We start from the raw sequence: 57,671 nt of genomic DNA, 5'->3' as shown, positions 1-57,671 counted from the left end.
ATACGACCTGTCGAAGCGCGTTCTTGCATCATCAGTGAAAACAGTTCGACGGCTTTAATGGTCTTCTTACGAATGCTGCTGTCTTGCTCATATTGCAGATATAAACGCTCAAATTCGGCTTGATCCTCAAAGAAGGCATCGTACAAACCGGGTACATCCGATGGGCTGAATAAACTAATATTCTCGCCTTTGATCAGACGTTGATACATGACTTTGTTCAGCTGCACACCGTAATCAAGATGACGGATACGGTTGTCTTCTACGCCACGGTTATTTTTCAATACCAGCAGAGATTCGACTTCTAAATGCCAAATAGGATAGAACAGGGTTGCAGCACCGCCACGTACACCGCCTTGAGAGCAAGACTTGACCGCCGTTTGGAAATACTTATAGAAAGGTAAACAACCTGTGTGGAAGGCTTCGCCGCCACGGATTGGGCTACCTAATGCACGAATACGACCGGCGTTAATGCCGATACCCGCACGTTGGCTAACGTACTTCACGATTGACGATGCGGTCGCGTTGATTGAGTCTAAGCTATCGCCACACTCAATTAATACGCATGAACTGAATTGACGCGTTGGCGTACGAACACCCGCCATGATAGGCGTGGGTAAGGATATCTTAAAGGTTGATACCGCATCATAGAAATCTTTCACGTATTTCAGACGTGTTTCTTTTGGATAACGGGCAAACAAACAGGCCGCCACCAGAATATAGAGGAACTGGGCGCTCTCATAAATCTCGTGGGTCACGCGGTTTTGAACTAAATACTTGCCTTCAAGCTGTTTAACCGCTGCGTAGGAGAAATTCATATCGCGCCAGTGGTCGATATAGGTATCCATAAGGTCAAGTTCTTCGCGGGTATAATCCTGCAGAATGTGCATATCATACTTGCCAAGTTCAACGAGTTTAGTCACATGATCGTACAAGGCTGGCGGTTCGAATTGACCAAAGGCTTTCTTACGCAAATGAAACACCGCTAAACGGGCAGCAAGGAACTGGTAGTCCGGTGATTCGGGTGAAATTAAATCCGCTGCCGCTTTGATAATGGTTTCGTGGATAGTTTCGGTGGGAATACCATCGTAAAACTGCAAATGCGAGCGAAGTTCAACTTCAGAAACAGAAACGTTTTTTAATCCCTTGGCTGCCCAAGTAATTACGCGGTGTATTTTTTCGAGATCGATATTCTCACGTTCACCACAGCGTTTTGTGACTGTTATAGTGCTATTCATTGAAGAGAGGCCTTGGTTCTGATATCTATTCAGGTGAGCTAAGTCACCGTACGTTTCCTTGTAAAACAATCAACAAACATCCCTTAAATACTGCTGACCTCCTAAAATGGCGTCAATTGAGTGGGGAGTTTTTAGTGTGTCTGATTGTTACCGATACACAAGATATGGTGTTTTAAATAATCTGAGATACAAGATAGTGAGGTTTGACGCTATTTGCAAGTTAGAATTTCGGGGGTATCTTGTGGATATCTTGAGGATAAGCAGTTGTGTTAGTAATGGCTAACCCTGAAGTGCTATTTCAGAGTAGTGTACATGATCCATGTCGACTTTTTGCGCGATCTCACTTGAGATCGCGATCGCTAAAATAAGCAGCAGTTCGATCAAACCACTCAACTAACGGGTTGCAACTAAAGCCTGATGGACAGCCAAAGGTGAACTAAATTGTGCCAATGCAGGCCAATTTTGTGGTTTATCTTCTTCCCCTAAATAACCCCATAATGCCACACCGCCGACCATACCTGCCGCTTTGGCGGCGAGTAAATCTCGTTCAGCATCTCCTAAGTACAGTATATGTTCAGGGGCGCAGTTAAGCTGCTGCGCACCCAGTAACATAGGCGCCGTATGGGGTTTAGCATAGCGGGTTGAATCGCCGCTGATAACAACTTGCATCCGCTGGTGCAAATTCAGTTTTCTAACCAGCGGACGAGTAAAGCGCGCTGGTTTATTGGTAATAACGCCAAATGGCAGTTGCTGTAGCTCAAGCCAGTCGAGCAATACATCCATACCGGTAAATAATCGACAATAGTCGCCATTAATACGTTGATAGTGGGCGAGTAGCCCTTGCTGGATCTGAATACGCAGGGACTCATCAGCATTGGGGAGCGCGGCATCAACTAAGGCAAAACTGCCGTGGGAAGCGGCGCTGCGTAGTAGCTCGAAGGGTTTTGCTTCAATCCCCGCGTCACAGAGACTTAAGTTCAGTGCCTGCACAAGATCTGGCGCGGTATCGGCAAGCGTACCATCAAGATCAAACAGTACCGCTTTAACCTGTGACAAACTCATGTTAATCAACCTTCTGGGTTGCAATCATATAATTGACATCAACCCTTGGGGTGTACTTAAAAATGCCTGTTAGTGGGTTATAGGTTATTCCAACAGCGTCTTTGCAGATAAGATCTGTATTATCTACCAGCTCGATCAGCTCTGAGGGTTTGATAAATTTATTATGATCATGGGTGCCAACTGGTAGCATTTTTAGCAGGTATTCGGCACCTAAAATCGTTTCAACATAAGATCTTAGATTGCGGTTAATGGTTGAGAAAAATACGAAGCCACCGGGTTTTACCATATCGCAGCAAGCCTTGATGACCGATTGCGGATTAGGCACATGCTCGAGCATTTCCATGCAAGTTACCACATCGTAATAGCCTTGATGATCTTGGCTATGGGCTTCGGCCGTATTTTTTACATAAGTGATGTTTACACCGGTTTCCAGCGCGTGAAGACGCGCGACTTCTAAGGGTTCTTCACCCATATCCAGACCATCAACCTCGGCACCGATACGCGCCATACTTTCAGATAAAATGCCTCCACCACAACCCACATCGAGCACTTTTTTACCGAAAATACCGCCAGCGGTTTGATCGATATAGTTTAAGCGCAGCGGGTTTAGTAGATGCAGCGGCTTAAATTCGCCGTTAAGATCCCACCAAGTCTCGGCCATACGTTCAAACTTTGCGATTTCCTGTGGGTCTACATTGGTATTATGTTGCATGGGATTACCTGAAGCGGCTGTATTGTGCGGCTATTATAACGACTATGATTGATAAACAAAGTGTTCGCTGGCTCTAAGTCCTTGTGGTTGAGTGAAATTTAGACAATTTTCATCTCTGTAGCAACTCACTGTGCCCTAAGTCGCCTTTTCTGTTTACAGATTAACCAAGGTTTGAGCTCAAATTGGCATAAAACCTTGTCTTTTTCCAAGTTCACAAGTCTAAATTGATAGTGTTTTCATCTATTAAGTTGCTTCCTTCTCAATTCGATAATGATAGGTCTGGCGACATTAAATAACTGTGTTAGAATGCCAAATCACGTTTTTGGGCTAGGCAATGATACGGATTATACGTTGTCGGCTATTTTTCAGGGGAACGAGCAGTTTATGACTGATCTGGCATCATCTATTTCGCCAATTAATATCGAAGACGAACTAAAGAATTCGTACCTTGATTACGCCATGAGCGTTATCGTGGGACGTGCATTACCAGACGTGCGCGACGGCTTAAAGCCGGTTCATCGCCGCGTTCTGTTTGCCATGAGTGAATTGAAGAACGATTGGAACAAGCCTTACAAAAAATCAGCCCGTGTGGTCGGTGACGTCATCGGTAAATATCACCCCCATGGTGATATTGCTGTTTATGACACTATCGTCCGTATGGCCCAGCCATTCTCACTGCGTTACACCTTAGTAGACGGCCAAGGTAACTTCGGTTCGGTCGACGGTGACTCAGCGGCGGCAATGCGTTATACCGAAATCCGTATGGATAAGTTAGCGCACCAATTACTGGCCGATCTTGAAAAAGAGACAGTGGATTTCGTCCCTAACTACGACGGCACCGAACAAATTCCAGCCGTATTACCTACACGCGTACCTAACCTGTTAATTAACGGTTCGTCAGGTATTGCGGTAGGTATGGCAACCAACATCCCACCCCACAACCTAACCGAAGTGGTCAAGGGCTGTTTGGCATTGATTGAAGAACCTTCACTGTCGATTGAACAGTTGATGGAATATATCCCAGGTCCAGATTTTCCCACTGCGGCGATTATCAATGGCCGTAAAGGCATTATTGATGCCTATAAAACGGGCCGTGGCCGCGCGATCATGCGTGCTCTGGCGGATATTGAAACAGAAGATAATGGCCGCGAGCGCATTATCGTCACTGAAATTCCTTATCAAGTGAACAAAGCCCGGTTAATCGAGAAGATTGCCGAGCTGGTTAAAGATAAAAAGCTTGAAGGGATCAGTGGTCTACGCGACGAGTCTGATAAAGACGGTATGCGTATCGTTATCGAAATTAAGCGCGGTGAAGTGGGCGAGGTTGTACTCAATAACCTTTATGCTCAAACGCAAATGCAGTGTTCTTTCGGGATTAACATGGTGGCCCTGACCAATGGTCAGCCTAAACTGTTTAATCTTAAAGAAATGCTCGAATGCTTTATTCTGCATCGCCGTGAAGTGGTGACGCGTCGTACCGTATTCGAACTGCGTAAAGCCCGTGAGCGTGCCCATATTTTGGAAGCGCTGGCGGTTGCACTGGCTAACATTGACCCGATTATTGCACTGATCAAAGCCTCACCAACGCCTGCGGATGCCAAAGTGAAATTGGTTGAGCAAGGTTGGGAATTAGGCCACGTTCAAGGCATGCTGGAAAAAGCGGGCGATGACGCCGCGCGTCCTGAGTGGTTAGAGCCACAATACGGTATTCGTGACGGTCAATACTTCCTGACTGAGCAACAAGCTCAGGCCATTCTGGAACTGCGTTTACACCGTTTGACCGGTCTTGAGCACGATAAGATCATCGCCGAATACGAAGAACTGCTCGAATTTATCGCGGGTCTGCTGTTTATTTTGCGCAGTCCTGAGCGTTTGATGGAAGTGATCAAGGAAGAATTAGTTCAAATCCTTGAAGAATATGGTGATGCGCGCCGTACAGTGATCAATGCCAACGAAGTCGATATGAGTCTTGAAGACTTGATCAACGAAGAAGACGTTGTGGTAACACTGTCGCACTTAGGTTATGCCAAGTATCAACCATTGACCGATTACCAAGCCCAGCGCCGTGGCGGTAAAGGTAAAGCCGCGACGAAAGTGAAAGACGAAGATTTCGTCGAGAAGCTGTTAGTTGCCAATACCCATGATACCATTTTGTGCTTCTCTGATTTTGGTAAGATGTACTGGCTCAAAGTGTATCAACTGCCATTAGCGAGCCGTACGGCCCGTGGTCGTCCAATTGTTAACTTGTTGCCGTTATCCGATGGCGAGCGCATTACTGCGATTCTGCCAGTACGTGAATACGCGGCTGACAAGTACATCATCATGGCGACCTCACACGGTACTGTGAAGAAAACCGCACTAACTGCTTATAGCAATCCACGTGCAAACGGCATTATCGCCGTTAACCTCAAAGACGGTGACCAACTGATCGGTGTCGATATCACTAACGGTGATGACGAAATCATGTTGTTCTCGAACGAAGGGAAAGTGGTTCGCTTTGGTGAAAAAGTTCGTGATTCTGAAACAGGCGAAGTGAAAACCGATCCTGAAACCGGTGAAGAAGTCTTGTCCTTACGTCCTATGGGCCGTACTGCAACAGGCGTTCGTGGTATCCGTTTAGAAGAAGGTCAAAAAGTCGTGTCGCTTATCGTACCGAAGGGCGATGGCGCGATTCTGACCGTGACTGAAAACGGTTACGGTAAACGGACGCAACTGTCTGAATATCCTGCGAAGAGCCGTGCGACTAAAGGTGTGGTTTCAATCAAGGTGAGTGAACGTAACGGCGCTGTTGTTGGGGCTGTTCAAGTCGGTCTTAACGACGAACTGATGCTCATCAGTGATAAAGGTACCTTAGTGCGTACACCTGCGAGCGGCGTGTCTATCATTGGCCGTAACACTCAAGGTGTAACGATTATCCGCACTGCGGGCGACGAGAAAGTGGTCGGCCTACAACGTATCGACGAAATCCAAACTGAAGAAGATGAAGTCGAGCTGGATGAAAACGGTTTACCGATTGTTCCTGTCATTGTCGAAGGCGAATTAGCTGACGAGGCGCTTGAAGAAGCGCTGGATGACGAAGAAGAGTTGGACGAAGATGAAGACGAACTTGCTGATGATGAGCAAGACGAAGAGTAATTAAGTGTCATATTAACGAGCGTCCAATTGGACGCTCGTTTTTTTAATGGCATTGATGTTGATAGCATTGTTCGTTTTAGAATGGTTTCGTATTTATCAATACCTACATCATGGTTGGGATTAAGGAGAGTGTCAGTGAGCGCGATTTATAATTTCTGTGCTGGACCTGCAATGTTACCCGCAGCGGTAATGAAAAAAGCACAACAGGAATTACTTGATTGGAATGGTCAAGGCGTTTCCGTGATGGAAATCAGCCACCGAAGTAAAGAGTTCATCGCGCTTACACAACAAGCCGAGTCCGATTTACGTGAACTGATGCAGATCCCCACAAATTACCATGTGCTATTTATGCACGGCGGTGGTCGTGGACAGTTCTCCGCTGTTGTGAATAATTTTTTAGGTAATCATGGCAGAGCCCTGTATTTAGTCAGTGGTCAATGGTCATCTGCCGCATTAGCCGAAGCACAAAAGCTCGTGGGTGAAGCGCAGATTGATAGCTTGAATATTGTTGAAAAACACAATGGACTCAATGCGGTTGTCTTACCTGATTTACATAAAATCGATGCCGATTATCACTATGTTCACTACTGCCCTAATGAGACAGTAGATGGTATCGAAATTTTTGATGAATTAGACTCACCTTGGCCAATTGTTGCCGATTTATCGTCAACCATTATGTCACGTGAAATCGACGTCAGCCGCTACGGTTTGATTTACGCTGGCGCACAAAAGAACATAGGTCCATCGGGTCTGTCGATAGTGATAGTGCGCGATGACATGTTAACACTGCCGAGTTTACCGCAGTCGTCCATCATGGACTATCGTTTAGCCGTTGAGCATGACTCTATGTTCAACACACCGCCAACCTTTGCTTGGTATCTCGCCGCTGAAGTCTTTGCTTGGCTTAAGTCCATTGGTGGCATTGCGAGTATTGCAAAAATTAATCAACAAAAAGCACAAATGCTGTACCAATGCATCGACAGTAATACCTTTTATCGTAATGGTGTTGTTGCTTCTAACCGTTCACAAATGAATGTGACCTTTCAGCTCGCTGATGAAACACTTGATGGTGAGTTCTTAAAGCAAGCACAAGTCGCAGGGCTCGTGGCCTTAAAAGGCCACCGAATTGTCGGCGGTATGCGCGCTAGCCTTTACAATGCGATGCCACTTGAGGGCGTTATCGCGTTAGTGAAGTTTATGAATGAGTTTGCCGCAAAGTACCGCTAACACAGGCTTATTTAAATATTAGCGATAAAGTCATATTGATTTGACCGCTAAATATCCCAAAATATTTATTCACTTTTTTGGGTTACCACCAAAAGATGTCAAGCAGTAAACAGCGAATGCCACAGTGCATTCGCTTTTTTTTATCCTCAAATCCTGAATAACTCCTCTTTTTCATCATCAAAAACCTCCCTTGCTGTTTGGTGATGTTAAAAAATTTATCATTCCCAATTAAAATAATATTGTAATACCATTAAGCTATAGTAGTATTGTAGTACTAAATGTTTTGATGTCATCTGCACTCACTTGGTTAGGGCAGAGTTCAATGTACGGGGATGCTAATGGCTAATGTTTTAGGGTCTTACGCGTTAGGGCTAGATTACGGTTCTGACTCAGTTCGCGCGTTATTGGTTGATACGCAGACAGGTGTTGAGGTTGCCACTAATGTGGTTTATTACCCACGTTGGAAAAAGGGGTTATTTTGCGATCCTGCTAAAAATCAATTTAGGCAGCATCCACTCGATTACATTGAAAGTTTAATTGAAGTTGTTCAGGGACTTTGGACTAAAGCGCCACCGGGAGCCGCTGAAAAAGTGTGTGGTTTGAGTGTCGATACCACAGGTTCTACTCCGATTGCTGTCGATGAGTCAGGTATGGCATTGGCACTTAAAGACGAATTTGCTAATAACCCTAATGCAATGTTTTTACTCTGGAAAGACCATAGCGCAATACTAGAGGCGCAGCAAATTACTGCTGCGGCAAAGGTGGCTAAAGAAAATTATCTTAAATATGAGGGGGGGATCTACTCATCTGAGTGGTTCTGGGCCAAGGCTTTATATGTTCTGCGCCATGATACCGAAGTAAGACAATCGGCATACAGTTGGGTTGAGCACTGTGATTGGATCACCGCGCTAATGACAGGCACAACTCACCCTAAGGTCTATAAGGCAGGGCGCTGTGCATCAGGGCATAAAGTCATGTGGCACGCGTCATGGAATGGGTATCCACCGAATGAATTTTTTGTTGGTATTGATCCATTGCTCGAAGGTTTGCGTGATCGCTTACCCGTGGAAACCTGCACTTCAGATAAAGTCTGCGGTACTTTAACCCCTGAGTGGGCAGCCAATCTAGGATTATCGACCGATGTTATCGTGTCGTTCGGTGCGTTTGACTGCCATGCCGGTGCGGTTGGTGCCAATGTTAAAGCGGGCGTACTGACTAAGGTGATGGGGACATCGACCTGCGATATTACCGTTGCCAGTTATGAAGACATTGGTGAGCGGTGTATTAAAGGCATTTGTGGCCAAGTTGATGGTTCAGTGTTACCGGGGATGATTGGTCTTGAAGCAGGGCAGTCGGCCTTTGGCGATTTGTATGCTTGGTTTAAGGATCTCACCCTTTGGCCCATTAAACAGATCAATACCTCTGCACTATTTGACGATGAGGTGAAAGCTAAACTTATTGCACAACTTGAAGATGAAACCTTAGCAAAACTCGGTGAGGCAGCGGCTAATCTTCCCGTCAGTGAAACAGGCATTGTCGCGCTAGATTGGATTAACGGACGCCGTACTCCCGATGCCGATCAATCCGTTTCTATGGCGATCAGCGGCTTAACCATGGGTAGCCATGCACCGCACGTCTTTAAAGCCTTAGTCGAGGCCAGTGCCTACGGAGCAAGGGCGATTATTGAACGCTTTAAGGAGGAAGGGGTGCGGATAGACCATGTCGTGACCATTGGCGGCATCTCTAAAAAGTCTGATTTTATTATGCAAACCTGCGCCGATGTGTGGAATTGTAATATTGACGTGCTGGAAAGTGAGCAAAGCTGTGCCTTAGGCGCCGCCATTTATGCCGCAACGGCGGCGGGTATTTATCCTGATGTATTAAGTGCTCAAGCTGTGATGGCTTCAAATGTAGCTAAAACCTATCAGCCTAATCCCATCAATGCAGAAAAATACCAAATGCTTTATCAAGCGTATCTAGCCCTAGGCCATTATGTTGATGGAGCGAAATAATATGTCATTTATAGAACTTAAACGCGAAGTTTATGAAGCCAATATGGAGCTCGAAAAGCGTCATTTAGTGACCTATACCTTTGGCAATGTGTCACAAATTGATCGCAAGCGTGGTGTCATCGGTATTAAGCCCAGCGGCGTACCCTACGAAGATCTTAAGGTTGAAGATATCGTTATCGTCGATCTTGAAAACCACATCGTCGAGGGACGTTTACGTCCATCATCTGACACTAAAACCCACACTTACTTGTATCGCCAGTGGGAAAGTATTGGGGGCATTACCCATACGCATTCCACCTATGCCACCGCATGGGCACAGGCGCAAATTGCAATCCCTTGTTTTGGTACCACTCAAGCCGATTATGTTTACGGCGAGATCCCCTGTACAGCCGTGATGCGTGATGACCAAATTAGTCGCGACTACGAAGAAGAAACCGGTGTACAGATTCTCGATTGTTTTGCTGATAGAAACCCGAGTGAGTCACCTATGGTCATTGTGGCAGGGCATGCACCATTTACGTGGGGAGACAGTGCCGCCAAATCCGTTTACCACGCCGTTCTGCTTGAAGAAATTGCCAGAATGGCATACCTCACTAAGACATTGTCACCGAATATAGCATCATTAAAACAAGAGCTTATAGATAAGCACTATCTGCGTAAGCACGGCAAAGATGCTTACTATGGTCAAGACAAATAAGTTTCCTGTTCTGAATAACTGAATTTAAAGATGAGAGAGAGCGATATGAAAGCATTCAAACAAAAACAAGTGTGGTTTGTCACGGGGTCGCAGGATTTGTACGGGCCCAAAGTGTTAGAGCAAGTAGCAAAAAACAGTGAACAAATTGTCAACGGATTTAATCAGTCTGATGCAATTTCAATGGAAGTTGTCTATAAACCCACGGTTAAATCTCCCCGCGAAATTTACGCGGTGTGCCAAGCTGCTAACAGCGACGAAAACTGTGTCGGGATTATCCTGTGGATGCACACTTTCTCGCCAGCCAAAATGTGGATTGCGGGACTGAATGAACTCAGCAAACCCTTTATGCATTTGCATACTCAATTTAATGCCGAACTGCCGTGGGCCGACATTAATATGAACTATATGAACACCCATCAAAGTGCCCACGGTTGCCGCGAGTTTGGTTATATCGGCACTCGGATGCGTAAAGAGCGCAAAGTGGTTGTAGGGCATTGGCAAACAAACGATGTACAAGCCCAAGTGGATGATTGGTGCCGCGCGGCAGCAGGCTGGAACGAAAGTCAAAATCTTCGTATTGCTCGCTTTGGTGACAATATGCGCCAAGTGGCTGTGACCGAAGGTGATAAAGTTGCGGCACAAATTCAATTCGGTTACGAAGTGCATGCCTACAGTTTAGGCGAACTCAATGATGCCATTAATGCCATTAGCGAAAATGATATCACGGCTCAAATCGACCGCTATGCGAGCGAATATATTATTAGCAACGAATTGTTTAATGATGAATACCAACTCGATCGTTTAAGAAAAGAAGCCAAAATCGAACTCGGGTTAGCGCAGTTCTTAAAGGATGGCGAGTTTGGTGCTTTTACGAACTGCTTTGAAAACTTAACGGGAATGACGGGATTACCAGGGTTAGCGACACAGCGTTTGATGGCCAATGGTATTGGCTATGGCGGCGAAGGTGATTGGAAAACTGCCGCGATGGTACGCATCATGAAAGTGATGGGACAAGGCCGTGTTGGAGGTACTTCCTTTATGGAGGATTACACCTATAACTTCGGTGCGACGGATCAAGTGCTCGGCGCACATATGCTCGAAGTGTGTCCATCTATTGCTGCTAACAAACCACGTTTAGAAGTGCATCGCCACACTATAGGTGTGCGCTGTGATGTGCCACGCTTACTGTTTACGGCGAAAGCGGGGCCTGCCATCAACGTATCGACAATCGATCTTGGTAATCGTTTCCGTATTATCCTCAACGAATTAGACACAGTGACACCGCCACAGGATTTACCAAACTTACCTGTTGCTTCTGCACTTTGGGAACCGCGTCCAAATTTGTCAATTGCAGCAACGGCGTGGATCCATGCGGGCGGCGCGCATCACTCGGCCTACAGCCAAGCGATATCGACTGAAAACATTGTCGATTTTGCTGAAATGGCGGGGGCTGAATTAGTGATTATTGATGCCGACACTCAAATTCGTCAGTTCAAAAATGAATTACGTCAAAATTCCGTTTATTACGGCCTAGCAAGAGGGCTATAATTTACCTTCTTAAGTTAAGAGCCGCCCTAGGGCGGCTTTGTATTTTATGTCCGAAGCTGAGTTCTTTATTTGCTAATGGTTCCCCGTCCAAGAGGTTGAAACACAACATGTATACAAATTTTGATGGCATTATTTTTGATATGGATGGCACTTTGGTGGACAGCGGTCAGCTACATGAACAGGCATGGCGACAAACACTAAGTCACTTTGGGATCCCGATTGATGCAGCGTTAATGCGCTCTCTTGCTGGCGTACCGACCATTGGAACACTTGAAATACTTATCGCCCATTTTGGCGTCACGCCAACCGCAAGCTATGAAGCGATGAATGAGTATAAAGAAGCCTTGGTACGAGAAACCATGCATTTATATGTTAAGCCGACTCGTTTAATCGAGTTTGCTAAGCAAAATAAGGGGAAGCGTCCTATGGCGGTGGGAACGGGGGCCTATACTGGCGAAGCGGTTGAGATATTAACCTTGTGTGGTTTGCTTGAACTGGTCGATCATGTGGTAGGCGCAGATCAGGTCAGTGAACCCAAACCTGCTCCAGATACCTTTTTACGCTGCGCCGAATTGATGGGGATCGCGCCAGCGCGCTGCATCGTATTTGAAGATGCAAAAGCAGGTATTCAAGCGGCTAAGTCAGCAGGAATGTTTGTCGTCGATGTCCTTGTCGATTTTGATATCCAAAATGATTACTTTCTGACGGCATAGGCTTGGTTCGATTATTGGCTTATCCCTAAAAACCTAAACCAATGTTTTTCTTTGGTTGAAATCCCCATAAATTCTTGGCTTTATGAAAATTACCTGTTACGTTTTTAGGGAAAGGTAGTATTATAACATTAGATAATTCTTAGGTTTATCACCTATTCATCTAGGTTGAGTTCGGCATATTTTCTAAGACAAAAGAGGGCGCAATGGCAAATCAGGCAAACAACCGACCGCAAAATATCCACAACTGGGTGGCTAGCGAACTGGGTTCTCGTATTGTTGGCGGTTTTTATGCACCAGGTGAATATATTCCTAATGAAAATACCATCTGTGAAGAACTTGAGGTCTCCCGTACATCGTTAAGGGAGGCATTTAAGGTGCTGACGGCTAAGGGGCTAATCGAATCTCGGCCGAAACTGGGTACCCGCATTCGTGAGCGTCGTCATTGGAACATGTTTGATCCTGTGATCTTAAACTGGTTTTCCCAATCTAAACCGTCGCCAGAGTTTTACACTTCGTTGTATGAAATTCGTGAGGTGTTTGAGCCAGCCGCCGCAGAATTGGCCGCTAAAAAACGTACGCCAGAGCAGCTTGAAATCATTGAAGCTGCCTATGCCAAAATGGAAGCCGCACAGCTGGGTACGGATGAGGTATATACCTCAGATATCGAGTTTCATATGGCGATTCTGGATGCCACTAATAACGAATTTATGGTGTCTTTGGGTGTCTCAATTCAATCGGCATTGCTGGAATTGTTTAGATTAAGCAGTACGATTCAAGATGATTTTCTACAATCACTTCCGGGTCATAAGGCCATTTATACCGCGATAGCGGCAGGAGACAGCGTGCGTGCCAAAGCCGAAATGAATAAGCTGCTGTCGACTTCCCAAGAAACATTAAAGAAAAATATTGAGCGAGACTAATCTGTTTGTTACATAAGGTGATCTTTGCCATTAGATCACCTTTTTGTTTTTCGCTGACATGAGGACTTAAACTGCTATTGTGCCGCTGAAATACCTTCTGTGGTCATATGAATACGTTTAATGGTGCCATCTTCATTGTAGTAGAGCGGGTCAATTGCCACAGAACGTCTAAACTCTCCACCATTATCCTGCGAAGCACCTGTGTGATAGATAAAGTAGGATTTGCCTTTAAATTCGATAATGGCTTGATGATTTGTCGGTGAATTACCGGCAACTTCATTAAGAATTCCTTGGTATTTCCAAGGGCCATTAATACTGTGACTGGTTGCATAGGCAATTTTTTCAGGAAAACCAGACGCATAGGAAAGATAATAAGTGTGATCTTTTTTATGGACCCAGAGTGCTTCAGTAAAGTTAGGCACATCAATAGAATGAATCGGCCCATCGAGTTCAATCATATTGGCTTTAAGTTTGGCATAACGAGGTTTAGTGTTCCCCCAAAATAGATAAGTTTGTTTGTCGTCATCGATAAACACGGCAGGGTCTATATCATCCCAATCGATATCAGTATCGGTTGTCATATCGTTAGTGATCAACGCAGTGCCTCTGGCGTCCTTGAAGGGGCCTAATGGACTATCTGCAACAGCTACACCAATGGCAAAACCATTAATTTTTGCGTGCCTTGCTGTGACAAACCAATAGAACTTACCTTCTTTTTCAATGACATGGCTAGCCCATGCATCACCTTTGGCCCAACTAAAATCTTTGACTGACAGTTTACTGCCATGCGCAGTCCAATTAACCATGTCCTTGGAGCTAAAGACTAACCAATCATGCATTTCAAAAAAGGTTTTGTTGTCTTTGGCCACATCATGTCCCGTATACAAGTACACAGTATCTTGATGAACGATTGCGGCGGGATCGGCAGTAAACACATCTGAAAACAACGGATTTGCCGCAAATGTCGCTGAGCTAAAGGCTAAGCAAATACTCAAAAGCGTTTTTTTCATAATTCCTCTATTGTTTTTTGACATTTTAGTATTATAGTAATACCAATACTTTTACTCGCTAGCAATCTTTAAAGTACGAATTGTTAACGACAGTCTTTTAATCGCCATTATTTGCCTTAGCTTCGCGGTAAATACCGCACGTACTGAGAATAGGTGTGAATAGGCGAGTCGGGCACTAAGCAGAGGTAAAACGAAGGTGTAACAATGCAGAATAAAAAAACAAAAGCACTTCGTTCCGCAAGCTGGTTTGGTAGCGATGATAAAAATGGTTTTATGTATCGTAGTTGGATGAAAAACCAAGGCATTCCAGAGCATCACTTTCACAACCGGCCTGTTATTGGTATTTGCAATACGTGGTCGGAGTTAACGCCCTGCAACGGTCATCTGCGGGAATTGGCTGAAAGAGTTAAAAATGGGATCCGTGAAGCAGGGGGGATCCCAGTGGAATTTCCAGTATTTTCCAATGGTGAATCTAATTTACGCCCCAGTGCCATGTTAACGCGTAATTTGGCCGCGATGGATACCGAAGAAGCGATTCGAGGCAATCCGATTGATGGTGTGGTGCTCTTAGTGGGTTGTGATAAAACAACGCCGGCTTTACTCATGGGGGCGGCCAGTTGCAATTTACCCACCATAGTCGTGACGGGTGGGCCTATGCTAAATGGTAAACATAAAGGGAAAGATGTAGGGTCTGGTACTTTAGTCTGGGAACTGCATCAAGAATATAAAGCAGGAAATATTAGCTTGGCTGAGTTTATGAATGCCGAAGCTGATATGTCACGTTCAACGGGTACTTGCAATACCATGGGAACGGCATCGACTATGGCCTGCATGGCAGAAAGTTTAGGCACCAGTTTGCCACAAAATGCGGCTATTCCTGCTGTTGATTCAAGACGTTATGTCTTAGCCCATATGTCTGGAATGCGTATTGTCGATATGGTCCATGAGGATTTAACGCTTTCAAAAGTGCTCACGCGTGAAGCATTTATCAATGCGATAAAAACCAATGCGGCGATTGGCGGCTCGACCAATGCGGTTATCCACTTAAAAGCCATAGCGGGGCGAATAGGGGTTGATTTGTCACTGGATGATTGGTCGTATGGCTATGATGTACCGACGATAGTCAATCTTAAGCCCTCGGGTCAGTATTTGATGGAGGATTTTTACTATGCAGGAGGTTTACCCGCTGTGCTAAAAGAACTCTTTAACCATCATTTATTGAGTAAAAATACCTTAACAGTGAATGGGAAAACGCTCTGGGAAAATGTGGCAAATGCACCTTGTTACAACCGAGACGTGATCATGAGTATTGATACGCCCTTAGTTGAAAATGGTGGGATCAGAGTATTAAAGGGGAACTTGGCCCCTCGAGGTGCAGTGATTAAACCTTCTGCAGCCAGTCCGCATTTAATGAAACATCGTGGTAAAGCGGTCGTGTTTGAGAGTTTTGATGATTACAACGCCCGCATAAATGATCCCGAACTTGCGATTGATGAAACGAGCATCATGGTGCTCAAAAATTGCGGCCCGAAGGGATATCCTGGAATGGCTGAGGTCGGCAATATGGGATTGCCACCTAAGCTGTTAAAAAAAGGGATTAAAGATATGGTTAGGATTTCGGATGCGCGAATGAGTGGTACTGCATTTGGAACAGTCGTATTGCATGTTGTCCCCGAGTCACAGGACTTAGGCCCACTAGCTGCGGTACAAAATGGTGATGTGATCGCACTCGATACTTTTGCTGGCGTACTGCAACTAGAGATTAGTGACGAAGAATTAGCGGATCGGTTAGCAAAAATCGCCTTGGTTAAGCAACTTCCTGTCAGCAGTGGTTATTTATCCCTTTTTAGGGAAAGAGTGTTGCAGGCCGATGAAGGGTGTGATTTTGATTTTCTAGTGGGATGTCGGGGTGCTGATATTCCGGCACATTCCCATTAAACATGGACACTTTTTCTTTTATAATAAAACCAAATAATTATTTTAATAAAGGTTGAGTTATGAAGTTAAGTAATCAATACCCGAGCTTGAAAGGAAAAACCATTTTTATCAGTGGTGGCGGTACGGGTATTGGCGCCTGTTTAGTGAGATCATTCTTAGAGCAGGGCGCAAAAGTTGCATTTGCCGACATACTTATAACGGAATCAAATCAACTTGTTAGTACCTTATTAGCCAGTATACCCGATGCAATAGTGAAATTTTATCCCTGTGATCTCGTGGATATTGCAGCGCTAAAAAACGTCGTTACGCAGATAGAGCAGGAAATTGGAACCATTGCGGTATTGATTAATAACGCCGCCTGCGATGAGCGCCATAGCATAGATGAAGTGACTCCTGAGTATTGGGATCACTGTTTAAACACCAATTTACGGCATTATTTTTTTGCAGTGCAAGCGGTAAGGCCGCAAATGCAACGTCTGGGTGGCGGTTCAGTGATCAATTTAGGCTCAATGAGTTGGCATAATCGCCAGCCGGGTATGGCAGGCTATACCGCCTCTAAAGCTGGTGCTATGGGATTGACTCGCGGATTAGCTGCGGATTTAGGTAAAGATAGAATTCGAATTAATACCTTGACCCCAGGTTGGGTGATGACGAAGCGTCAATTAACGCACTGGGTTGATAAGGATACGGCAAAACATATTGAAGATAATCAATGTATTAAAGAATATGTGATGCCTGAAGATATTGCCGCTATGGCGTTATTTTTGGCGGCCGATGATAGCAAACTCTGCACTGCACAAAATTTTATTGTAGATGGTGGCTGGATTTAATCATTAACAATAAAGTCTTTGTTGATTAAGTCGTCATTATCTTACATAGATAGCTGAGGATGAGTGCTGAGAAAACTTATTATAAAAGGTGAAAGCACTCATATGTCACTCTCAATCTCTACACAAAAATTAACACATAGTGCCTTTCCTGCACCATTAGAGTTAATAACATTAACGAATAGTCATGGTTTGGAAGTAGTGTTATCGAGTTATGGTGCAAGTATTTGGTCTGTCAAACTCTATGGAAAAGAAGATAAAACCATTGATCTCAGTTTGAGTTATCAGAATATTCAAGATTGGGCAATAAACCCTTATTATTTTGGTATTACTGCAGGCCGCGTTGCAAATCGAATTGGTGGAGCGGCATTTTCTTTAAAGGGTCAAACCATTGTATTAACCCCGAATGAAGGTAATAACCAACTTCACGGTGGTCCGCAAGGCTTAAGTCACTGTGTTTGGCAATGTGAAACTAAGCAATATTCCGATGCTGTTGGTGCCATCTTTAGGATACAGAGTCCTGATGGTGATCAAGGTTATCCTGGAGATTTATCCGTAACAGTCGAATATCGCCTTAGCGAAAGCAATGAGTTAATCCTGATTTACGATGCTCTATCAGACCAAACTACTCCGGTTTGTCTCACAAATCATGCCTATTGGAATCTCGCATCTGACAAGCAACATGGCATCTTAGGCCATAACTTACAACTCAATGCGAGTCATATTTTAGCCTTAGATTCTGAGCAAATTCCTACGGGTGAATTGGTTTTAGTCGATGATACCCCCTTCGATTTTCGTCAAATAAAATCCATATCTGAAGATATTCATAAATTAAGTAATGGTTATGACCACTATTTTGTGATGTCGAAGGATATAGACAATACCTCATGCTTAAAAACCATCGCCACATTAATCGAACCTATTTCAGGACGTGAATTGGAAATCAGTACCACAGAATTAGGTGTGCAATTTTATAGTGGTAATTTTTTGGATGGTACGCGGCTTGATAATCATGGAAAACCGTTAAATCAATATCAAGGTTTATGTTTAGAAACCCATGGTTATCCTAATGCCGTCAATATTGCTCATTTTCCGAGTGTTATGTTAGAGGCAAATAAACCCTATAAACAAATAACGGTGCATAGATTTAAAAATATTTAATTTAAACCGTGTGTGACACTTTAGTCATATAACGAATTAGTCATATTAGTTTAATTGAGTTTGATCTTCTGCATTAAGAAGGTCTGGGGATTGCTGTTATTAAAATTTAATAAGGGAATAAAAATGACAAAATATACATTAGTTTCAGTATTCAGTTTATGGGCGATAGGAGCCAGTTGCGCCTTTGCGACCACGGTAGGTTTTTCGCAGGTGGGCTCAGAAAGTGGCTGGCGAACCAGTTTTAGTGAGGCGGTAAAAGCGGAAGCCAAACAACGGGGAATAGACTTAAAGTTTGCCGATGCTCAGCAAAAACAAGAGAACCAAATCAAGGCTGTACGTAGCTTTATTGCTCAAGGCGTCGATGCGATTATTATCGCGCCCGTCGTTGAAACGGGTTGGAAGCCTGTCCTTAAGGAAGCCAAGCGAGCAAATATCCCCGTTGTGATTGTTGACCGTAATATTAAGGTCGATGATGACTCACTGTTTCTCACCCGTATTGCTTCTGACTTTACCGAAGAAGGCCGCAAAATAGCGCAGTGGTTAATGGATAAAACCCAAGGTAACTGTGCGATTGCCGAGTTACAGGGCACAGTCGGTGCGACTGCCGCTATCGATCGCGCTGCAGGTTTTAATGCCGTCATTGCTAATTACCCGAATGCCAACATTGTGCGTAGTCAAACTGGGGAATTTACCCGCGCTAAGGGTAAAGAAGTGATGGAGGGTTTTCTAAAAGCACAGAATGGTCAAGCACTGTGCGCCGTTTGGTCACATAACGATGAAATGGCATTAGGTGCTGTGCAAGCCATTAAAGAAGCCGGATTTAAGCCGGGTAAAGATATCTTAATTGTCTCTGTTGATGGGGTGCCTGATTACTTCAAAGCAATGGCGGATGGTGACGTTAATGCAACGGTCGAATTGAGTCCATATTTGGGTGGTCCCGCCTTTGATGCGATTGATGCGTTTCTTAAGGGAAATAAAGATCTACCTAAGCTTATCAGTACAACAGGTGATGTATTCACTCAAGAAACCGCAGCAGCCGAATATGAAAAACGTCGTCTGCAATAATCCGCGATAGACAGTTTCTTGGGGAGATGCGCTATGAGCCTTATCTTAGAACTTAAGAATATCAGTAAACATTATCCGGGCGTAAAAGCGCTCGAAGCGGTGAATTTACGGTTATTTTCTGGGGAAGTTCATGCCTTATTAGGTGAAAATGGTGCGGGGAAATCTACCTTAGTCAAAGTGATGACGGGCGCACAATCGAAAGACGGTGGTGAAATCATTTTTCTAAATGAAAAACAGCATTTTAATACGCCTATTGAGGCCCAAAAGATTGGCATAAGCACTGTGTATCAGGAAGTTAATCTGGTCCCTAACCTTACCGTGGCGCAAAATTTATTTTTGGGCCACGAGCCAAAACGCTTTGGTTTGATCCATTTTCAAAAAATGTATGCCGATGCACGCACTGTACTGGCACAATTTAAGCTCGATATCGATGTGAGTGCACCGTTATCGAGTTATTCCATTGCTGTTCAGCAATTGATTGCCATTGCCCGCGGCGTCGCTATGTCGGCTAAAGTCCTCGTGTTAGATGAGCCAACGGCGAGTTTGGATGCCGATGAAGTACAAGTACTGTTTAGTATTTTGAACCAGCTCAAGCAAAAGGGTGTCGCAATTGTATTTATTACGCACTTTCTCGATCAGGTTTATCAAATTAGCGACCGTATCACAGTCTTACGAAACGGGCGTTTTATCGGTGAGTATCTGACCTCTGAACTGCCACAACCTCAGCTTATCGAAGCCATGCTCGGGCGCTCATTGCAGCAGCATTTAGTCGAGAAAAGTGCGGCGGAGCAAACAACAAACGGCACATCAGCCATACTCTTGTCCCTTGAGGGCGTGTCGGTTAAAGGGTCAATTCAATCGATGAATTTAACAGTTCCTAAAGGTCAAGCCGTTGGGCTTGCTGGACTTTTGGGTTCAGGGCGTAGTGAGGTGTGTAATGCGGTATTTGGGCTCGATTTACTCGAGAGTGGCAGTATTCACCTTGCGGGTAAAAAGCTCCATCTCTCACACCCGGTAGATGCAATTAATGCGGGAATTGCTCTATGTCCAGAGGATCGTAAGGTCGATGGCATTATCGGTCCGCTGTCGATCCGCGAGAATATCATTCTGGCATTGCAGGCGAGGGTAGGATGGTGGCGCTGTTTGTCAAAGACAAGGCAGCAGGAAATCGCCCAATTTTTTATCGATAAGTTACAGATAGCGACCCCAGATGCAGATAAACCCATTGAGCAACTCAGTGGCGGTAATCAACAAAAAGTTATTTTAGCTCGCTGGCTCGCCATTGAACCCATTCTCCTTGTGTTAGATGAACCGACTCGCGGTATCGATATTGGTGCTCATGCCGAAATTATCAAACTGATTAGAACCTTATGTGATGACGGTATGTCGTTACTGGTTGCTTCATCTGAGCTTGATGAACTGGTCGCCTTTTCCAACAAAGTAGTGGTATTGCGCGACCGATATGCAGTGCGTGAATTATCGGGTGCTGAACTTACCTCACAACACGTTATGCAAGCCATTGCGGAGGGATAGATGAAAACCTCAGTAGAAATGATGTCATCCGAGGCTTTGATTGAGATGCCAAACAGTCAACAATCCAGCAGTAACACACCCAATGATCGCTATCAAGCGGGTAAGTCTACGTCCTTTGGTCGGTATCTTTGGCCGCTGCTAGCACTGGCCTTACTGTTACTGGCAAACCTCTTTATTGATAGCAGTTTTTTCCATATTGCCTATCAAGATGACCGGCTTTACGGATCCTTAATTGATATTTTAAACCGCAGTGCACCTGTTGCACTGCTCGCTATTGGCATGAGTCTAGTGATTGCTACCGGTGGGATTGACCTTTCCGTTGGCGCTGTGATGGCAATCGCCGGGGCTGTGTGCGCAAACCTCTTACTATTACCGGATATTGGTCTTGGTACGGTTGTATTGGCAGGTCTTGTCGTAGGATTGCTGGCGGGCTGCATTAATGGCTCACTAGTCAGTTTTTTAGGTATTCAGCCGATTGTTGCCACATTACTCTTGATGGTTGCGGGACGTGGTGTTGCTCAGCTTATTAACCAAGGACAGATAGTCACGTTCCAACATCAAGGTTTTGCCGCCATTGGTGTCGGGCAGTTTTTAGGGTTACCTATGCCTATTTGGATTGTGATTGGCATGCTGATATTGACCCAATTGTTATTGCGTAAAACCGCACTTGGTCTCTTTATTGAAGCCGTTGGTTGTAATGCTAAGGCGAGCCGCTATCTTGGGATAAACGACAAATCCATCAAACTATTCGCCTATGCCATTGCGGGCCTATGTGCGGCTTTGGCGGGTATGATAAGTACCGCCGATATCCAAGGTTCAGATGCTAATAACGCCGGATTGTGGCTCGAGCTCGATGCTATTTTAGCCGTGGTGATTGGTGGTGCGGCATTAACGGGCGGGCGCTTCTCTTTGTTTTTATCAATCATTGGCGCTCTTATTATTCAAACCTTAGCCACAACGATTATTGTTAGTGGTTTACCCGCCAAATTTAATCTGTTGATCAAAGCCATAGTGATTTTAACCGTACTTTTATTGCAGTCGGAAAAATTCAGACATCAGTTGTCTGGCTTATTTAAATTACGTGTGTTCAAGGGCACAACGGCTGGAGACAAGAAATGATGTCTAAGCGTTTTATTCCATTGTGGATCACGGCCTCCTTGCTGTTGGTCATGTTCCTGATAGGGGCGTTACAATTTGAGGGGTTTGCCAGCGTTCGAGTGGTGACTAACCTATTCCGTGATAATGCTTTTCTATTGATCACTGCACTTGGGATGACCCTAGTGATTATCTCGGGGGGTATTGATCTCTCCGTCGGCGCTGTGATTGCTTTAAGTGGTGTACTCAGTAGTGTATTAATTACGCAATATCAGTGGCATCCTTTGCTCGCTTTTGCACTTATCTTACCCTTAGGCACGCTCTTTGGCGCACTGATGGGCACGATCATTCATGTCTATAAGTTGCAGCCTTTTATTGTGACCCTTGCGGGGATGTTTCTTGCCCGTGGTATTGCGACAACGGTAAGTGAAGAGTCGATAGCGATTGATCATCCATTTTATGATGTGATTGCCGACCTGAGCATCGCTTTACCAGGTAATGGTTCACTCGATATCAGTTCGCTGATTTTTATTGTTTTTTTTGCCATTATCGCCACCATGATGCACTACAGTCGTTTTGGTACAAATGTGTATGCCCTCGGTGGTAATGCGCAGTCTGCCGAGTTAATGGGGGTTTCGATTGCAAAAACCACCATTAGCATTTACGCCCTTAGCAGTTTTCTCGCCACTTTGGCGGGGATTATTTTCACCTTCTATACCTTTTCTGGTTATTCCCTTGGGGCGGTTGGCGTAGAACTTGACGCTATTGCTGCCGTGGTGATTGGGGGGACATTACTTACTGGCGGGAGTGGTTTTATATTAGGTACTGTACTTGGGGTATTTTTGATGGGAGTTATCCAAACCTACATCACCTTTGACGGTACACTCAGTAGTTGGTGGACCAAGATAGTAATTGGCTTATTGCTATTTTTCTTCATCGTGTTACAGAAACTCTTGAATGGACGCAAAGCTAACCATGGATAATATAATCTCGAAAACTAACGCAAAATTCGGTCTGTTATCAGCCTTTATTACCTCAATGCTGTTGCCTGTGTGTGCAGCGAGTTCCTCGCCCGTTCTAGCGCTCCCAGCTTCTCAAACTAGCGTGACGTCAAGTGCAGTTCAAGATGCCCCTTTTATTGAGCGCCGCGCGGATCCTTGGGTTATAAAAGATGATGATGGGAGCTATTACTTTATTGCATCTGTACCCGAGTTTGATCGGATAGAGCTTCGTCATGCCGCAAATATTCAAGGATTAAGTCAAGCTATCCCCAAAATTATTTGGTGTAAGCATACATCAGGGCCAATGAGTATCGACATTTGGGCGCCAGAACTGCATAAAATTGATGGTCGCTGGTATATCTATTATGCCGCCAGTGATAAAGACAGACGCTTTCATAACCGCATGTTTGTATTGGGGCTTGAAGGTGACAACCCCATGAAGGGGGATTGGCAAGAGCTTGGCCGTTTAAAAACCGCAAGGGATGGATTTTCTTTAGATGCCACCCACTTTAGTGTTGGCGGGCAGGGCTATTTTATTTGGGCGCAGCAGGACGATGCCAAAAGTTACAATACGGGACTGGTGATTGCCAAAATGCTGTCACCTACAGCGGCATCATTACAGGAGGCTATCATCAGTGAGCCTTTGCTGGATTGGGAAAGGCAAGGCTTTAAAGTTAATGAAGGCGCTGCGGTATTGGTGAAAAATGGGAAGGTATTTGTCACTTATTCTGCCAGTGCAACAGATGATCGTTATGCGATGGGACTCCTTTGGGCGGAGCAAGATGCAGATCTGCTCGACCCCAAAAATTGGCATAAAGTTTCTGAGCCTGTTTTTAGCACAGAGCCTACACTTAATCGCTTTGGTCCTGGACATAACAGCTTTGTGCTTGCCGAAGATGGTCAAACCGAGTTGATGTTTTACCATGCTCGTAATTACCTTGAACTTCAAGGCACGCCATTAACCGATGGTAATCGCCATACTTACTACCGCGCTATTTCATGGACAGAGAATGGATTCCCTGTATTTCACAATGAGCTGGCAGATAATGTGGTCGATATAAAATAACAGAGTAATAGTGTGGCAGTTATCAAAGCAGAAAAGCGATTAACAGGTGCTTACATCATGCTTGTTAATCTTTTGTGATAAATACCGGCTTTGATGTTTGATGACTGTTTATTGATCCTAAAAATAAATTCCTATCTATAATTTAGAGCGCAGATGATTATCTAATCGCTATATTCCTATATTCGATTGGATGACATCATTATTTCAATATAGATAAGGTAATTAACTATGTTAAGGACGATAAAAATCCAAACCCGCCTATTAATCGCTTTTTTGCTCATGGTATTGCTGCTGATCGGCTTAAGTGGATTATCAATTTCATCGATGAAAACTATCCGCGCAAATGCCAATACCGTTGAAACCAATTTATTACCTTCAATCATGAGTCTTGGTGAGCTTAATTCAAATATGATGCGAATTAGGGTGCTCACACTCAGGTTATTAGTCAGCGAGACTCAAGAAAGCCGCGAACAAGTTGCTAACGTTATCCGCGATCTTAAATTGGAGATTGAAAAAAATCAGGCTCAGTATGAGCAACTGATCTCGATGGATAATGAGCGGGCGGTATACCGTGCATTTGAACAAGTCCAAAAGACCTATTATGTTGAACAAGATAAATTAATTAGTTTTGCAACATCGGGAAAATTAGATGAAGCTAAATTGGTACTGCCGCAGCTTTATACATTGGCGGATGAGATAGTTAAAGATCTTAGAGATCTGGTTGCCATAAACAAAGCATCCTCCGATGACACTCGTATTGTCTCAATTACGGAATATGATAGTAATTTTTAGTTAGTCATTGTGACAGTGATCGTTGCCAGTATCATTGCCATCGTTATTGCTTTTATGTTGTCGAATAGTATTAATCAGCCACTACAAGCTGCAGTCAAAACCGCAGAAATTATTGCCCATGGTGATTTAACTCAGTCGATAAGTGTCAGTGGTGACGATGAGTTAACTCGTCTTGTTACTGCGTTACAAATTATGCAGCGCAATTTAAGGGACGCCATTGTGCATATCGGCAGTTCCTCTAGCCAACTAGCCTCCGCCGCAGAAGAACTCAACTCCGTCACAGAAGACTCATCCCGTGGTTTACAGCTACAAAATGATGAGATCCAACAAGCCGCTACAGCAATCACTGAAATGAGCACTGCTGTAGATGAAGTCGCTCGTACTGCTCAACAAGCGTCAGATGCATCTTCTGAATCGGCCAAGCTTGCAGTAGAAGGTAAAAATCGAGTCGAGGATACAACTGCCGTTATCACCGAAATTAACGATGAGATGACCAAAAGTACGACGGTCATTAATCAGTTGGCTGCTCAGGTTGTTTCAATTAGCAAGTTGCTGGATGTGATCCGCTCAGTATCTGAGCAAACTAACTTATTAGCACTCAATGCTGCCATTGAGGCGGCTCGCGCGGGTGAGGCGGGACGTGGGTTCGCGGTTGTCGCCGACGAGGTAAGAAGCCTTGCCCATAGAACACAAGTATCTGCAGGTGAAATTGAGACTATGGTACGGCAAGTACAAGTTTCTGCTGAGGCTGCAGTCACCTCCATGGTCACTACAAGTGAAAAAACCAATCAAGCCCGTATTGTTGCCGACGAAGCGACTAAAGCACTCGATCAGATCACCACGCGTATTGTTGCAATCAGTGACAGTAATCATGTGATCGCGAGCGCTGCTGAAGAACAATCAACCGTAGCAAGGGAAATTGATAATAATATTATGACCATTAGAGATTTAGCGGCTCAAACGGCTGCAGGCGCTCACCAAACAAGTGCGAGTTCTGCAGAACTAACCCGTTTAGCGGTAGATTTAAATACGTTAGTGGTTAAATTTAAAGTCTAGGTTTGGGTTATTGATGGTTAAAAAGCCCCTAATGCAGGGGCTAAAAATCACAGTTAACTTACTCTTGGATAGATGGCTTACCAAATACCGGCATACCTGAATCATCCCAACGAAGCGCCTTGACATAGGTGTGACGGTTTGGATCCCACAATGGATCGCCTTCAATTTCAGTATAAGTACGTGCGTGATACACCAATAAAACCGTTTCACCATCTTCTGCAAGGGTGAAACTATTGTGTCCAGCCCCATAAACACCATGCTCATAGCAACTTGTCATCACAGGGTTTGATGATTTATGCCATTGACTTGCATCGAGTAAATCAGCATTTTCATCAATATGCAGTAAACCCATGCAATAATTTTCATCGGTCGCGCTGGCTGAATAAGTGATAAAGATTTTACCGTTGCGTTTTAGCACTGATGGGCCTTCATTCACCCAAAACCCTTTAATTTCCCATGGGTACTCAGGCTTTGTCAGCATCACGGGGGCTGAGCTTATCTTGTCAGGTGTATCCATCTTCGCGATATAAAGATTACTGTTCCCTTGAATATCAGGGGCTTTTTGCGCCCAAACATAATACAGCTGCCCATTGTGCTCGAATGTGGTTGCATCGAGACAAAAGGTGTCTATGCCAGTATCAAGTTGGCCAAGGAACTGCCATTCGCCCGTTAGCGGGTTGGCATCATTGCAGCGCAGCACATACATACGATGTTGAAACAATGCATCTTTAATTTCACGACTTGGGGCTATGGCGACGTACAGATACCAAGCCCCTTGGTTAAAGTGGAGTTCTGGCGCCCACACTAGATCGGAATAGGGGCCCGTATCGGGTTTATGCCACACATCCACAGGGACAGCATCGGCAAGACCTGCAATGGTGGAGGCTCTGCGTAACTCAATACGGTCGTACTGAGGTACTGAGGCGGTGAAATAATAAAAACCATCCGTATGTTTATAAATAAACGGGTCGGCACGTTGTTCGATTAAAGGGGTGAGTTTTAACATCTATGACTCCAAAAACATCATCAAAAACTATATAGAAACTTGGGTTTGGGTACTATCCTTGTGGACATTAGGCTGTGTCTCTGGCGTACTTTTCCCATCAATTACTTCCATATCGGGCAGTGACAGCTTAATGTCCTCATAGACACGGTCCGATATCTTGTATTTGAACATCAATAAGCCCATCAAGGTATGGAACGCGCCAGGTATGATGGTTAGCATCAGTGAAATGCCTATGAGCGTCGTAGACGTTTGTTCTTGTCCCGGTTGATAATTAAAGTAGGTCAATAACATGCCAACTACAAAACCTGCCGCTCCCATTCCCGCTTTTTGTGCAAAGGATATCCCCCCAAATGCAAGGCCAGATACTCTATGACCCGTTTTGACGGTTCCGTAATCGACGGATTCTGAAATCACTGACCAGAAAACTGGAGCGTGCAAATCAACCACAAAAGAAATCGCAAAATAGAGCACAAAGGCTAACACTATGTCTCCGGGTTGAACGGCAAAAAACATCACCACACTCAAAATGCCCACCGCAATTTGGCTGTAACGGAATAATTTGAGTTTACAAAAGCGCTTAGTGATCCAAGTTGAGGCGACCATTGCAAGGATTGCCGCACCCACTCCTGTTGATAAAAAGGCCGAAAGCATTTTGGCATCACCACCAAGGAAGTAGGTGGCGTAATAGGCGGCAACCGAACCGCGGATCACATAACCAATGGTGCCAATGACACAAATAGCGGTCAAAATGAGCCACTGATCATTTTTTAACAATAGACGTATTTGCATTGAAATAGGTTTAGTTTCAACCTTATAGGCTACACGTTCAGTTGTAGTGAAAAAACAGAACAAAAACAGCAGTGTTGCCATTAACGCCATCACTCCCATGGCCTTTTGATAACCTGCAGCAATATCATCTCCCCCCCAAGAGGAAGCTAATATAGGGACAATAATAGTCACTAAAAAGGCGGCAATTTTGGCGAAGAATAACCGATAACCGTTAGCGGATAAGCGCTCCTTTGGATTATCCGTCAGTACACTAATAATGGAAATATAGGGAATAGTGACCGTGGTAAAAATGATGGTCACAAGAATATAAGTCGAATAAGCCCAAATGAGTTTGGCGTTATAGTCCCAATCCGGTGTGCTGAAGGTTAAAAATACCGAAAGCCCGAAGGGGATTGCCATAAATAAGAAGTAGGGACGGTAACGACCCCAGCGCGTGGTGACTTTATCATTAATGATGCCCATTAAGGGATCCGTGATGGCATCGATTAATCGAACGAGTAGAAATAAAATGCCCACATCGGCGGGCTTTAGGCCAAAAATATCCGTATAAAAGAAGGTAATAATTAACATCATTGAAGATATCACGACGTTGACGGCCATATCCCCTGAGCCGTAACCGATCTTTTCAATGACCGACATTTTATGAGAACTCATCAGAAATCCTTATTATATTTTTTATAAACAGTGAGTTAATGTGTCAGCACAGCGTATTATCGCATTCCCCAGATGTTAACACATTTTCTTGCTGTTAATTTTCCGCAGTTGATTGTTACTTATTTGTCTTGATAGTATGATAACCTTAATCATCATACAATAGCATAATAGCTATTTTGTTAGAATGGGATCTCGTTTCATTAAGGAGAAATGATGCTACGTATTTCTATTACCGCGAGAAAGCACCTTAAGCGACATATGAATAAGCTCCATTGTGCCTTGTTGATCGGGCTTATGGGTTCGATAGGCAGCGTTAATGCAAAACAGGTCAGTATTCATGATCCTGTTATGGCGAAAGAAGCTGGCAATTATTATCTTTTCAGCACGGGACCAGGCATCACCTATTATGCTTCAACGGATAAGGTGCATTGGACATTGGCCGGACGGGTATTTGATACTGAGCCTACATGGGCACGCGGTGTGGCTCCGGATTTTAATGGGCATTTATGGGCACCGGATATTATTGAGCATGACGGTTATTTTTATCTTTATTACTCTATTTCCGCTTTTGGTAAAAACACTTCCGCGATCGGCGTAGCCGTTAACAAAACGTTAGATAAAAACTCAAAAGATTATCAGTGGGTTGATAAGGGAATGGTACTTGAGTCTATTCCCCATCGAGATGCATGGAATGCAATTGACCCTAATATTATTGTCGATGAAAAGGGCACGCCTTGGATGAGTTTTGGTTCATTCTGGCAAGGGCTAAAGCTGGTGAAGCTCAATCAAGATTTTATCTCTCTTGCTAAACCAGAAGAGTGGCACACCTTAGCCAAACTTGAGCGTCCAGCTTTACTAAATGATGCCGAACCCGGCCCTGCACAAATCGAAGCGCCGTTTATCTACAAAAAAGATGATTATTACTATCTATTTGTTTCCTACGGTCTTTGCTGCCGCGCCGATGATAGCACTTACCATTTAGCGATTGGGCGTTCAACCTCTGTCACTGGCCCTTATCTTGATAAAGAGGGTAAAGATATGGCACAGGGTGGCGGTTCCGTGCTGCTTCGCGGTACAAAAGCTTGGCCTGGCCTTGGGCACAATAGCGTTTACCAGTTTGAGGGCAAGGACTATTTGGTTTTCCACGCCTATGAGTCTGCGGATAAGGGCTTACAAAAGCTCAAAATAGCTGAATTAACATGGAATACCCAAGGTTGGCCTGTCGTTGATCCAAATGCGCTGACTCAATATAAAAGTGTATTAGTTGACCCAATCGGAAATAAATAATAATGACGCATTCTCTGACAACATTGATGGCCGCGATGGCGCTCACATTTGGCTTTAGCACTGGAGTGGTTGAAGCGTCACCTGTGCTTCCTGATAATCATATTACCAGTGAAACCTTTGCCAACCCATTGTTTCGTAATGGTGCAGATCCTTGGCTTGCATACCATAATGGAAACTATTATTTGACGACGACCACTTGGACCTCTGAATTGGTGATGCGTAAATCGCCTACCATAGCAGGGCTTGCCGATGCCCCTGCGCACAATATTTGGTCAGACGATGATAAGTCCCGTTGCTGTAATTTTTGGGCGTTTGAATTCCACCCCATGCAAACCGCAGAAGGTTTGCGTTGGTATGTGATTTATACCTCGGGTGTAGCAGAAAATTTTGATGGTCAGCGCAATCATATCCTTGAGAGTGAAGGCAGCGACCCTATGGGGCCCTATAAATTTAAGGGCACTCCCATGCCAGAACACTGGAATATTGATGGCAGTTACTTAGAGCACAAGGGGCAGTTGTACTTTTTGTGGTCAGAATGGCACGGTAAAGATCAAGTGAACCTCATCGCTAAAATGACCAATCCTTGGACGGTAACGGGCGATCATAAAGTGATCACTCAGCCCATTTATGACTGGGAAAAGTCAGGCTTAAATGTCAATGAAGGGCCTGAGATTATTCAGCGTGATGGACGCACTTTCCTCGTCCATTCGGCAAGTTTTTGTAATACAGAGGATTATTCTCTCGGTGTTGTTGAGCTGACAGGGGAGGATCCTATGGATCCTGCGGCTTGGACAAAATTCGACAAACCCTTCTTCAGTAAAGCCAATGGCGTATATGGCCCAGGCCATCACGGATTTTTCACTTCCCCCGATGGCAGCGAAGATTGGTTAGTGTATCACGGTAACTCATCACCCACAGATGGTTGCAGTGGTACCCGCGCCGCCAGAGCACAACCTTTTAAGTGGGATGATAAAGGCTTACCGCAGTTTGGTGAGCCATTAGCCGACAAGCAACAGTTACCTGTTCCAAGCGGCGAGTTTGGGCCATTAAAAGCCCAAGTTGAAGGGGTGAAATACCGCATCGTCAATCGTGATATTAATCAATGTTTAGTGACCAATGCGAAAGGAGAAGTCAGTGTTGGTCAGTGTGATGATAAAGCCAGTGCTTGGATTATCGACCCTGCTAACGATGGTTTATATCGGTTTGCTAATGTGGCCGAAGGGACCTTTTTAACGCAAGCTGACTGCCAAGATGAAAAGGCCTCGGGCGTGAATGCCGCACCTTGGGTTGCGTCCCGTTGTCAGCGTTGGTCGGTTGATGCGAGTCGTGATGGCTGGTTCCGTTTTGCCAATGAGCGCTCGATTAAAAATCTACAAGCGGCCAATTGCAGCAGCAAAAAGAATACGGCTGTGGTTGTCGGTGAAAATCGCGTCAGCGAGTGTACTGACTGGCGTATCGAACCCGTATCCCATTTTGCAATTGTAAATGCCCACAGTGGCCGTGTAGTCTCAGCGCAGCAATGTGACACAAAGGCGAATGCCAATGTTGTGCAATATGAATACACTGCTAACGCTTGCCAGCAATGGCACGCGACATCCACCAGTGAAGGCTATTACCGTCTGCAATCAAATCAACTGACGGCGAATAAACAAGCCCAGTGCTTAGTCAGTGTTGAGGGCAATTTGCAACTTGGCGCCTGTGATAAAGATGACAGCGAATGGCGCACTGAGTTTATGCCAAATGGCTCCCTTCGAGTGGTATCGCGCAAAGGGGGATCGTCGATGAAAGTCGCGGGCGAGTCCTATGCCAATGGCGACAATATTGTTGAGGATGTGTGGAAGAATACCATTTCGCAGCAGTTCTATTTCAGGGAGGTGAAAACCAAATAGCCCAAACTATTTTAGGGAGGGTGATGTTTCGAGATTCATTTTTGTTTGTTCTGGTCCAGATTTACCAAAATCTAGGGCAGGTAGCGACAAAAATAACCCTGAAACATCAACGTACCCTAGACATGCCGTTGTAAGTTGAGGTCGCTTAGCGGCATATTGGTTGAGCGTTAATTGCTCGGCGTGCTGGCAGTAACTGTTTGTCTGTTACTGCTTTTTTTTTATCTTAAATTGACCACTGGTTAAGTGCTTGCAAAATTAACCGCAAGGCGAGCAGCGAAAGTACAAGACTAAATATCATCTGAAAATATTTATCGGCTACCCGTTTTAGCATGTTAAAGCCAATCCAAGTGCCTAATGCACCGCTCAATATCATCCAGCACAACAATGGCCACCAATCAGCGATGGATATGCCCATTCCTTCAAATACCGCTACTTTAACCCCATGTTGCAATGACATGGCCATTGCAAAGGTTGCGACAGTTCGAAAACGATCGACTTCAAGCTGTTTAATAAAGGCCGCCACCAGAGGTCCAGTCGCTCCAGCAAAAAGAGAAATAAATGTGGTGATAGCCCCTGCGATGAATGTCCCCAACGTTCCTAAAACAAGTTTCGGTAGCTTGGGCCCCCAGCAGGAATAGAGAATAAAAGCCGCAATCGTGAGATACATAATAGAAGGTGGTAGGGCAACTAACACTAGGCTGCCGAGTAAAGCTCCTAGCAGTGCTCCGGGTAGAAAAGTGTAAATAAATCGCCATTGAATATCCTGCCAACCGACGATAGCTCGTCCCGCATTGGCACCCAATTGCACGACACCGTGGAGTGGGATAATCAGTTGTGGGGGGAGCACTTGCGCCATAACGCCGAGCAACATTACCCCACCGCCAATACCAAAACAGGCGGTAAAAAAAGATGTAAAACCTGCACTCAAGATTAAGAGTACAAACATATCCGTAGGGATAGTGTCAACGAAAAACCACGATGAGAGCATAAATGTCTATTCGGTCACTGTGAGGGTGTTAACAGTAACAAATCACCTATGGCTTTCAAAGCAGAGGATGTTATTGCACGAAAGGAATCCAACGCTATCAGCTATCTTGATTGAAAGCCTGTGCCACTAAACGACCTGTAGCCGTTAAAGTGATGTAGAGCAAAAGGTAAATGTTTGTACTGACACTCATCGCAAAAAGAAAAGCTAATCAGATGATTAGCTTTTTAAAACGCACGAGATACTAAATCTTTAGCTTAGAACGAGTAGCGAACGCCTAATGCAAATGTACGAGTGTAGATACTATTTGTACGGTTAAAGAGCACTGAGTCCTCATAGTATTCTTGGTACACATCATCAAGAATATTGGTTGCATCGAAGGTCAACACCAAATCATCCATTAAGTTGTAGCTAAACTGGAAGTCTAAACTTTGCTCTGGCTTACGATAGATACCCCGTGGCATAGCAAAACTTCCCGCATCGTATGCATTTAAGAATTTATCACGCCAAGTGTAAGACAAGCGGGCACTGTACACTTCTTTGTCATAAATCAATATTGCACTCCAAGATGTGTCGGAAACGCCGAACAATTCTCTGGTAGTCGATCCTGTTTTTTCACCAGTCTTGCTATCGTATTCCGGAATGTCTTGGCTAGAATCCAAAAAGGTTGCACTCATCTGAGTACCAATGCCATCAAGATAACTAGGCAGATTTTCAGGGAAATATACTGTGCCAAGTTCAAAGCCAGTTAGCTCGCCGTTAGAAGAGTTATCTGGTCGGCTTAATAGGTAAGTTTTGATTTCACCATCAACTTCGCGTGTCGTTGTGGTTGTTGAGTTATACACAAACCCTTCGATATCACGGCGGAAATAAGTACCGTAGATGGATGAACCTTCTCCAAAGTAATATTCCAATGAAAAATCATAGTTTTTTGACGTCGTAGGCTTAAGTTTTGAGTTACCACTGGATGCTTGGCCAAAGCCAAGATTTGTCAAATCTTCTACATATGAAATAGCGGTACTCAAATCACCAAAAGCAGGTCTACGAATGGTTTCTGAATAGGAAAAACGGGCAACTAATTCATCGGTTAGCCAGAAACGAACCATCAGGTTTGGTAGAATTTCTGAACTACCATTAGTATCGGATGAATGCTCAAGATAGTACTTTTCAGTGACAGTGTCTTGTTTCCTCTCCCAAAAATCCATATCGGCATCGGCTTTTTCATAGCGAATACCTATTTGACCATCGACTTGCTTACCCCATAGCTCGGTTTCAAAATCACTTTGGATATAAGCCGCATAGGACGTTTCATCGATATCGTAGTTTGTATACATTGCCAATGCATCTGCATCAGCACCATATAAAGCCTCAATGGCTGCGCGGTTAGCATATAGATAGTTGCCATCTACCAGCGCCCAGTTTGTAGGAACATTACCGCGACCATCAAAGAAGCCAGAGGCAACAGTAAACATGTTGGGGTCAAGATCAGTAAACTTAATATTTTTATCTAATGCACCAGCATCATAGAGGCCGTGTTTGGCTCCCCGTTTTTCGACACGAGTACCAAATTTCATTTTGGTGAAGATGCTGTAATCGAGATAGTAATCACCATTTAAGGTCCAAGCTACCGAGTCGCCTTCATCCTTGGTTCCGCTGTCATACATATTAGAGGTTTGCCACAACGCTAATTGGGATAAATCAGATTCATTAATCGCAGTACTTGGATCATCTAAATAAGCCCAGCTTGGTACACCGCCACTTTTATTATTGTAATCAACATCCACTCCGTAGAATTTTTTATTACTGTTAGCACTGATCCCTCGCATCGCGATGAACGATGATTCATAGGTACTGGTTTGATAGACAACCTCAGATTTTAAGGTCACATCATCCAGATCCCATTTACCACCTAAGGCAAATACATAGCTATCGGTGCTGTTGTGGCTGTGATCTGAACTACTAAAGCCTCCCACATTATAGGCCGTTCTCGATTTAACCACATTGGTGCCATCATATATTTCAATTCCATTATCAATAACTTGACTCCAATTATCAGCCGAATCTACGTTACTAAAAAGCATGGCGTTGGCACTATTGTTACGATAGCCATTATAAAATGCTTCAAATAAGTATTCTGAATTATCAGTCGGCGCCCACTGTAAAGACAGATTAAGCGCAGGGCGTTCGCGCTCACCAACATTCATATTTTGGAAAATAGCATCTCGCATTAACAGGTATTCTTCACCGTTAATGAGTGCGCCTTTTGTGGTATCTAGGCCGTGAGCGAGACCTCGTGTCCAATAGGCATCATTAACTAACAGACCCGTTTCTGCAGAGTAGGGTAATGAGGCACCAGGGGAGACAACTTGGTCATTATAATTAGTTCGAATATAAGATACGTTTAACAGCGCTCCGACATCACCGATTGCGGTATCCCAGCGGTCACTGACCAGAGCACTCAATGCTGGATCGACTTTATCGGGTTGATCTGAATATATGCCTTTAGCCGCGACACTGACTTTGCTATCACTAAAATCAAAAGGTCGATGGGTGCGAATATCAATTTGACCCGCAATACCACTGCCGACTTGCGAGGATGAACGCGTTTTAAATACTTCTACACTGCCCAGTAATGCCGCTGGAATATCGGCAATAGCGACTTCACGGCCTGCGGCGGTGAAAATTTGACGACCATTAACGGTTGTTGTGACATCGGTTAAACCCCGAATACTCACGGTGTTAACTTCACCTGAGGCACGATCAGTGACTTGTACCCCAGTCACTCGTTGCAGTGCTTCAACCACGTTATTGTCGGGAAATTTACCAATATCTTCAGCGATAATCGCTTCAACTACCTGAACATTTTGACGTTTAAGTTCTACAGCTTTATTTAAACTGCCACGAATACCTTGGATCTGAATGATTTCCATGGCTTCTTCATTCGGTCGTGGGTTATCGGCTTGTGTTTCTTCTTGAGTCGTAGACTCAACTTCTACCTGATCCTGTGGTGCAATATCATTATTTGCCGCAAACGTAGCTTGGCTTGTGAGTGCGAGAATGATCGCACTTGCCAAATAAGTCTGTTTAAACATCTAGTTAATCTCCGGTAGTTTATTATTTGACCCGGTAAGCCTAAGACACCCACTGACGTCCCGGTCTTTTTATCCCACTTCAAAGTCACCGACTTCCCCAACTGTGCCCCTGAAAAGTTAAGAATTTGATAACACACCTTGCACCGTAAAGGGGATTGAACTGCCGATGAGTGCAAAGTTAACAATGTATGACAACTGTTAAAATCATATTGTATGACTATTAATGTGTCAACTTGTTGATTTATGCAATTGCTAATTAATGTCACATTTATCATCCGTAATTTATTTAATGGATAAATAACTTATCATTATGTATTTGCTGGTTATTATTTGTTTTGTGATGTATAGAGATCATCTTATTAGACTAAAGTCGTAAACCCGCTGTAATCACCAAGGTCAGGTTAATCCAGACATCAAATACAGGAAATTCCTGTCACAACATATTTACTTCTATTTTAAGAATGCTACTTTTAACTTTAGTGTTACAGTAGTATTGTATTATATAATGTAGTGATGAAATTGATTAACAACTAACCTTAATATTCAAACACAACAATAAAAGGATCGACGCTCATGGTGCTTCAACGCTCATTCGTGTCTGTAGGATTGATTTTAGCGCTTGCTTCCTGTGGTGGGGACGACAGTAGCAACAGTGCTAACGACACAAATACCTTTACACTTCCGCCTCCAATAACCTTTGCCAACCCAACCCTTTCTGGTGATGTGAATTACACCGATGTGGTTGTCCATGATCCTTCGATCATCAAAGATACCGATGGCACCTACTATGTGTTTGGTTCTCACCTTGCTGTTGCAAGTTCAAAGGATCTTATCAGTTGGACTCAAATTGCGCTTGATGGGGTAGAGACCAGCAGTTTGTTTAATACGTATGCAACTGAAATCGCAGAAGGTACAGCGTGGACGGGAGGCTTTATTGGGTCGTGGGCGCCTGATATTAAAAAGTTAGCCAATGGTAAATACCATTTTTACTATAACTTTTGTGCAGGGCCTGTTGAATCGGATTGTGTTTCCCGCTCCTACCTTGGAGTGGCGACGTCTGACAAGATTATGGGGCCTTATGTTAATCAAGGTTTATTCCTAAAGTCTGGGCATGAGGGTACCGAAAATCCTGGCGTTAACGGCAAAGACTACAGTGGATATACCGATCCTAATGCTATCGATCCTGCCATTTTCTACGATAAAGATGGCGGACTTTGGATGACCTATGGTTCGTATTCGGGTGGTATTTGGGTATTGCAGCTCGATCCGACAACAGGTAAACCCCTTGATGGCCAAGGGTATGGCACTAAGATCATGGGCGGTGATTATAGTCCGATTGAAGGCTCTTACGTTATCTATAGCCCTAAATCTGAATATTATTATATGTTTACCTCATTTGGTGGCTATGAGCAAAATGATGGTTATAACATTCGTATTGCGCGCGCTAAAACACCAAATGGCCCTTATGTCGATGCTTCTGGCAAGGATATGATTGATGTGACGGGCAACGCAGAGATGATAGCGCCCTATGGTGCGAAATTAATGGGCAGTTTTCTATTTGATGCCCATCCAGGAGATGTAGGAACTGATATCGGCTATATGTCACCAGGGCATAATTCTGCTTTTTATGATGCAAATACGGGAAAATATTTCTTAGTATTCCACACTCGCTTCCCTGAAACAGGTGAAGGACATAGTGTTCGAGTGCATGAAATGTTTATGAATAGTGATGGCTGGTTAGTTGCATCTCCACAACGTTATGCCGCTATAAATGGGGAAAACATTGTCGATGAATTGGATATTCAAGGCGCTTATAAATTTATTAACCATGCAAAAGACATTAATACTAAACCACATAAATCTGTTCATATTCAGTTAAAAAGAACTTGGACCAATAAAGGTGCGATTACTGGCGATGTCACAGGAACTTATGTACAAACAGATGATAGCCACATCACGTTAACCCTTGATGACTTAGGCACATTTGAAGGGGTATTAGCATGGCAATGGGATCCAAACCAAGCGAAGTTAATGCCCACATTTAGTGCGATGTCCAGTGACGGTGTCAGTATTTGGGGCACAAAATTAGCAGATAAAACCACAGATCAAATATTAACGGATACCGTTAATGGGATTAGTGTTGTTTCGGAAGCGACAACAGATTCAATTCTTTTACCCACTGAAGGTACGCATGGTGCAACCATTAATTGGGTTTCAAGTGATGAGGGCGTGATCCGTACCGATGGAACCATTATTAGGCCCAATGCAGGGGAAGGCGATAAGGTCATCACCTTAACAGCGACTGTGATGGTAAACGGTAAAAAAGTGACTAAAACTTTCCAAGTGACTGTCTACGCGAGAAAAGCCTATAACCGTATTGCATATTATCGCTTTGAAAATAATCTAAATGATACTTTGGGGTTATTTGCTGCAGGTCAACCTACGGGTGATCGGATATTTAAACCTGCAGAGTCAGTTGGTTATAGCATTGGTCTTGAGGGGCAAGCGCTTTCCCTCGATGGTGCACACGGTGTATTGCTCCCGAGCGGTATTATCTCAAGCTATGAGTACACTGTATCGTTTTGGGCAAATCCTAGTGTAATAACACAATTTACTACCGCATTTTTTGGTGCTGTAAATGAACAAGCAGCTGAAGATGGCAGTAAGTTTTCCAACACTTGGATCAGTATGTTACCCCAAGGTTGGGACGGCAATACCATGTTCTGGAGTAATGGTACCGCTTGGTTTGATGGGGTAACGGGTGAACGTATTGCTGAAAATACGTGGTCTCACTTAGCTTTTTCGGTGAAAAATGGTTTAGTGAATGTCTATATCAATGGCATTGAGAAATTTAGCCAAGGTAATCTCGCTGATTTCTTTACAGGTAATGAAGGGGTATTTGCCCTAGGGGTTAACTATTGGGATATTCCCTATAACGGTTTACTTGATGAACTTAAGGTATATGAAGCGGCATTAACGGCTGAAGAAGTCAAAGCACTAGACATCGATAAGTTGCCAGATAGCGAACTACTGGCTTCTGCGGTTGATATTCTTGACCTAGGTGATTTAACCGCAGTGCGTAAGGACTTAATTTTACCTGTGACTGGCCCTTATGCTGCAGCGATAACTTGGGCATCATCGGATCCAACCACGATTGATCATAAAGGTGGAGTTAATCAGCCGAGTCGAGATGAAACCGATAAAGTGGTCACTCTCACGGCAACACTTAAACTTGGTCAAGCGACACAAACTAAAGTCTTTACTGCTACCGTAAAATCAAAAGCACCACCAACACCTATCGCAGTTTATAGTTTTGAAGATAATCTTATCGACAGCACTGCAAACTTTGGTGCAGGTAATGTAGTGGGTAAGTTGATTGGTACGACCGGAGGGACGATTAGTTATGCCGCAGGTGCTGTGGGTAAGGCCGCGGTGTTTGATGGGGCTTCAGGTATTGAATTACCGAATAACCTGATTAAAGACAATACTTATTCCGTATCACTCTGGCTCAATCCCAAAGTACTCAATAAATACACCACAGCACTGTTTGCTTATGCGAGTACCTCGAGTTGGACCAGTATATTACCTGGTGGTCAAAACGATTATGAGCGTTTGGTACTCTGGTCGGGTGAAGCTTGGTATGATGGCAGAACGGGTTATGTGATGCCTAAAGATCAGTGGTCACATATGGTTTACACTGTCAATGCGGGTGATGTTAAGGTATACGTTAATGGTAACCTGATGTTTACTGGTGCTAATTTCCCTAATGTGTTCTCGGCACCAACCACGAAATTTGCTGTTGGCGTTAACTTCTGGGATGTTCCATTTAGCGGATCTATCGATGAGATTAAATTCTACGATGAAGTTGTCACCGAGCAAGACGTAAAAGAATTATTTGATGAATCTAAGTAATCCTTATTGTTAACAAATTGACGTCAAGTTGAAAGCACTCGAAAGAGTGCTTTTTTGTTTACAGTCACAATATAACGTCTCAATTTCATTATGTGCTGCAACATTGATTAATATCAGCATATGTTGAAAGATAACGGCACTTCAAACGACCTAAGTTGGTTATGGCTCAGATAAGTGTTGGTAAATTATTAATGACTATCCCTGTGGCAAATACCCTTGGGGAAGGTGTGATATGGGATGATAAAACTCAATCCATTTGGTGGACCGATATCGAATCTGCTTTGATTTACAACTATCAAATTGAGTCTCAAACACTTCGCAAAATACCTACACCGTATCGTGTCGGTTCGTTCAGCTTAGCGGATAACCAAGAACAACTTATCGTGGCGTTTGATCGGGGCATTGCATTATTTCATCTTCACACATCAGAGGTTCAATGGCTTGCAACACCAGAGCTGAATATTATTGGCAACCGATTTAACGATGGACGAGTCGATAGGCAAGGGCGATTTTGGGCGGGTACTATGATAGAGGCTCCCCATTCAGTAGGTCAGAAGGCTGCACTTTATTGCATTGATAACCAAAGGCAATGTGTAAAAGTGTTAGATGAACTTTGTATTTCAAATGGACTTTGTTGGAGCCCAGATGGTTTGACTATGTATCATGCTGATTCACCAAAACATGAAATATATCAGTACGATTTTGATCCTATCGCTGGCACAGTGAGTAACAAGCGATCATTTATTAACACCAATCACCATATTTTTCCTGACGGTTCTGAAGTTGATGCCGCAGGATTTATTTGGAATGCACAATGGGGTGGTGGCCAAGTGGTTCGCTATCACCCTGAGGGATATATAGACTTAATCCTGCCACTGCCCGTTACTAATCCAACCAGTATTGCTTTTGGTGGGCCAAAGCTTGATTGGCTGATTATTACCAGCGCAAAACATTCACTCAGTGATGAGCAATTGATCAAAGAGCCCCATGCAGGTGATGTTTTTATTTATCAATTACAGAGTATCAGTGGCGTAAAATCACAACCTTTGTATCGCGTTGCTAAATGGTAGGTTGCTGCATTCCTTTTACAGAGAGGAATGCAGCTTTGGATATAGATTTAAATAACCTTTGCAATCGATTGTGCTAAATAGTCGACATTATCTTCGCTTATCCCAGCAATACTGATGCGGCTTGAACCTACCATATAGATGCTGAATTCTTTTTGTAGGCGTGCCACTTGCTCTGGAGCCACCCCAAGGAAAGAGAACATACCTTTTTGGCGGGCGATAAAGCTAAAGTCACGGTTTACGCCATTGGCTTTAAGTTTATCCACTAAAATGGCGCGGTTGCCGTTGATGCGATCGCGCATCACTTTCAGCTCATCAAGCCATTCTTGGGTTAATTCTTTTGATCCTAAAATCGTCTCAACAATCGCCGCGCCATGGGCAGGTGGCATAGAGTAAAGGCAGCGAACCACATAAAGTAGTACAGATTGCGCGACATTGGCGGTATTGGCATCTTTGGCAATCACAGAACAGGAACCAATACGCTCACGGTACAAACCGAAGTTTTTCGAGCATGAGCTGCACAGGATCATATTATCGACCGCTGCCGCCATATGACGCACACCGTAGGCATCAATATCAACGCCATCACCAAAGCCTTGGTAGGCCATGTCAATCAGCGGCGTAAAGCCTTGAACTTTTGTCAGGGCAACCACTTTATCCCATTGTTCTGTGGTGAAATCCATTCCGCTAGGGTTATGGCAACAGGCGTGGAATAACACCACATCATCAGGACTCACTTGCGATAATGCAGCAAGCATCTCATCAAATTTCAATGATTTGCTATCGTAGTCATAGTAAGGATAGGTTTTTACAGTAATACCCGCGGCTTCAAACAAACCGATATGGTTTGCCCACGTTGGATCGCTTACCCATAACACCGCATTCGGGTTACAGCGTTTGATAAAGTCACCTGCAACGCGCAGCGCGCCTGTACCTCCGGGGGTAGAAACGGTGCGGATACGGTTAGCGATAATGGCACTGTGGCCAGCACCAAAGGCTAATTCCGTCATCAAGGTGTTGAATTGTGGTGAGCCTGTTGGGCCGATATACACTTTAGTGGTTTCGGTATCGAGACGGAATTTTTCCGCTTTTTTCACGCAGCTTAGAATAGGGGTAACGCCGGTAGGATCTTTATAAACGCCCACACCTAAATCCACTTTTTGTGGGTGAGAGTCTTCGCGGTACTGAGTTAACAAGCCAAGGATGGGGTCCGCTGGCATTGCGATGAGTGAGTTAAACATAGCTCCATCTACCTTTCTGGTTATAGTGCAAACGTGATTGTTCGTATCAGATATGCGTTATTTATCGTTTGGAGGTTAGAATAGCGCGGAAAGGTAAAGTAATTAAAGTGAAAACTGTGATTACACGCCAGTTATCTTGGCAAAAAAGCCTGCCAAAAATACGGTTAAATCATAAATTAACCGCTTAAATTTTGCGTTTTTGTTATTTTTACACTGATCTCAGCAAATAATCTGACCAAAATGTCATTTTTCTCGAAAAAACGGTTGAATCCTTAGCGACAATCGGTAATTTTATAACGACGAAGCACCAACAAGGCCCCAATCTCCTTTTATTTGTAATCTTAACTTGACGCGCTGTAGCGTGAAGTTGCCATTTTGCGTATTCAGTCCGCGTGATCGTGATGATGACGCCCTAGAGAGAAAGAAGATTTATTCATGAAGCAATTACGTCTTGAACCTGTTGTGCAAGTCCGCGGTGAAATCAATATTCCGGGCTCAAAAAGTATTTCAAATCGAGCCTTATTATTGGCCACCTTAGCCCAAGGTACGACCACGCTCACCAATCTGCTCGACTCAGATGATATCCGCCACATGTTGGCCTCCCTCAAGCAGTTAGGGGTGAACTACCGTTTATCGCAAAACAATACTGTGTGTGAACTCGATGGTTTAGGTGGTGTGATTTCCTCTGAATCCGCGCAGGAATTGTTTTTAGGCAATGCGGGTACCGCAATGCGCCCCTTATGCGCCGCCTTAACCTTAGGCCAAGGTGAATTTACCCTCACGGGCGAACCACGTATGGAAGAGCGTCCGATTGGCGATTTAGTCGATGCCTTAAGGCAACTCGGTGCCAATGTCGTTTACCTTAAAAATGACGGTTTCCCGCCACTGACGATTAATGCCACTGGCCTTAATGGCGGCGATGTCGAAATCGCAGGCGATTTATCGAGCCAGTTTTTAACGGCCTTATTGATGGTGGCACCGCTTGCTAAGGGCAGCGTCAATATCCATGTCAAAGGCGAGTTAGTCTCTAAGCCTTATATCGATATCACTATTGCCTTGATGGCGCAGTTTGGCGTTAACGTCATTAACCATGATTATGCCCGTTTTGAGATTGTTGCAGGCCAGCGTTATATATCACCGGGTAAAGTACTGGTAGAAGGCGATGCGTCATCGGCATCGTATTTCCTCGCGGCAGGGGCGATTAAGGGTGGCGAGGTCAAAGTCACAGGTGTGGGCCGTTTGAGTATCCAAGGCGATGTGAAATTTGCCGATGTGCTCGAAAAAATGGGCGCAGATATCGAGTGGGGCGATGACTATATTATCGCCCGCGGCTCACCTTTAACGGCCGTCGACTTAGACATGAACCATATTCCCGATGCGGCCATGACCATTGCAACTGCTGCGTTATTTGCCAAAGGCACAACGGTTATTCGCAATATCTACAACTGGCGCATTAAAGAAACCGACCGGTTAGCGGCCATGGCGACCGAATTACGCAAAGTGGGCGCCGAAGTTGAAGAGGGCAATGATTACATTAAAATCACTCCACCGGCGGTGATTAACACCGCTGAAATCGATACCTACAACGATCATCGCATGGCCATGTGCTTTTCTATGTTGGCATTTGCCGATTGCGGTATCACCATCAATGATCCTGACTGTACTTCCAAAACATTCCCTGACTACTTTAAGCAGTTTGCGAGCTTGCAAGGTTAAGTTTTTGGGTTTCGCCATGGTTACAATAATCGATGTCAAGAATAGCAAGCCGTGTTTGCGCGGCTTCTAATCTTCACAAAAAATCAACGGATTTTGTTTGTCTTTTATTATACAATGCGGCGCGCTCATTTTCGGGGCTCACATGATGAACTCACGGATGATGATTATTTTTTGCGGAGGAATGTATGTCTGAACGGGCTCCTGTAGTCACAATCGACGGCCCAAGTGGTGCTGGTAAAGGTACAATTAGTCAGTTATTGGCTCAGCATCTAGGCTGGCAACTGCTTGATAGTGGTGCTATTTATCGAGTTCTTGCGCTTGCTGCCATTCATCACGACGTTGAACTGGAAAATGAAGAATCGATCACGCTGTTAGCTGCACATCTTGATGTGAAATTTTTAACAGGCAATGATAAAGATCCCGTTCAAGTGATATTAGAAGGTGAAGATGTCACCACGGATATTCGTACTCAAGAGTGCTCAAATGCGGCATCTAAAGTCGCGGCATTTCCTAGAGTAAGGGAAGCTTTATTACGTCGCCAACGCGCCTTTAGAACTGCCCCAGGATTAATTGCCGATGGTCGTGATATGGGAACGGTTGTTTTCCCTACGGCACCGGCAAAATTATATTTAACAGCCTCAGCCGAGGAGCGTGCTCAAAGACGCTATAATCAGTTGCAGGACAAGGGCTTCGATGTTAATATCGAGCGCCTTTTAAGTGAAATTATCGAACGTGATGAACGTGATATGAATCGTCCGGTGGCTCCTTTAGTCCCCGCCGAGGATGCGTTTGTTATCGATACTAGCGGAAAAGGTATAGATGAAGTACTTGAGCTTGCGCTCAAGCACATCAACGAAAAGTTATCCAGCGCTAACTAAGTTAGCCCACTGGATAGGTATTCGTATTAAGGATGATACGGATAATTAGACTGACTCCACGTCTAGGACTGACAGTGGTTTATTAAATAAAGTAACCTAAAACATGACTGAATCTTTTGCTGATCTATTTGAACAATCCCTTCAAACTCTGGAATTCCGTCCAGGTTCTATCGTTCGTGGTACTGTTGTTGCTATCGAAAACGGTATGGTCCTTGTTGACGCAGGTCTGAAGTCTGAAAGCCCAATCCCAGCTGAGCAATTCAAAAACGCCCAAGGCGTTTTAGAAATTCAAGTTGGTGATGAAGTTGACGTAGCTCTTGACTCTGTTGAAGACGGCTTCGGTGAGACTCAATTGTCTCGCGAAAAAGCGAAACGTCATGAAGCTTGGATCGTTCTGGAAAAAGCTTACGAAGATGCTGAAACTGTAATCGGTATCATCAATGGTAAAGTGAAAGGCGGTTTCACTGTTGAATTAAACGGTATCCGTGCCTTCTTACCAGGTTCTCTAGTTGACGTGCGCCCAGTTCGCGACACCGCTCACTTAGAGTACAAAGAATTAGAATTCAAAGTTATCAAACTAGACCAGAAGCGTAACAACGTTGTTGTTTCTCGTCGTGCAGTTATCGAATCAGAAAGCAGCGCTGAGCGTGATGCACTGTTAGAAAACCTGCAAGAAGGTCAAGCAGTTAAAGGTATCGTTAAGAACCTGACTGACTACGGTGCATTCGTAGATTTAGGTGGCGTTGACGGTCTATTACATATCACTGATATGGCGTGGAAACGTGTTAAACATCCATCTGAAATCGTCAATGTTGGCGATGAAATCAACGTTAAAGTACTGAAGTACGATCGTGAGCGCACTCGTGTGTCTCTAGGTCTGAAACAACTTGGCGAAGATCCATGGTTAGAAATCAGCAAACGCTACCCAGAAAACACACGTTTAACTGGTCGCGTAACTAACCTAACTGACTACGGTTGCTTCGTCGAAATCGAAGAAGGCGTTGAAGGTCTGGTTCACGTTTCTGAAATGGATTGGACTAACAAGAACATTCACCCATCTAAAGTGGTTAACTTAGGTGATGAAGTTGAAGTTCTGGTTCTGGACATCGATGAAGAGCGTCGTCGTATCTCTCTTGGTCTGAAACAATGTAAGACCAACCCATGGGATGACTTCGCAACTCGTTACAACAAAGGCGACAAGGTTTCTGGTAAGATCAAGTCAATCACTGACTTCGGTATCTTTATCGGTCTTGACGGCGGTATCGATGGCCTAGTTCACTTGTCTGACATTTCTTGGAACGGTACTGGCGAAGACGCAGTTTCTGAATACAAGAAAGGCGACGAAATCCACGCAGTGGTTCTGTCTGTTGACCCAGAGCGTGAGCGCATCAGCTTAGGTGTTAAACAAACTGAAGACGATCCATTCAACGCTTACTTAGCTGATAAGAAGAAAGGTACTATCGTACACGGTACTGTTTCTGCTGTTGATGCTAAAGGTGTCACTGTTGAACTGGCTGACACTGTTGAAGGTTACATCCGTGTAGCTGACATCAGCCGTGAGCGCATCGAAGATGCATCTACTGTCTACAATGTAGGTGATGCAATCGAAGCTAAGTTCATGGGTGTTGACCGTAAGAACCGCTCTATCAGCCTGTCAATCAAAGCGAAAGACGAAGCTGAAGAGAAAGAAGTAATGGCGACCTTGAATAAACAAGAAGACGCTGTTATTAGTAATGCTATGGCTGAAGCGTTTAAAGCAGCTCGCAAATAATCGCCTGTTGTTAGAGGGTGGTTCGCCACCCTTTATAGGTGACTGTGTTTGGCTTGATAATAGGGGATAGCTAGGATGACAAAATCCGAACTGATCGAAAAACTCGCCACCAGGCAGTCGCAGCTGTCGGCGAAGGAAGTTGAAAGTGCAATCAAAGAAATGTTGGAGCAAATGGCGACAACATTAGAAAGCGGAGATCGTATCGAGATCCGTGGCTTTGGTAGTTTCTCGCTTCATTATCGTGCGCCGCGTACTGGCCGCAATCCAAAAACTGGTTCATCAGTTGAATTGGAAGGCAAATACGTCCCGCACTTTAAGCCAGGCAAAGAACTGCGCGAGCGTGTTGACGCCGTTAATGTGTGATTGACCGCATAGTAAAAGGCCTCCTTATGGAGGCTTTTTTGTATCTAATGTAAGGCAATGCTGGTCAGCTTAGTGAATTTCTTGGATAATCATAAAATTGAAACGCGTTTAGGGAGTACAGCGTGAAATCATTTCTAGTGACTGTCCTAGTGGCATTATTATTTATTTTGGCGCTGATCTTCGGCGCGCGTAATGAACAAGTGGTGACAATAAGCTACTTTGTGGCTCAAGGTGAGTATCGTTTACCTGTGGTATTGGCAATCGTTTTCTTTGCTGGCTTTATGCTGAGTTGGTTATTTGCTTGCTATTATATTGTCAGACTTAAACTTGCTTTAGCTATGACCCAAAAGAAACTAAATGCCCAACTTGCCAAAACCCCTCAGGATGTAGACGCCTAATATGCTTGAGATCCTCTTTCTGTTGCTTCCCATTGCTGCCGGTTACGGTTGGTATATGGGTCGGCGGAGCATAAGGCAGAATCAAAGTAATCAGCGCAAGCAATTAAGTCGTGATTATTTCACGGGCCTTAATTTTTTATTGTCCAATGAGTCGGATAAAGCGGTTGATTTATTTATCAGTATGTTAGATGTAGACGATGAGACTATCGACACTCATTTGTCCTTAGGTTCACTTTTCCGTAAACGTGGCGAAGTTGATCGCTCCATTCGTATTCACCAAAATTTGATTGCTAGGCCTACACTCACCAATGAGCAGCGCGACATTGCTATGATGGAGCTGGGTAAAGATTATCTGGCGGCAGGATTTTATGATAGGGCTGAAGAAATCTTTATTAATCTTGTAAGCCAAGATGATCACAGTGAAGAATCTGAAACACAATTAATTGATATTTATCAAGTGATTAAAGAGTGGCAAAAAGCTATTGATATCACAAAACGTTTAAGCCGCAAGCGCCAGCAAGTGCTTAAACCTATCATTGCTCACTTCTATTGTCAGTTGGCCGATGAAACCAATGATGACGACAAAAAAATTAAGCTATTACAACAGGCACTTAAACAGGATCCTAAGTGTGGCCGGGCCTTACTCACACTTGCAAAAAAATTCCTCGATATTCAAGATTACCTACAATGTAAAGCCATGCTAGCGGCGCTCAAAAAAGCGGATATTGAACTCTTTGCCGATGCATTGCCGACAGCGAAGCAAGTTTACCGTGATACCCAAGATAAAGAGGGCTATCAGGAATTACTTGCTGGGGCTATGGCAGAAGGCGCTGGAGCCTCTGTGGTTGTCGCTCTCGCACAGCATTTGATCAGTCTTGATGAAATTAAAGCGGCTGAAAATATAGTGCTTGATTCGCTATATCGCCATCCCACCATGAAAGGCTTTCAACACCTAATGCAGATGCACCTACGTCAAGCTGAAGACGGACAAGCTAAGCAAAGTTTAGCTATGTTAGAGCAACTTGTTGAACAACAAATAAAATTTCGCCCTAGTTACCGTTGTAAGGAGTGTGGTTTTCCATCACATGCGCTTTACTGGCATTGCCCATCTTGTAAAAATTGGGGCAGTATAAAACGGATCAGAGGGCTTGACGGCGAATAATCTAGTAGAGAAATACACAGTTTGTGTAACCCCGTTGGAGAGATGATGACCACTAAACCTATCCTCGTAGCACTTGATTACGATAATAAAAGCCACGCGTTGCAACTCATAGATCAACTCGATCCCAACATGTGCCGCCTTAAAATTGGCAAAGAAATGTTTACCCTATTTGGGCCTCAGCTCGTTAAGGATATCCATGATCGTGGCTTCGATTTATTCCTAGATTTAAAATTCCACGACATTCCAAATACAGTCGCTAAAGCCGTGGCCGCTGCCGCTGATCTAGGGGTATGGATGACGAACGTGCATGCCAGTGGTGGTTTAGCCATGATGGAAGCGGCAAAAAAAGCGTTGTTGCCATACGGTGACAAAGCGCCAATGCTGATTGCTGTGACGGTATTAACCTCCATGAGTGATGATGATCTTAAATTAATCGGCATCAATGTGCCTGCCTTTGAACATGTTCAGCGTTTAGCTAAATTGACGAAACAGGCTGGTCTTGATGGTGTTGTTTGTTCAGCGCAAGAAGCAAAGGCACTTAAAACGTTATTAGGTCAAGACTTTAAACTCATTACACCAGGCATTCGTCCTGTGGGTAGCGAGGTTGGCGACCAACATCGGGTGATGACACCGGCTGCGGCGATAGCCGCCGGGTCAGATTATTTGGTGGTTGGCCGCCCCATTACTAAAGCCGTCGATCCATTAGCGGCCTTGCAAGCGATTTATCAATCATTGGCATAGAATAATAAATCACACCTGAGTGTTTATTCTCACTATTCACGGAGAACGCCCACGTTTAATGCTACGATGTTTAACTATCAAGGTAAGAATGTTGTCGTTGTCGGAGGAACCAGTGGAATAAATCTCGCGATTGCCATTGCGTTCGCACAAGCTGGTGCCAATGTGGCCGTCGCGAGCCGCAGCCAAGATAAAATCGATGCCGCAGTATTGCAGCTACAGCAAGTCAATCCTGAGGGGATTCATTTAGGAGTGAGTTTTGATGTGCGCGATCTTAGCGCCCTTGAAATTGGTTTTGATAAAATCGCTTCTGAATTTGGTTTTATCGATGTGCTTGTCAGCGGCGCGGCGGGTAATTTTCCTGCAACAGCGGCTAAGCTTTCAGCTAATGGCTTTAAGTCGGTGATGGACATCGATTTGCTGGGCAGTTTTCAAGTGCTAAAACAGGCTTATCCTTTGCTACGTCGTCCTAATGGCAATATTATTCAAATCTCTGCGCCACAGGCTTTTATTGCAATGCCAATGCAAGTACATGTTTGTGCAGCAAAAGCTGGCGTGGATATGTTAACGCGAACCTTAGCGATTGAGTGGGGTTGTGAAGATTTACGAATAAACTCTATCGTACCAGGTCCGATTGCTGAGACCGAAGGTTTTAATCGTCTTGCACCGAGTGCTGCATTGCAGCAAAGCGTTGCTCAATCTGTGCCCTTAAAGCGTAATGGCACGGGACAGGATATTGCTAATGCGGCCTTATTTTTAGGCTCTGAATTAGCCTCCTATATCACAGGCGTTGTTCTGCCAGTTGATGGTGGTTGGTCACTCGGTGGAGCGAGTATTGCGATGACAGAGTTGAGTGAACGGGCTGCAAAAATGTAGTTTGGTGTTAGATTCTAGATATTCAAAATCGAGAACATTGATTTTATATAGATTAAGTAGGTAATGATCCATGGCTAACGCATTACAAGAGCAGCTACTGAAAGCAGGGCTGGCCAGTAAACAAAAAGTTCGAGACGTTAAGACCCAAAAACGTCGTGATAAAAAAGCACGAGTAGATGACGGTTCAGCGGCATTAAAGCAAGAAGTAGCTGAGCAAAAACGGCTGCAGGCGGAAAAAGATCGAGCGCTAAATGAACAGCGTTTTGCAGAAGCATCTGAGCGTGGACAGGTGCGTGGTTTAATCACTGAGTTCACTAAGTCTGCGATTAAAATCCCTGCTTATGCAGAAGTAAAATTTAACTATACTCTCGATAATAAAATCTATTCTTTATATATAGATGAAAAGATCCAAGCGGAGTTACTCAAAGGGCAATTGGGTATTATTAGATATGAAGAAAAGAGTTATCTTGTGCCACATAAGTTAGCTGAACGGGTTAACTTGCTCGTGCCTCAATGGTGTGGCTATTTGTGGAAGCATGATGAATCTAAAGAGGTTGTTGTTGAAGATGATCCTTATGCTGATTATGCTATTCCAGATGATTTAATGTGGTAAATCATCATCTAATCGTGAGCTAACGCGAAGACACTCTGGGTGGTAACCCGATAGAATAATGACCCTTAAGGAAACTTAAGGGTTTTTTATACGTTAAATTTATGCCTATACAGAATAGTGTGGCAACTTTTAGTCGTGGTATCACGATTGTTTTCTGTTGTGAACTGGTATAAATTAAAACAACTGTTTTAATTCTACGTTTAAGAGTCTACCAATGAATCCTTACCAAGCCCCGTTGACGGATATGCGTTTCCTACTGGAACAGGTATTTGATGCCCCAAACACTTGGGCACAATTGCCTGAGATTGCTGAAATGGTCGATATTGACACTGCTAATGCCATCCTTGAAGAAGCCGCTAAGATCAGCAGTCAGTTAATCCATCCGCTTAATCGGACGGGCGATGAGCAGGGCGTGTTGCATCAAGACAATCAAGTGATTACCCCTGATGGATATAAATCCGTTTATGAGCAGTATTCCCAGGGCGGTTGGATTGGTTTGTGTGGCGATCCTGAATTTGGTGGCATGGGCATGCCGAAAATGTTGGGGATCTTAGTTGACGAAATGGCTTACAGTGCCTGTAATGCGTTTACGCTTTATGGCTCGTTAACTGCGGGGGCGGCTTTATGTATCAATGCTCACGGCAGCGAAGAATTGAAACAGGCTTATTTGCCTAAGTTATATTCCGGCGAATGGGCGGGTGCTATGGATATGACTGAGCCGCAGGCGGGTTCTGATCTGCGTAATATTCGTACTCGCGCAGTGCCACTGGATGATGGCAGTTATGCTATTACTGGCAGCAAGATTTTTATCACGGGTGGCGATCATGATTTAACCGAAAACGTTATCCACTTAGTGCTAGCAAAGCTGCCTGAAAGTAAAGGTATTTCACTTTTTCTTGTGCCTAAAATTTCAGTGAATACTGACGGTAGTTTAGGCAGTACAAATGGGGTGAGTGTCGGTTCAATTGAGCACAAAATGGGGCTAAAAGGTTCAGCAACCTGTGTGATGAACTATGATAATGCTCAAGGTTTCTTGATTGGCGAGCCTAATCGCGGCTTAGTATGCATGTTCACTATGATGAACTACGAGCGTTTAGCTATCGGTATCCAAGGCTTAGGCAGCGCACAAGCAGCTTATCAAATGGCGGCCGATTATGCGAAAGAACGTCATCAAGGCATCGCCGCTGGCGGCTCACCCACTGGAAGTGAATCTGATCCTATCATTGTTCACGGTGATGTGCGTCGTATGCTGTTGACTATTCGTGCGATGACTGAAGCGGGTCGGGCTTTGTCTGTGTTTACTGGACAACAATTGGATTTAGCCAAATATGGCCAAGATGAAGTGAAGGCCAAAGCGGCGCGCTATGTTGGTCTATTAACCCCAGTGGCTAAGGCATTTTTAACCGATCGCGGTTTAGATGCAACGATCATGGCGCAGCAAGTCTTTGGTGGTCATGGTTATATTCGTGAGACAGGTATTGAACAATTAGTACGAGATACTCGTATTGCACAGATTTATGAAGGCACCAACGGTATTCAAGCGATTGACTTTCTTGGTCGTAAAGTGACTGGAGACAACTTAGCCGCGTTAAATGAGTTTGTCGGCGATCTCAAAGCACAAATGCGCGCATTTTCCCATGTAGATGCTGTGAAAGTGGCTGCTGTGTGTGCTCGTTTAGATGCGCTTGTCATTGTTGCCGAAACCATTAATGGACAAAAAGTGGCCCAGCCAGCCCTGATCAACGCGAGTGCTGTCGACTTTTTAGATGCCTTTGGTTACACACTCTATGGTTTTTATTGGTTAGCAATGGTCGATAAAGTTGCTAACCATGAAGATACTGCTTTTGCACAGCAGAAAACCTATCTGGCTAAATTCTATTTTGATAAGTTATTGCCGAAAGCAGATTATCATTTAGCACAGGTTCGTGCAGGTGATACCAGCACAATGGTAATGCCTGCGGATTTCTTTTAGCACTAATTATACTTACGCTTATTAATCAAAAAGCACTGAATATTCAGTGCTTTTTTAAAGAATAATTACTCAGGGATAATCTTAGAATGAGCTTGAATCGTATCAGTCTCCGTTAGAGATGCTTTGACTTCTAGCTTTGTCATCAATTGAGTTAAAAAGTCTGCGCTAAAAGGGGGCTTATTTTGCTTTTTAAGCGCTGGGCTGATGCCATTTTCGAGTACAACAAACAATATATCCTTATGCTGTGGTAATCGCATAAATCCTGCTAGGTTTGCGATACCTTGCATCGAGCCTGTTTTGGCAAAAATCAGGTTTTTCAATGGTGGCTTAGTAAAACCTGTTCGGTATTTTAATGTACCACTGACCCCAGATTGGGGCAGACTGTTCATTAATTCTCTAAAGCGATCATCTTCATAAATTAACTTCAATACTGATGCTAACTGATTAACACTCAATAGGTTATATCGTGAAAGTCCAGAACCATCGACAATACTTGCATTCGTTAAATCAATCCCTAAATCGGTGAGAATACGGCGCATTGCAGCCGCACCATGGGTGAAACTTCCCTGTGTACGGTAATAGCTCTTTCCTATTTGCTTGAACAAGCTATCAGCAATTAAGTTATCCGATTTAAGTAACATCGTTTTGAGTAGTTCAGGTAATGGCTGTGAGCTATGGCTCGCAATCAGTTTGGCTTTTTTAGGGATGCTATTGCCTATGCGTACTTTACCCGAAAGTGGTGTTTCGGCTTTGAGTATGGCTGTTAGGGTGTCTTGCGCAAACTGAGCTGGATCAGTTACTGCAATTGCGAGAGGTATGGCTTCAGATCCTGGATAACATCCTCGTAAGTGGTAGTTGTTTTGCCCTAAACGGACGAGATCAAGCTGACAGAAATCGCGATTGGCTTGTCGATCGAATACGGCGTCACTATTGACCTTTACCCCATAACTGGTGGCGCGTAACACAACCTTTGAGGGCTCTTTTTCATTGCTTGGGATGAACTGACCGAAAACACAATTTTGGTTGATGATGTAGCTCGACACAGGGGCTGCATAGCAGATGCCTAAATCATCCCAAACCCAACCCGGTGCTTGCAATTGTTCTTGTTTATCCCCAATAAGATACAAATGACCATCAATGCCATTAATGCCTTGTTTCACTAAACTGGCAAAGAGGGCTTTTAAATCCAATTGTGTCAGGGTTGGATCACCACTAAAACGTAAATAAACACTCCCTGCAATGTGGCCATTACGGAGTGGTGCATCGGTCCATAATTCAGTGACATAACGAAACTCAGTCCCAAGTTCTGCCATGGCGGTGACTGCTGTGAGAATTTTTTGTGTGCTGGCAGGAACCAACAGGGTATCCGCCTGTTGACTATAGAGAATCTGATTGTTCGCTAAATCCAATGCTAATAATGCGGTTTGTGAATGTCGTGGGTTAATATCGGCGATACTTTGGCTGAGTGTTGTAGTTCTAAGCTCAATGCTGGGGATGTTTGCTTGTGTAGCCTTAGTGCTTATTGAGAAAAAACTCAATATTAACCCTATGTAACACGTTGTTTTAGATAACATATCCATGTTAATACTCAATCATGTTGCTCGGTTAGCGTTCATTACTGCCATCATCTTTCTCCATTAGACGATAAAGCCTTAAGGTGACAAAAAGCACTAATCCAATAAATAATGGCAGGATTAATAATCCAAGTTGAGTCTTAAAATGGAAAATTCCCCAAGCGAAGAGTAATGTCAGCGCAAGGGTTAGCAAAATTTTTTTGTTCATAGTCTTTATTTACTTAGTGCAAAGAGGTTTTAGTTTACGCTAAAACCATGCTTTCGGGGACACGAAAATCCAGTTGGCGATTTTTTTTGTGATTTGGACGCCGTTTCTCATTCTAATATTGTTTTAGATAATATGGGTTCTAGATGAGGTTTATCATCAGCATCAGCGCGTTTCAGGTCAAATTACCAGCAAAACAATTGGTTTTAAGCGTGCTTTTGGGAGAAAAGCCTTGCCGAGACGCAGTGAAGTCGGTAATTTCTACCCCTTGTGATTTTAGGTTCTCAGGTAAAAAACTAAACCATGCCTCATATTAGTATGCGCGGCTTACCACAGGCAGTCGTTGCAGAGTTTAGCCAAGCATTACTGCAGTCTTTGGCGGCTATATGTAAAGGTAATGCAGAGAGTTTCACACTAGATTGGATCCCAAGTATCAGTTATCGAAACGGTAAGATTGATCAACGCTTTGTCCAAGTGGAGTTACTTTGGTTTCCTAAAGATCCTGATATTCATCTTAAAGTAGAACAAATGATCAGGCTGACAGTGACCGAAGCCTATCCAGAATTAACACATATTGCTGTGATGTTTTTGTCACTGAACCCTAGTGCTTCCTATCAGGGTGGTCAGCATGTTTAAAGGAGGATACCTTGCTAGATAAGCTTGGTGGTATAGCCGTTCAACCCGAGGCTTTAACGTGGTTGCTTACGCCATGCCGATTTAAGGCAGAATTACTCAATCGTATTGAAGGCGCGAAACACAGTATTTATATTGCTGCGTTGTATTTAGAAGATGACGAAGCGGGCCGTGAGATTTTACAAGCTTTGATGTCCGCAAAGGCCAATAATCCTGCATTAGATATCAAGATCCTCGTTGACTTTCACCGTGCCAGACGCGGCTTGATTGGCCATAAAGGTGATAGCGGTAACTATTTGATGTACCGTAAAGTTATGGCTGCGGCCGAATATCCTATTGATATCTTAGGTGTACCCGTCAAATCCCGTGAATTTATGGGGGTACTTCATCTTAAGGGCTTTATTATTGATGATGCAGTCATTTATAGTGGGGCTAGTCTAAATAATATCTATCTGCAACAGAATGATAAGTATCGCTTTGATCGTTACCATGTGATTGAGTCTGTAGAATTAGCACGTAGTATGCGGTCGATGATCCAGCGTTATATTATTGCCGATCCTGCGGTATCGTCACTCGCTCAAGATGCGGCTCAAGAAGTCCTACCACATAAAAATGATATCCGTAGTTTTAAACTGCGATTGTCCGAAGCCGAATATCAATTTAACAGTACCAATAGTGGTAACCGAATTACGCCCTTATTGGGGTTAGGTCGTAAAAAAAATCTACTCAATAAAGTTGTGGTTGCTTTAGTTGAAGAGTCTAAGGATGCTCTGTTTATCTGCACGCCTTACTTCAACCCACCCTACATTTTAGTGCGAGCCTTAGCGAAGCATTTACGAAAGGGTAAACGTATTGATATCGTGGTAGGCGACAAGACAGCTAATGATTTTTATATTCCGCCAGAGCAGGATTTTTCAACCATAGGTGCCTTGCCTTATATGTATGAGCAATCTTTGCGTAAGTTTGCCAAGCGTCAGCAATGGGCGATTGATAATGGGCAGTTGAATATCCATTTGTGGAAACACGGTATCAATAGTTACCATCTAAAAGGGATCAGTGCTGATGGTTGTAAGCACTTGATCACCGGTTCCAATCTTAATCCAAGAGCTTGGGCATTAGATCTTGAAAATGGTCTTTTGATCCATGATGAAACCGCTTGTTGGAAAAATCAGTTTGAAGCTGAACAGACCCATATTCTTGAGCATACAGAGCGGTTATATCATTATAGTCAAGTCGATACACTGCAAAGCTATCCAGCGCCAGTGAAGAAGATCATGAATCGTATTCGACGATTAAAAGCCGACTTTCTGTTAAGACGTATTCTGTAGCCTTAGACGATTAAAGGAAAAGCCCACATCATATAGTGGGCTTTTTAGTTTCTAACTTACTGATTTTGAGGCATTAGATTTTGATGGGTATCATTTTGGTCTTTAGCGTAATGAAGTGATGCTATCACAAGGATAACCATCATAGTACTCAGTAATCCAATACTTAATTGTCCTCCCATGGGCATGACTGACATGCTAAGAGCCGCAAGACCTGCACCAAAATTCTGTAACCCACCAAGTAATGCCCCCGCAATACCCGCTTGACGCGGAAATGGTTCCAGTGCCGCAGAGGTGAGAGTAGGAAAGAGCATACCTGCACCACTAAAAAATAATACAGAACCTACAAGTAAACTCCATGTGCTGACGAGCAGGAATATCCCAGGGATAAGCATAAATAAAGCCCCAGTCCCTAATAGTGCAACCCCTTGATAAACAGTACGTTGTGTTTTAGTTTGCTTGCCAGCAATCAAGGCTCCTAACAAGTAACCAGGAATAGGAGCCACAAAGTAACAACTCACCATAAAAGGGGGAAGCCCTAAATATTGACCGTAGAGTACACCTGCAATTGCTTCAAAAGCAGCAATACCTGCGAATGTGGCAATTAATGAAGACAGATAGGCTCTAAATCCTCTATGCCGTAGTACATGTCGATAGGACGCGATGATGGGGTTATGCTCACGTTTACACGAAGGGAGCGACTCTTTAAACCCGACTAATAATAGTAACCACACAAATACGCCAAATCCTGCTAGTACCCAATAGACAGCTTGCCATCCAAAATAGGCGGTCATTATGCTACCTAAAAAGGGGGCTATGAGTGGGAGAAAGACCACGGCCATAGAGACATAACTGTTAAATTTTACTAAATTGTCACCAAAATAGTGATCCCGAGGAATACTACGACATAAGGCGCCTGCACTTGCGGTTCCTAAACCTTGGATTAAGCTCGCAAAGATAAGTTGATTGAAATGTTGAGCCCGTGCGGCCATAAATGCCCCTAAGATAAAAATACCAATACCGATGAGTAAAGGTGTTTTACGCCCAATACGGTCAGACAAAGGTCCATATACAAATTGGAATAATCCATATGCAATAAGGTAACAGGCCATCACAGCCTGTAATTGACTGGCATCTACATTTAAGCTGAGGGCGATTTGCGGCAATGCGGGCACAAAAATGGTTTGTGCCATTTGGCCACAAGCCACCATAAATACCAGCATAAATATCAGGCTTACAGAAGGAGATACTGAGTTTGACACGAAAGAATATTGAGTTTTGCCAGACATGAAATAGCCATAAAAAGAACATAAGTTAATGGCGCGCATCTTACGCGCTAAAAGAGGAACTTCAAGTGTGAATCATGCTGATTTAGCACAATAATATTTTATGTTTTGCATAAGTTTTTCTCTTCATTTTGGGTTGTAAAGTTAAACTTACGATGGGTTATTTGCGTGTTAATTGTGTAGGGTAATTGCAAATACATTAATGTTTGGCTCAACTCTGATGCCCCTATTTCCTTACAAGCGGATTTGTTTAAAACATTTGGTATCAGCGACAAACCAGTGGATAAAATACTTGATATAAGGAAGTAACGCTAAAAATATGGGTAAGGTACAAATAAAATAGGAGATCGCAAATAGGCCTATCTCCTTTAATGCTAACGTGATGCTATTTTTGCAATTTTTCTATGCCAGTTAAAATCTGGTAGCCCACAGTC

46 protein-coding genes (2 of these 46 cut by a window edge) are annotated in these 57,671 nt (G+C 44.0%); 33 read left to right on the top strand and 13 right to left on the bottom strand.

The features are described from left to right. From nrdA to ubiG, 3 genes are all read right to left on the bottom strand, one after another. On the bottom strand, positions 1 to 1,235 hold the 5' portion of the coding sequence (gene nrdA / locus MZ182_RS10385; RefSeq protein ID WP_248066976.1) for a class 1a ribonucleoside-diphosphate reductase subunit alpha. 1,054 nt of this gene lie to the left of the window's left edge; only the first 1,235 of its 2,289 coding nucleotides appear in the window; it begins with the start codon at positions 1,233 to 1,235; the stop codon falls past the left edge of the window. 393 nt (positions 1,236 to 1,628) lie between these two features. Continuing rightward, positions 1,629 to 2,297, bottom strand: coding sequence for an HAD family hydrolase (locus tag MZ182_RS10380; protein WP_014610532.1), 669 nt, complete (start codon positions 2,295 to 2,297; stop codon positions 1,629 to 1,631). A 1-nt stretch (position 2,298) separates the two neighbouring features. After that, positions 2,299 to 3,009 (bottom strand): bifunctional 2-polyprenyl-6-hydroxyphenol methylase/3-demethylubiquinol 3-O-methyltransferase UbiG, encoded by a 711-nt coding sequence (ubiG, locus tag MZ182_RS10375; RefSeq protein WP_011919356.1) that lies wholly within the window; start codon positions 3,007 to 3,009, stop codon positions 2,299 to 2,301. Positions 3,010 to 3,393: 384 nt separating this feature from the next. Here ubiG and gyrA point away from each other — a divergent pair, with 384 nt between their 5' ends. From gyrA to MZ182_RS10340, 7 genes are all read left to right on the top strand, one after another. Further along, on the top strand, positions 3,394 to 6,144 hold the full coding sequence (gene gyrA, locus MZ182_RS10370; protein ID WP_248066979.1) for a DNA gyrase subunit A: 2,751 nt from the start codon (positions 3,394 to 3,396) through the stop codon (positions 6,142 to 6,144). Positions 6,145 to 6,279: 135 nt separating this feature from the next. Then, positions 6,280 to 7,371, top strand: coding sequence for a 3-phosphoserine/phosphohydroxythreonine transaminase (serC, locus tag MZ182_RS10365; protein ID WP_248066982.1), 1,092 nt, complete (start codon positions 6,280 to 6,282; stop codon positions 7,369 to 7,371). Between the two features lie 338 nt (positions 7,372 to 7,709). After that, positions 7,710 to 9,383, top strand: a complete 1,674-nt coding sequence (locus MZ182_RS10360; protein WP_014610534.1) for a ribulokinase — start codon at positions 7,710 to 7,712, stop codon at positions 9,381 to 9,383. Between the two features lies 1 nt (position 9,384). Further along, entirely contained in the window at positions 9,385 to 10,080 is a 696-nt protein-coding gene (locus tag MZ182_RS10355; RefSeq protein ID WP_011919353.1) for an L-ribulose-5-phosphate 4-epimerase, read from the top strand. A 45-nt stretch (positions 10,081 to 10,125) separates the two neighbouring features. Further along, positions 10,126 to 11,628, top strand: coding sequence for an L-arabinose isomerase (gene araA, locus MZ182_RS10350; RefSeq protein ID WP_248066984.1), 1,503 nt, complete (start codon positions 10,126 to 10,128; stop codon positions 11,626 to 11,628). 107 nt (positions 11,629 to 11,735) lie between these two features. Then, the gene (locus tag MZ182_RS10345) at positions 11,736 to 12,341 is read left to right on the top strand and encodes a beta-phosphoglucomutase family hydrolase (RefSeq protein ID WP_011919352.1); all 606 of its coding nucleotides are present in this window, start codon (positions 11,736 to 11,738) and stop codon (positions 12,339 to 12,341) included. A gap of 203 nt (positions 12,342 to 12,544) precedes the next feature. Further along, positions 12,545 to 13,261, top strand: a complete 717-nt coding sequence (locus tag MZ182_RS10340) for a FadR/GntR family transcriptional regulator (RefSeq protein ID WP_011789274.1) — start codon at positions 12,545 to 12,547, stop codon at positions 13,259 to 13,261. A gap of 74 nt (positions 13,262 to 13,335) precedes the next feature. Here the strand turns inward: MZ182_RS10340 and MZ182_RS10335 are convergent, their stop codons facing one another. Continuing rightward, the gene (locus MZ182_RS10335; RefSeq protein ID WP_248066987.1) at positions 13,336 to 14,271 is read right to left on the bottom strand and encodes a glycoside hydrolase family 43 protein; all 936 of its coding nucleotides are present in this window, start codon (positions 14,269 to 14,271) and stop codon (positions 13,336 to 13,338) included. A 204-nt stretch (positions 14,272 to 14,475) separates the two neighbouring features. Between MZ182_RS10335 and MZ182_RS10330 the strand changes: the two genes are divergently transcribed. The 10 genes from MZ182_RS10330 to MZ182_RS10285 all read left to right on the top strand — a co-directional run bounded on the left by MZ182_RS10330 (position 14,476) and on the right by MZ182_RS10285 (position 25,805). Further along, positions 14,476 to 16,209, top strand: a complete 1,734-nt coding sequence (locus MZ182_RS10330; protein WP_011919350.1) for an IlvD/Edd family dehydratase — start codon at positions 14,476 to 14,478, stop codon at positions 16,207 to 16,209. Between the two features lie 59 nt (positions 16,210 to 16,268). Next, complete coding sequence (locus MZ182_RS10325; protein ID WP_248066990.1) at positions 16,269 to 17,039, top strand: SDR family NAD(P)-dependent oxidoreductase; 771 nt, start codon at positions 16,269 to 16,271, stop codon at positions 17,037 to 17,039. A gap of 102 nt (positions 17,040 to 17,141) precedes the next feature. Further along, positions 17,142 to 18,197 carry an aldose epimerase family protein gene (locus tag MZ182_RS10320; protein ID WP_041411967.1) on the top strand — a complete coding sequence of 352 codons (1,056 nt, stop codon included), beginning with the start codon at positions 17,142 to 17,144 and terminating at the stop codon, positions 18,195 to 18,197. A gap of 123 nt (positions 18,198 to 18,320) precedes the next feature. After that, positions 18,321 to 19,262 carry an ABC transporter substrate-binding protein gene (locus MZ182_RS10315; RefSeq protein ID WP_025007686.1) on the top strand — a complete coding sequence of 314 codons (942 nt, stop codon included), beginning with the start codon at positions 18,321 to 18,323 and terminating at the stop codon, positions 19,260 to 19,262. A gap of 33 nt (positions 19,263 to 19,295) precedes the next feature. Continuing rightward, a complete protein-coding gene (locus MZ182_RS10310) occupies positions 19,296 to 20,795 on the top strand; it encodes a sugar ABC transporter ATP-binding protein (protein WP_025007685.1) in 1,500 nt (499 codons plus the stop codon). Beyond that, the gene (locus MZ182_RS10305) at positions 20,796 to 21,914 is read left to right on the top strand and encodes an ABC transporter permease (RefSeq protein ID WP_248066993.1); all 1,119 of its coding nucleotides are present in this window, start codon (positions 20,796 to 20,798) and stop codon (positions 21,912 to 21,914) included. Next, positions 21,911 to 22,873, top strand: coding sequence for a galactofuranose ABC transporter, permease protein YjfF (gene yjfF / locus MZ182_RS10300; protein ID WP_011789282.1), 963 nt, complete (start codon positions 21,911 to 21,913; stop codon positions 22,871 to 22,873). Before MZ182_RS10305 ends, yjfF begins: the two co-directional genes overlap by 4 nt. Beyond that, entirely contained in the window at positions 22,848 to 23,957 is a 1,110-nt protein-coding gene (locus MZ182_RS10295; protein ID WP_317233113.1) for a family 43 glycosylhydrolase, read from the top strand. The genes yjfF and MZ182_RS10295 overlap by 26 nt, the downstream gene beginning before the upstream one ends. Before the next feature lie 228 nt (positions 23,958 to 24,185). Next, the gene (locus tag MZ182_RS10290) at positions 24,186 to 24,749 is read left to right on the top strand and encodes an MCP four helix bundle domain-containing protein (RefSeq protein ID WP_248066999.1); all 564 of its coding nucleotides are present in this window, start codon (positions 24,186 to 24,188) and stop codon (positions 24,747 to 24,749) included. A 9-nt stretch (positions 24,750 to 24,758) separates the two neighbouring features. Further along, positions 24,759 to 25,805, top strand: a complete 1,047-nt coding sequence (locus MZ182_RS10285; protein WP_248067002.1) for a methyl-accepting chemotaxis protein — start codon at positions 24,759 to 24,761, stop codon at positions 25,803 to 25,805. A gap of 58 nt (positions 25,806 to 25,863) precedes the next feature. Here the strand turns inward: MZ182_RS10285 and MZ182_RS10280 are convergent, their stop codons facing one another. Next, positions 25,864 to 26,811, bottom strand: a complete 948-nt coding sequence (locus MZ182_RS10280; RefSeq protein WP_248067004.1) for a family 43 glycosylhydrolase — start codon at positions 26,809 to 26,811, stop codon at positions 25,864 to 25,866. A 27-nt stretch (positions 26,812 to 26,838) separates the two neighbouring features. After that, positions 26,839 to 28,254, bottom strand: a complete 1,416-nt coding sequence (locus MZ182_RS10275) for an MFS transporter (RefSeq protein WP_011789286.1) — start codon at positions 28,252 to 28,254, stop codon at positions 26,839 to 26,841. 213 nt (positions 28,255 to 28,467) lie between these two features. On the opposite strand from MZ182_RS10275, the gene MZ182_RS10270 reads away from it, so the two are divergent. Beyond that, positions 28,468 to 29,541, top strand: a complete 1,074-nt coding sequence (locus MZ182_RS10270; protein WP_115014673.1) for an arabinan endo-1,5-alpha-L-arabinosidase — start codon at positions 28,468 to 28,470, stop codon at positions 29,539 to 29,541. 2 nt (positions 29,542 to 29,543) lie between these two features. Then, a complete protein-coding gene (locus MZ182_RS10265) occupies positions 29,544 to 31,430 on the top strand; it encodes a family 43 glycosylhydrolase (protein ID WP_248067007.1) in 1,887 nt (628 codons plus the stop codon). A gap of 223 nt (positions 31,431 to 31,653) precedes the next feature. Here MZ182_RS10265 and MZ182_RS10260 read toward each other — a convergent pair whose 3' ends face one another. Further along, positions 31,654 to 32,418 (bottom strand): sulfite exporter TauE/SafE family protein, encoded by a 765-nt coding sequence (locus MZ182_RS10260; RefSeq protein WP_248067009.1) that lies wholly within the window; start codon positions 32,416 to 32,418, stop codon positions 31,654 to 31,656. A gap of 254 nt (positions 32,419 to 32,672) precedes the next feature. Beyond that, the gene (locus tag MZ182_RS10255; RefSeq protein ID WP_025007678.1) at positions 32,673 to 35,507 is read right to left on the bottom strand and encodes a TonB-dependent receptor; all 2,835 of its coding nucleotides are present in this window, start codon (positions 35,505 to 35,507) and stop codon (positions 32,673 to 32,675) included. Between the two features lie 573 nt (positions 35,508 to 36,080). On the opposite strand from MZ182_RS10255, the gene MZ182_RS10250 reads away from it, so the two are divergent. Together MZ182_RS10250 and MZ182_RS10245 are read left to right on the top strand one after the other, a co-directional pair. Then, a complete protein-coding gene (locus MZ182_RS10250) occupies positions 36,081 to 39,419 on the top strand; it encodes a LamG-like jellyroll fold domain-containing protein (RefSeq protein ID WP_248067012.1) in 3,339 nt (1,112 codons plus the stop codon). 161 nt (positions 39,420 to 39,580) lie between these two features. Continuing rightward, positions 39,581 to 40,489: an SMP-30/gluconolactonase/LRE family protein gene (locus MZ182_RS10245; protein WP_248067015.1), complete on the top strand. Its 909-nt coding sequence runs from the start codon at positions 39,581 to 39,583 to the stop codon at positions 40,487 to 40,489. Between the two features lie 47 nt (positions 40,490 to 40,536). Here MZ182_RS10245 and MZ182_RS10240 read toward each other — a convergent pair whose 3' ends face one another. Next, entirely contained in the window at positions 40,537 to 41,727 is a 1,191-nt protein-coding gene (locus tag MZ182_RS10240) for an amino acid aminotransferase (RefSeq protein ID WP_248067018.1), read from the bottom strand. 435 nt (positions 41,728 to 42,162) lie between these two features. On the opposite strand from MZ182_RS10240, the gene aroA reads away from it, so the two are divergent. The 10 genes from aroA to MZ182_RS10190 all read left to right on the top strand — a co-directional run bounded on the left by aroA (position 42,163) and on the right by MZ182_RS10190 (position 52,214). Continuing rightward, on the top strand, positions 42,163 to 43,443 hold the full coding sequence (aroA, locus tag MZ182_RS10235) for a 3-phosphoshikimate 1-carboxyvinyltransferase (protein WP_115014693.1): 1,281 nt from the start codon (positions 42,163 to 42,165) through the stop codon (positions 43,441 to 43,443). Positions 43,444 to 43,628: 185 nt separating this feature from the next. Further along, a complete protein-coding gene (cmk, locus tag MZ182_RS10230; protein WP_011789295.1) occupies positions 43,629 to 44,321 on the top strand; it encodes a (d)CMP kinase in 693 nt (230 codons plus the stop codon). 103 nt (positions 44,322 to 44,424) lie between these two features. Next, entirely contained in the window at positions 44,425 to 46,092 is a 1,668-nt protein-coding gene (gene rpsA / locus MZ182_RS10225) for a 30S ribosomal protein S1 (protein WP_011789296.1), read from the top strand. A 75-nt stretch (positions 46,093 to 46,167) separates the two neighbouring features. After that, positions 46,168 to 46,455 carry an integration host factor subunit beta gene (ihfB, locus tag MZ182_RS10220; RefSeq protein ID WP_007647758.1) on the top strand — a complete coding sequence of 96 codons (288 nt, stop codon included), beginning with the start codon at positions 46,168 to 46,170 and terminating at the stop codon, positions 46,453 to 46,455. 122 nt (positions 46,456 to 46,577) lie between these two features. Continuing rightward, a complete protein-coding gene (locus tag MZ182_RS10215) occupies positions 46,578 to 46,853 on the top strand; it encodes a LapA family protein (protein ID WP_011789297.1) in 276 nt (91 codons plus the stop codon). Between the two features lies 1 nt (position 46,854). After that, positions 46,855 to 48,015: a lipopolysaccharide assembly protein LapB gene (gene lapB / locus MZ182_RS10210; protein ID WP_248067021.1), complete on the top strand. Its 1,161-nt coding sequence runs from the start codon at positions 46,855 to 46,857 to the stop codon at positions 48,013 to 48,015. 45 nt (positions 48,016 to 48,060) lie between these two features. Then, complete coding sequence (gene pyrF / locus MZ182_RS10205) at positions 48,061 to 48,756, top strand: orotidine-5'-phosphate decarboxylase (RefSeq protein ID WP_011789299.1); 696 nt, start codon at positions 48,061 to 48,063, stop codon at positions 48,754 to 48,756. A 66-nt stretch (positions 48,757 to 48,822) separates the two neighbouring features. Continuing rightward, the gene (locus MZ182_RS10200; protein WP_248067024.1) at positions 48,823 to 49,629 is read left to right on the top strand and encodes an SDR family oxidoreductase; all 807 of its coding nucleotides are present in this window, start codon (positions 48,823 to 48,825) and stop codon (positions 49,627 to 49,629) included. 70 nt (positions 49,630 to 49,699) lie between these two features. After that, positions 49,700 to 50,242, top strand: a complete 543-nt coding sequence (locus MZ182_RS10195; protein ID WP_011789301.1) for a DUF2058 domain-containing protein — start codon at positions 49,700 to 49,702, stop codon at positions 50,240 to 50,242. Between the two features lie 214 nt (positions 50,243 to 50,456). After that, positions 50,457 to 52,214 carry an acyl-CoA dehydrogenase family protein gene (locus MZ182_RS10190; RefSeq protein WP_248067027.1) on the top strand — a complete coding sequence of 586 codons (1,758 nt, stop codon included), beginning with the start codon at positions 50,457 to 50,459 and terminating at the stop codon, positions 52,212 to 52,214. Positions 52,215 to 52,279: 65 nt separating this feature from the next. Here the strand turns inward: MZ182_RS10190 and dacB are convergent, their stop codons facing one another. Together dacB and MZ182_RS10180 are read right to left on the bottom strand one after the other, a co-directional pair. Further along, positions 52,280 to 53,794 (bottom strand): D-alanyl-D-alanine carboxypeptidase/D-alanyl-D-alanine-endopeptidase, encoded by a 1,515-nt coding sequence (gene dacB / locus MZ182_RS10185; RefSeq protein WP_248067030.1) that lies wholly within the window; start codon positions 53,792 to 53,794, stop codon positions 52,280 to 52,282. A 25-nt stretch (positions 53,795 to 53,819) separates the two neighbouring features. Further along, positions 53,820 to 53,996 (bottom strand): hypothetical protein, encoded by a 177-nt coding sequence (locus MZ182_RS10180; RefSeq protein WP_011789304.1) that lies wholly within the window; start codon positions 53,994 to 53,996, stop codon positions 53,820 to 53,822. A 300-nt stretch (positions 53,997 to 54,296) separates the two neighbouring features. Between MZ182_RS10180 and MZ182_RS10175 the strand changes: the two genes are divergently transcribed. Both MZ182_RS10175 and pssA read left to right on the top strand, forming a co-directional pair. Beyond that, positions 54,297 to 54,629, top strand: coding sequence for a DUF1904 domain-containing protein (locus MZ182_RS10175; RefSeq protein WP_011789305.1), 333 nt, complete (start codon positions 54,297 to 54,299; stop codon positions 54,627 to 54,629). 11 nt (positions 54,630 to 54,640) lie between these two features. Further along, positions 54,641 to 55,954 (top strand): CDP-diacylglycerol--serine O-phosphatidyltransferase, encoded by a 1,314-nt coding sequence (gene pssA / locus MZ182_RS10170; protein ID WP_248067033.1) that lies wholly within the window; start codon positions 54,641 to 54,643, stop codon positions 55,952 to 55,954. 56 nt (positions 55,955 to 56,010) lie between these two features. Here pssA and emrD read toward each other — a convergent pair whose 3' ends face one another. Then, positions 56,011 to 57,240, bottom strand: coding sequence for a multidrug efflux MFS transporter EmrD (gene emrD, locus MZ182_RS10165; RefSeq protein ID WP_248067035.1), 1,230 nt, complete (start codon positions 57,238 to 57,240; stop codon positions 56,011 to 56,013). 382 nt (positions 57,241 to 57,622) lie between these two features. Continuing rightward, positions 57,623 to 57,671, bottom strand: partial view of a class C beta-lactamase gene (gene ampC, locus MZ182_RS10160; protein ID WP_248067038.1) — the final stretch only. It continues 1,136 nt past the right edge of the window; the window shows 49 of its 1,185 coding nt (coding positions 1,137-1,185); its start codon lies off the right edge, out of view — the gene reads right to left on this strand; the stop codon is at positions 57,623 to 57,625.

Source organism: Shewanella sp. JNE2 (assembly GCF_023159115.1).
In the GTDB taxonomy this organism is placed as follows: domain Bacteria; phylum Pseudomonadota; class Gammaproteobacteria; order Enterobacterales; family Shewanellaceae; genus Shewanella; species Shewanella putrefaciens.
Note: the sequence above shows the minus strand (reverse complement) of the source record. Positions and strands in the feature narration are given on the sequence as shown.

Excerpts from the sequence above, each read along its gene's own strand:
- MZ182_RS10380 (WP_014610532.1), bottom strand. The coding sequence starts at position 2,297 with ATGAGTTTGTCACAGGTTAAAGCGGTACTGTTTGATCTTGATGGTACG.
- ubiG (WP_011919356.1), bottom strand. The coding sequence starts at position 3,009 with ATGCAACATAATACCAATGTAGACCCACAGGAAATCGCAAAGTTTGAA.
- gyrA (WP_248066979.1), top strand. The coding sequence starts at position 3,394 with ATGACTGATCTGGCATCATCTATTTCGCCAATTAATATCGAAGACGAA.
- MZ182_RS10360 (WP_014610534.1), top strand. The coding sequence starts at position 7,710 with ATGGCTAATGTTTTAGGGTCTTACGCGTTAGGGCTAGATTACGGTTCT.
- MZ182_RS10355 (WP_011919353.1), top strand. The coding sequence starts at position 9,385 with ATGTCATTTATAGAACTTAAACGCGAAGTTTATGAAGCCAATATGGAG.
- araA (WP_248066984.1), top strand. The coding sequence starts at position 10,126 with ATGAAAGCATTCAAACAAAAACAAGTGTGGTTTGTCACGGGGTCGCAG.
- MZ182_RS10345 (WP_011919352.1), top strand. The coding sequence starts at position 11,736 with ATGTATACAAATTTTGATGGCATTATTTTTGATATGGATGGCACTTTG.
- MZ182_RS10340 (WP_011789274.1), top strand. The coding sequence starts at position 12,545 with ATGGCAAATCAGGCAAACAACCGACCGCAAAATATCCACAACTGGGTG.
- MZ182_RS10335 (WP_248066987.1), bottom strand. The coding sequence starts at position 14,271 with ATGAAAAAAACGCTTTTGAGTATTTGCTTAGCCTTTAGCTCAGCGACA.
- MZ182_RS10330 (WP_011919350.1), top strand. The coding sequence starts at position 14,476 with ATGCAGAATAAAAAAACAAAAGCACTTCGTTCCGCAAGCTGGTTTGGT.
- MZ182_RS10325 (WP_248066990.1), top strand. The coding sequence starts at position 16,269 with ATGAAGTTAAGTAATCAATACCCGAGCTTGAAAGGAAAAACCATTTTT.
- MZ182_RS10320 (WP_041411967.1), top strand. The coding sequence starts at position 17,142 with ATGTCACTCTCAATCTCTACACAAAAATTAACACATAGTGCCTTTCCT.
- MZ182_RS10315 (WP_025007686.1), top strand. The coding sequence starts at position 18,321 with ATGACAAAATATACATTAGTTTCAGTATTCAGTTTATGGGCGATAGGA.
- MZ182_RS10310 (WP_025007685.1), top strand. The coding sequence starts at position 19,296 with ATGAGCCTTATCTTAGAACTTAAGAATATCAGTAAACATTATCCGGGC.
- MZ182_RS10305 (WP_248066993.1), top strand. The coding sequence starts at position 20,796 with ATGAAAACCTCAGTAGAAATGATGTCATCCGAGGCTTTGATTGAGATG.
- yjfF (WP_011789282.1), top strand. The coding sequence starts at position 21,911 with ATGATGTCTAAGCGTTTTATTCCATTGTGGATCACGGCCTCCTTGCTG.
- MZ182_RS10295 (WP_317233113.1), top strand. The coding sequence starts at position 22,848 with ATGGACGCAAAGCTAACCATGGATAATATAATCTCGAAAACTAACGCA.
- MZ182_RS10290 (WP_248066999.1), top strand. The coding sequence starts at position 24,186 with ATGTTAAGGACGATAAAAATCCAAACCCGCCTATTAATCGCTTTTTTG.
- MZ182_RS10280 (WP_248067004.1), bottom strand. The coding sequence starts at position 26,811 with ATGTTAAAACTCACCCCTTTAATCGAACAACGTGCCGACCCGTTTATT.
- MZ182_RS10275 (WP_011789286.1), bottom strand. The coding sequence starts at position 28,254 with ATGAGTTCTCATAAAATGTCGGTCATTGAAAAGATCGGTTACGGCTCA.
- MZ182_RS10270 (WP_115014673.1), top strand. The coding sequence starts at position 28,468 with ATGCTACGTATTTCTATTACCGCGAGAAAGCACCTTAAGCGACATATG.
- MZ182_RS10265 (WP_248067007.1), top strand. The coding sequence starts at position 29,544 with ATGACGCATTCTCTGACAACATTGATGGCCGCGATGGCGCTCACATTT.
- MZ182_RS10260 (WP_248067009.1), bottom strand. The coding sequence starts at position 32,418 with ATGCTCTCATCGTGGTTTTTCGTTGACACTATCCCTACGGATATGTTT.
- MZ182_RS10255 (WP_025007678.1), bottom strand. The coding sequence starts at position 35,507 with ATGTTTAAACAGACTTATTTGGCAAGTGCGATCATTCTCGCACTCACA.
- MZ182_RS10250 (WP_248067012.1), top strand. The coding sequence starts at position 36,081 with ATGGTGCTTCAACGCTCATTCGTGTCTGTAGGATTGATTTTAGCGCTT.
- MZ182_RS10245 (WP_248067015.1), top strand. The coding sequence starts at position 39,581 with ATGGCTCAGATAAGTGTTGGTAAATTATTAATGACTATCCCTGTGGCA.
- MZ182_RS10240 (WP_248067018.1), bottom strand. The coding sequence starts at position 41,727 with ATGTTTAACTCACTCATCGCAATGCCAGCGGACCCCATCCTTGGCTTG.
- aroA (WP_115014693.1), top strand. The coding sequence starts at position 42,163 with ATGAAGCAATTACGTCTTGAACCTGTTGTGCAAGTCCGCGGTGAAATC.
- cmk (WP_011789295.1), top strand. The coding sequence starts at position 43,629 with ATGTCTGAACGGGCTCCTGTAGTCACAATCGACGGCCCAAGTGGTGCT.
- rpsA (WP_011789296.1), top strand. The coding sequence starts at position 44,425 with ATGACTGAATCTTTTGCTGATCTATTTGAACAATCCCTTCAAACTCTG.
- ihfB (WP_007647758.1), top strand. The coding sequence starts at position 46,168 with ATGACAAAATCCGAACTGATCGAAAAACTCGCCACCAGGCAGTCGCAG.
- lapB (WP_248067021.1), top strand. The coding sequence starts at position 46,855 with ATGCTTGAGATCCTCTTTCTGTTGCTTCCCATTGCTGCCGGTTACGGT.
- pyrF (WP_011789299.1), top strand. The coding sequence starts at position 48,061 with ATGACCACTAAACCTATCCTCGTAGCACTTGATTACGATAATAAAAGC.
- MZ182_RS10200 (WP_248067024.1), top strand. The coding sequence starts at position 48,823 with ATGTTTAACTATCAAGGTAAGAATGTTGTCGTTGTCGGAGGAACCAGT.
- MZ182_RS10195 (WP_011789301.1), top strand. The coding sequence starts at position 49,700 with ATGGCTAACGCATTACAAGAGCAGCTACTGAAAGCAGGGCTGGCCAGT.
- MZ182_RS10190 (WP_248067027.1), top strand. The coding sequence starts at position 50,457 with ATGAATCCTTACCAAGCCCCGTTGACGGATATGCGTTTCCTACTGGAA.
- dacB (WP_248067030.1), bottom strand. The coding sequence starts at position 53,794 with ATGGATATGTTATCTAAAACAACGTGTTACATAGGGTTAATATTGAGT.
- MZ182_RS10180 (WP_011789304.1), bottom strand. The coding sequence starts at position 53,996 with ATGAACAAAAAAATTTTGCTAACCCTTGCGCTGACATTACTCTTCGCT.
- MZ182_RS10175 (WP_011789305.1), top strand. The coding sequence starts at position 54,297 with ATGCCTCATATTAGTATGCGCGGCTTACCACAGGCAGTCGTTGCAGAG.
- emrD (WP_248067035.1), bottom strand. The coding sequence starts at position 57,240 with ATGTCTGGCAAAACTCAATATTCTTTCGTGTCAAACTCAGTATCTCCT.